Here is a 57,671-nt window from a genome sequence, read left to right on the forward strand (position 1 = left end):
GTTTTGACCAAGACAAAATCCATTTTGGACGATGCAATCACAGATGTCAGAGATCTTTCTCATCAGATCATGCCAAATATGCTGATCAAAAATTCTTTGTCTAATGCATTGCGCGATCTCATCGAAAAAACGAATTCTCCGAAACTGAAAATCATCCTGAATATCGATGGTTTGAAAGATGATATCGACCAGAATATACAGGTTGTCATTTACAGGATCATTCAGGAATGCATTAATAATATCATCAAGCACGCAGATGCACAAAGTGTAAAAATCTCAATTTTTCAGGATGATAAGTCTATTAATATTAAAATAATTGATGACGGAAAAGGCTTTGATCCTTTAGCACAAACAGCCAAATCTGAAGGAATGGGACTGGAAAATATAAAGTCCAGAATCGAATTTCTGAAAGGCAAAATCCAGATAGAGAGTGTTTCGGATCAAGGAACCGGTGTTCAGGTAGAAATCCCACTTGTTTAAGCTCATATCTTAAAAAAAATATCCAATGAATATAGTAATAATTGACGACCACAATATCATTATCGAAGGTTTGGAAATGCTTCTAAGCCTGGAAAAAAGCGTGAAGGTTGAAAAATCTTATAATGATGGTTATGAGTTTTTGGAAGATCTAAAACGTGGAGTAGTGCAGCCAAATATTATTTTAATGGATCTGATGATGCCAACCATCAACGGCCAGGAATTATCAAAAATTATTAAAAAAGAATTCCCTGCGATTAAAATAATTATTCTCTCTATGAATTGTGACAGCAAAGTGGTTTATGAACTGATAGAAAAAATAGGAGTCAATGGTTATTTATCAAAAAAAATCAATCGAAAAGAACTGATCACGGCTATTATGGATGTAGAAAACGGCTATTTTCACCTTTCAGAAGAAGCGGAAAAGACACTTTCGGATTTTAAGAAAAAGCTCATCAGTTATCCGGAAATCAAATTGTCTGCACGCGAAAAAGAAATTGTTGGATTAATGATTAATGGTTTTACGAATCGGGAAATTTCTGAAAAATTATTCATCTCAGAAAGTACTGTAGAAACGCACCGGAAAAACATCTACAGGAAAACAGAGGCCAAATCGCTTCCCAAGCTTATACAAATGGTTTCGCACCTCAATCTTTTAGAAAATATCAATTAATCCCAAATTCAATCGGGGTTTTTCATTTTATGCTACGATTTCAAAATACCCTCTTCAGGGTACGGTGATGGATTTTTAGGTCATTAATTTTACATCAACAAATTAATTATCCAAAAAATTAAAGAAATGAAAAAAGTTATACTGATTTTAATGCTCGGATGCGTAAGCGCACTTCAGGCTCAATTGACGGAAGTTTACAACTTCGGTTACACAGGCCCGGCTTCCAATGATTTTGCAGGTGATACCAAAGAAAGAATATTTGACGGGAAATTCTTCTACTATTATCAGGACAATACCGCAAAAAAAACGTTTTTACATTACAAAGACACGAGCACTTCCGCACCGGTTTCTGTAAAAGATATTTCTGCTTCGTCACAAAACACAGCATTGACGACGATAATGACTTATAAAGTGAATGAAAAATATCTTTATTTCACAACCTATACTTTCATCAATTCAACAAAAGGTATCAATGAACTTTGGCGGACAGACGGAACGGAATCCGGAACGGTGAAAATAAAATCTTTTGAGGGAGCACCTGTCAATTTTTTCAATATCAAAAGTTTGGAATATTCCGTTAAATCTAATGTTGCAGCCAAAAATTCTGTCGGTGGAGATTTTATCTTCAGTTCTTCTCCTACACCGGGAACACGCGCGGTCTGGATCACCAACGGAACGCCGGAAGGTACCGTAAAACTGATGGAAAACGCAGTGACGAATACATCCACCGCAGCTTATTCGCCCATAGATAAGATCGGGAACAGGATGATGTTTACAGTTTTGGGATCTACGAATTATTGGGAAATATGGTCAACAGACGGTACTGCTGCAGGAACTCAGTTTCATTCCAGATTATTTGCCTCTCTTGGAATGCTGAATGGGAAGTTTTATTATTATGAAACTTTTGATGATCAGATTGCCAATGTGGTTAGTTATACTTCAGACGGTATTTCATCGGGCAAAAAGACGCTTTCTCTGCCGGTAGATGGGATTGATGGTTATATTCATGCGAATAAAGAAATGTATTTAGGATCTGCATTGGGCAAAGCTTTGTATCATACCACTGATTTTTCTGATCTGAAAAAGATTGCAGACTTACCTCAAACCAATACCTATTTTCTGGCAGCGACAGATTCAGGATTGCTTTACGCAAAGTTGCTTAATTATAATATAAGCGACGAATATACTTTCTATTTTGCGAGTCGGGATGCAGGAGTGAGAGCGGTGAACACAGGAAGTTTGTTTGTCTCTTCTCAGGACACATTTGCTTTCAAAAACACGTTTTACACGCCTACTTCTTTAAAAACTGATACCCAGATCTACGGTCGTGAACTTTGGCGTATGGATGATCAGCATACAGAATTATTCAAAGATATCTATCCCGGATTTATAACTTTTTCAGGATATACTTTTCCCAATAATGCTTCACCAAAAGGTTTTTTCTCCTATAATGATGAAATGTATTTTTTAGCAGATCAGGCCAATGGCAAAAAATTATTTAAGTTCAATCCTGATTTTACTTTCAACAATGCAGGACAGGATAATAAATGGAGCAATCCAAACAACTGGAAAGCCGGCGCAACACCTATGTTGACAGATGATGCCAAGCTCCCTTCTTCTTTAAATATAGAAATAGACGGAACGGCTTACACGAATGATCTTCAGGTTTCTTCGCCTGTTAACTTAACCAATGGAATTTTAAATGTTTCGGGAAATGTGACTTTGGGATCCAAAATTATTTTAAACAATAGCAATCTGAATTTGAAAGGCAGTCAGTCAAAAATAACCGGTGCTGATACTTCAAATTATATTGTAACCAATGGAAATAGTAAAGTGGTGGTAGAAAATCTGGATGCAGCAAGAGGTTCTGTAGCTCTGCCGATAGGAACTGCAAATAATTACAGTCCCGCAACTATTTCAAATGGTGGTGTGTCAGATTATTTTGCGGTAAGCGTTTCAGAAGGTATCAGTAATACTACAGCCCCATCTGTGAATGCCACCTGGGATATTTCTGAAGGCGTTTCTGGCGGAAGTAATAGTACAGTCAGCTTTGGTTGGAATCAATCTCAGGAAAAAACAGGCTTCCAAAGAAATACGGCAAGCGTGGCACATTTTAAAAACGGACAATGGATAGCGGAGAATTCCGGTTCGGTTTCCGGTAATAATCCTTATGTAATTTCAGCGATCGGCATTACAAGTTTTTCACCTTTTTCTGTAATGAATTTTGGAACATTGGGTCAAATTAATTTCAGTAAAAATAAAATGACCGTTTATCCAAATCCAACCTCGGATACATTGACATTTAGTCAAGAAACAGCCAAGATTCAGATTTACGATATCTCCGGGAAGCTGATGAGAACGTTTAACAATACTGCCAAAATTAGAATAAATGATTTACCAGCCGGAACTTACATTATCAAGATGAAAGATCAAAACGGAAATATAAATCTCGAAAAAGTTATAAAACAATAACCCATCGAATTGAGCATTGAAAGTTTTAGAATTTGCCCTCAAGAAATATTTTTTTGAGGGTATTTTTAAGTAAGAGATTTTAATCCTAGAATTTTAATTTTCAGATTTTCACAAAAGTTCACTAATTTTTTGAATATCAGCATTTTTATAATCCGTGTAAATATGAGAGTGAAACTCATTCATCTTTCTCAGCATTTTCAGGAGTGCATCTTTCTCGGTATCATTCAGTTTTCCGTTTAGAATTTTGGATGTCTGGTTCACTTTTGCCACAGATTCGTGGAAAGTCTTTTCACCGCTTGCCGTGAGGCTCAACCGTTTGCTTCTCTTGTCTTCCTGATCATTTTTTTCTTCCAGAAGTCCGGCTTCCAACAGTCTTTTGATGATCTGGGTTCCGGTTTGTTTTTCGTGACCATTTTTTTCAATCAGCTGAATTTTTGTCAAAAAAGGTTCGTCTTTCAGCCTGTACAGATAGGTGAATTCTTCATTGGCTAAGTCCGGGAAATCGCTGAGACCTTTTCTGATGAGCAGTTTAGAATATCTTCCCAATAAAAGTACCTGTTTGCAAATCTCATTTTCGGTAAACGAAACCTGATGTTTTTCATTTTTAAATAGTTTAGTCGGACTTTCTTCACAATATTTCCTGTCGTTTAGCCACATACGGAAATCATCAACGGTAGAGTTGATTTTATAGGAGTGAGAATTTTCAAATTCTTTTACTTGCAAAAGCAAATCGATGATAAAATCTGTGTGCATCTTTTTAATTTATGGTAAAGATAAATATTTAGTTTTTTTAGATCAATTACAATTTGGTATTACCCATACCGCCGTCGATTCCGATGATTTGCCCTGTAATCCACGAAGAATTCTCAGACAATAAAAATTCAGTCATTTTTGCCATTTCCTCGGCATTTCCTACCCTTTGTAAAGGATGTCTTTTCCCTGATGCTTCACGCTTTTCCGGCGTTGATAGCAGCTGAGATGCCAAATTCGTATCCGTCAAAGATGGCGCAATCGCATTGACTCTTATTTTTTGAGCAGACAATTCTGCAGCCAGACTTTTGGTTAAACCTTCCACAGCACTTTTACTGGCCGAAACTGATGCGTGAAAAGGCATTCCCAGTTTTGCAGCAACCGTGCTGAACAATACAACGGAAGCGGATTCTGATTTCTTCAGATTCGGAAGCAGTTTCTGAATAATTTTTACCGCTCCAAGGACATTAATTTCGAAATCATTTTTAAAATCATCTGTTGAAAGTCTGTTGAATGGCTTTAAATTAATACTTCCAGGTGCATAAACAAGTCCGTCGACTACTTCCGGAAAATTAATTTCATCAAGATTTCCGTTTAGAATATCCATCTGATGAAATTCAATATTTAAATTTTTAATTTCAGGATTCTCAGTTTTTGAGATGCCAATGACGTTGTAATTTTCTGATAATATTTTTGCAGTTGCAAATCCAATTCCCTGTCCGCAACCGATGATGACGATGTTTTTCATTGTAGAATATTTTATATTAATAAATAAATTTTGCTCCCTTTAGGGTTGGGGCAAACAAAACTTTAACGTTTCGAAATTTTATTATGGCTTATTGTTCGTTGTCTTGTACATTTAAATCTTTCGATTTCGGGGTTTCTTTTCATCAAATGTTTTTGGCTGACTCCGGAATTCACCCTTTTTCTCCAAAGCCGAAAACTCGAAGGTTTCAATTCGGTTCTCATCACTTCAATCACCTCAGATTCAGTAATTCCAAACTGAAATTCTATCGCTTCAAAAGGCGTTCTGTCTTCCCAAGCCATTTCGATAATTCGATTTATCTGTTCTAAATTAAATTCCTTTTTCATTATTTTAAATCGTTGATGGTTTTTTTCGCAATTTTAAAATGTTCAGATTTTTTATCGTCTGTCATTTTATCTAAAGTTCTCAGCATCATTCCCAATCGTGGATTGGTTTCAAAAAATTTTCTGTTATCATTCACAAAATTCCAAAAAAGTGCATCCCATTTTTCTGTCCAGTCGCCATCTGTATAATCGCTCATTTTTTTAATATAATTGCTTCCGCTGATGTAAGGTTTTGTACTCATTTTTCCGCCATCCGAAAAACTGCTCATTCCGTAAACATTCGGAACCATCACCCAATCGTAAGAATCAATAAACATTTCCATAAACCATTGATAAACCTCATCAGGATTGATTTTCAGGAGATTCATTAAGTTGGCAAAAATCATCAGTCGTTCGATATGGTGAGCATATCCTGTTTCCAAAATTTTCAGAATGGTACTGTCGATTGGTTTTATTTCTGTTTTACCACTATAAAAAGATTTCGGAAGCGTATTGTTGTGTTTCCAGTAATTTTTATTTCTCTGAAAAGTTCCTTTATACAAATAAATTCCTCTCACAAATTCCCGCCAACCTAAGATTTGACGAACAAATCCTTCCAGAGAATTGATGGGAATATCAAATTCATCTGCATAATCAATAGCTTCTTCCAAAACATTTTCAGCAGTTAAAAGTCCAATATTCAACAATGGCGACAAAACGCTGTGATGAAGGAAATGTTCCCGCTCGACAATGCTGTCTTCATACACTCCAAAGTCAGCAAATCGCAGTTCCAGAAACTGATTCAGCCAATTTTCGGCTTCTTCAAAAGTGACAGGATAGAGTTGATAGGATGTTAGATTCCCATAATTTTTACTAAAATTTTTCTCTGTATATTTTTTAGCTTCTTCGTAATATTGATTATTTTCCGGAAAATGTATCGACGGCGCTTTCTTGTTTTTCGGATATTTTTTTCGGTTTTCTGTGTCGAAAGTCCATTTTCCACCGATTGGTTTTCCGGCTTTCATCAGGATGTTTCTGGAAATTCTCTGCTGTTTATAAAAATCGGTTTGATGGTAAGATTTTTTATCCTTAAAATATTCTTTTAAGTCTTCTTTTGTATTAATAAAGAGCGGGCTGTCAAGAATTTCGAGTTCCAATTTTGTTGCTTTAATTCTTTTTTCAAGCCAATTATCGCAAACATCTGTAATAAGAATTTTACCGAACTTTTCTTTTTCTAAGTGTTTTATTAATTTTCTAACGTCAGAAAGTGGGGAAGTGCTTTCAATGTATTCAACCTTGAATTTTTGTTTGATTAAATATTCTTCGTAAAACTTCATTGTCGCTCTGTGCAAAGCGATTTTCTGTTTGTGAAATTTGTACTGTTTGAAAAACAGAAATTCTTCAACCAAAAAAATCGGTTGACTTTTATCCAGATAATCCGTGTCTTTAAAAAGCTGATGCGGAAATATTAGTTGCGCTACAAGAGGTTTTATTTCAGCCATAGATTTCTGAATTTTTTATCGACATCGTATTGTTCTGCCTGTTTTTCTGCGTTGAAAGTTCTGCTTCTCGGGTCATTTCCCACGCTTGCGAGATACATCCAGTTTCCGTAATTGCTGTGAACATCGTAATCGATAAGCATTTCTTCAAAATATCCAGCGCCAAGTCTCCAATCTTGCTTTAAAATTTTACAAAAATAAGATGCAACGTTCTGTCTGCCTCGATTGCTCATCCAGCCTGTATTTTTTATCTCAAGCATATTGGCATTGATGAAATCTGAATTTGTTTTACCATTCACCCAATCATTGATCGCATTTTGATCAGATTTAAAATCATATTCCTGATCTAAAATTCCAATTTTATGAAAGATTTTATCCCGAAACTGCATTGAATTATATTTGAAAAAATCTCGCCAAAGCAACTCAAAAATCAGCCAGTATGTTGATTCATTGCTTTTAAATTCAGCTTCGTATTTTTTTATTTCGTGATAAACGGATACAGCAGACAAACTTCCCAACGCTAACCACGCGGAAAATTTACTGCTGTAATCCTTACCAACCAAACCATTTCTTGTTTCTTTATAAACACTGAGATTTTTAGTCTCAAAAAAATAAGATTTTAATCTTTGTAAACCTTCAGTTTCTCCACCTGAAAAAGGAAACGCTGAAGATTGATTCACTTCAAAATCATCAAATCCTAATGAACTTAAAGTAACATCGTTGTTTTTTAGTTTTAAATCAAAAAAAGACTTGTTGTAAACCAAATTTTCTGTCTCAAACTCATTTCTGATATCTAGGTTTTTCTCAACTTTTTGTCTGAAAGTTGTAAATAATAAGGGAATGTTGTCTAATTTTTGCTTTACGAAATCAGGTTTCAGCAAGAGTTGAGTGTAAGATTCTGACCATTTTACATTCGGTAAAACATCTTTAATCTGATTTTCCAGATCAACTTCTTCCTTAGTCCATTCTTTCTGACAAAATATTTTTTGAATATCAAATTCTTCTGAAATCTGCTTAAAAACATCCTGAGTCTTCCCAAATTTTTTCAGAAAAGGAATTTTCTTTTTAGCTAAACTTCCTTCTAAATCCAAAACGCTTTCCAGCAAAAATTTTGCTCTGAATTTTCCAATTTTTCTGAAACCATATTGCTTTGAATTAAAAAAATCTTCATCAAAAATATAGATAGCGAGAAATGGCAAATTTTCCTGCATTATTCTATACAGCGATTCGTTATCTCTGATTCTTAAATCTTTGGTGAACCAGAGAATATTGATTTTTTGTTTTTCCGGCATCTTTCGCTACAATATTTTACTTCGTCCCAATTTTTTTTCCATTTCTTCCGCCAGTTAAAAGGCAGTCCGCAGACTTCACAAATTTTTGAAGGTAAGTCGGCAGGCATTTTACTGAATGAAATTTTTGTACTGATTGATCACAATATCTTTCGCTCTCAAATCGTGCATCATATTGTACAAACCAAAAAAAGTTCGGTTGAGATAGATAAAATGCTTCGATCCTCTATTGGAATTCATTCCTTTCATATCACTCATTTTCGCATATCGCTGTCCGAGATCTGCTATTTCCTGGAAGAAACTTTCATCAGAAAAATCAAAAATTTCTGTATTGAATGGTCTTGTGAAAAGTTCCAACAATTCATAGAATAGCTTTGTGAAAAATACCTGTTCTTGAGGCGAATCATCGTAACGCAGAATTTCAAGCTGATAAAGTTTTAACCTGAAAGTTTCCGGATCATTCAAATTCTCTTTTTTAGCTAATTCAAAATAAGGTTGGTAGAAGTCATTCGGAATTTCCTTAATACATCCAAAATCAATAACCAATAACTTTTTATCATCTGAAATAAGGAAATTTCCGGGATGAGGATCAGCGTGAACCTGTTTCAGAATGTGCATTTGATACATATAAAAATCCCAAAGTGTCTGTCCGATTTTGTTGAGATCTTCCTGAGAATTATCCAGTTTTGTGAATTCCGAAAAATGTTTTCCGGTCATCCAATCCATTGTGATGATTCTTTCGCAAGAGAATTCCGGGTAATATTTAGGGAAATCAAGATTTGGGAGATGACTGCATTTTTCGGATATATCCTGACTTCTTTTCAGTTCAAGATCATAATCTGTTTCCTCAAACAACTTGTTTTCAACTTCCTGAAAATAAGATTCTGAACCTTCTTTTTTGATGTTAAACATTTTCATCGCAATCGGCTTTACCATTTTCAGATCGCTGGAAATGCTTTCTCTCACGCCAGGATATTGTATTTTGACAGCAAAATTCTGATCACCTTTTTTTGCTTTATGAACCTGACCAATACTTGCCGCGTTCACAGATTCCGTCGTAAATTCATCAAATATCTCTTCAGGATTTTTATCAAAGTATTTTCTGAAAGTTTTCTTTACCAAAGCTCCGGAAAGCGGTGGAACGGAAAACTGCGACAAGGAAAATTTCTCTACATAAGCCTGTGGAAGAATATTTTTTTCCATACTCAGCATTTGAGCAACCTTCAGCGCAGAACCTTTCAGCTCTTTTAGAGAATCGTAGATGTCTGTGGCGTTATCTTCGTTCAGAATTTTTCTTGCCTCGTCTTCTTCTTTTGTTATTTTGTTTCCGTAATATTTTAAATAATTAACGCCAACTTTTGCCCCTGCTTTCAGCAAACTGCTCGTCCTTTCTAATTTTCCTGTTGGTATTTTATTGAGTGTTTTCATCCTTTAACTTTTTCTGAATTTTTCTTTGAATAAGAATTTCCCCAGATCTACAACTTTTCTCAAAGGCTCGTTGTCCATAAGTTCAAATCCTGTATCGATTGTTTTTTCGATGAAAATATCTGTTTTTTCAAACGAAGGCGAAGTGTCTTTTTTCCAAAATTCTATGGCAGAAACCAGATGAAGCCATAATGCCTCTTCTCTTGCCTTTTCGTGGAAATTTTTGATGTCTTCCTTAGACTTTTTAATCATTTCCCAATCATTAAAATCCAAAGTTCTGATGAAATCTCGATGCGTTTCTTTCAACTGATTTGAAATCTTCGCAGATTGTAATTTATCGTTGCCAAGAATCATCAGAACCAATGATCTGTTCATCGTCATATTTTCAAAAAAGATGAAATAAACGTTCAGAAGTTTTTCCTTCGAAGTAATTTCCTCAGAACTGTTGACCTCCGAAGCCAACTCTACAGACTTATCAAAAAGATTGACCAGCATCAATTTTTCAATCTGCTCAAAGCTTGAGAAATAATCATAAAAATCTTTCTCTTCAAACTCGTTGTCTTTTGCAAATCGGTAGATGTTTTTCGGTCTTTCACCGTGATTCAAAATGTAATCGCCGTACAGTTCAAATATTTTATCTTGTGTAATCAGAATTTCTCTTTCCATTATTAAATTTTATTTACAACAAATTTAGTAATTAATTTTACTAATTAAATAAATAAAGTATAAATTTGTACTATAAATGATTTAAAACATAACTAATGCTAAAAATACAAGCTCAATCAAATATACCGACAGATTTTGGAATGTTCACAGTCTACGCATTTTCTGAAAATGAAAATGACTGGAGTCCTCATCTGGTATGGGTAGCGGAGAAAACCGATTTTACGAAAACTGTCAATGTGCGTTTTCATTCAGAATGTATTACCGGAGAAGTTTTTCATTCCAGAAAATGTGAATGTGGACAACAATTGGATGCTGCGATGAAATTCACGTCAGAAAACGGTGGAATCATTATTTACCTGAGGCAGGAAGGAAGAAATATAGGAATCATCAATAAACTGAAAGCGTATGCACTGCAGGAACAAGGTTTTGATACGGTGGAAGCCAATCTGAAACTGGGTTTGCCGGCAGACGGAAGAGATTTTGGCGTGGCCATAGAAATTCTTAAAATTCTTGATGTCACAACCATTAATTTATTGACTAATAATCCTGAGAAATTAAAATCTCTTGAGAACAGTGGTATTTCATTGAATGAAAGGATTCCCCTTGAAATTGATTCTAATGCTACCAATGAGTCTTACCTTATAAAAAAGAAAGATTATTTTGGACATCTGTTGGAAAGGGTATAGTTTTCTCATTGTGTTCTGAGAAATTTCTGACCATCAATCAAATTCGTCATTATGAAAAAAATACTTCTTACTGGAGCAACAGGATACATCGGAAAAAGAATGATCAGCGTGATTACCGAGCAAGGCTACAAAGCAGTTTGCTGCAGTCGCGATGTCAGCCGTTTTTCGAAGCCTGCAGGAATCAAAGATGATTTGATAGAAGTCATTGAAGTGGATTTTCTAAAAGAAGAAACTCTGAAGAATATTCCTGATGATATTTCCGGAGCCTACTATCTGATGCACTCAATGAGTTCAAGTGATGATTACGAAGAATCTGAAAAAATATGTGCGCAGAATTTTGTTTCTGCTATTGAAAAGACACAATGCGAACATATCATTTACTTGTCCGGCTTGGTAAATCAGAAAGAATTATCAAAGCACCTGAATTCGAGATTTAATGTCGAGAAAATATTGATTGAATGTAAAATTCCGACAACTGTTTTACGGGCAGGAATAATCATTGGATCAGGAAGTGCTTCGTTTGAAATTGTCCGTGACCTTGTGGAGAAGCTTCCAGTGATGGTCACACCAAAATGGCTTGAAACAAAATGTCAGCCCATCGGAATTGCAAATGTTCTGGATTTCCTGATTTTTACCTTATTTAAAAAAGAAACCTATGACAAAAGCTTTGATATTGGTTGCGATGATGTTCTCACTTATAAAGAAATTCTTTTAGGTTACGCTAATGTGCGGGGTTTAAAAAGAAGCATTTTCATTCTGCCTGTAATGACACCGAAACTGTCATCATACTGGCTGTATTTTATCACTTCCACAACCTATAGTTTGGCAAGTTCACTTGTAGGAAGTATGAAGATAGAAGTAGTCTGCAAAAAGGAAAGTTTAGAGGAAATAAAAAAAATAACCGGAGTACAGCCATTTTCCTACCAACAAGCATTGGAACGTACGATGGCGAAGATTCAGGCAAACGAAATACGATCCAGCTGGAAAGACAGTTTCGTGAGCAGCAGAAGCGATTCTTCACTTAAAGAATATATCGAAGTTCCGCATTTTGGATGTTTTAAAGATATCAGAAGTTATCAATATGATGACCGTGAAAAATGCCTTGACCGGGTTTTCGGTTTGGGCGGAAACAACGGCTGGTACGGTCAGACGCTCTGGAAAATAAGAGGCTATATGGACGTAATGGTGGGTGGTCCCGGTTTGCGAAGAGGAAGAACTCACCCAACACAACTTCACGAAGGTGATGCCTTAGATTTTTGGCGAGTCCTTTACGCCAACAGAGAAGAAGGAAAACTCATTCTTTTCGCAGAAATGAAAGTTCCAGGTGAAGCTTGGCTGATGTTCAAATTATACAGGGGAAAACTTTGGCAGAAAGCAGTCTTTCGACCTAAAGGATTGCTCGGCAGATTATATTGGTTTTCCGTTTTGCCATTTCACGGGATTATTTTTAAAGGCATGGTGAAGAAATTGGCGGTTGGATTTTAAATTTTATAATTAATTTGTTTTGATATTGTAAGAATAAAAAACCAGATATCAATAGATGGAAATCTTCTTATGGATTTTATTTAAAATTAATTTAATGGTCACTCTTTCTTTCTCAATAGATAATCTTGAATAGATTTTTGTAAATCCGATGATCTTTAATATTTATCTTTGTCCTTAATTTATTAGAATAGTGAATACAGTTCTTATCATCGATGACGAAGAAAAAATCAGAACGCTTCTTTCCAAAATCATAAGTCTGGAAGGCTTTGAAGTTTTTCAGGCCTCAGACTTGCGAAACGGAAAAAAAAGACTGGAAGTATCTGATATAGATGTTGTGATTAGCGATGTCAAACTTCCGGACGGCAGTGGCGTAGAATTTTCTAAAATCATAAAAGAAAAATATCCGAGCACAGAAGTTATTCTATTGACAGCTTTCGGAAATATTGCGGATGGTGTGCAAGCCATAAAAAATGGTGCATTTGATTACATTACCAAAGGTGATGACAATAACAAAATCATCCCGCTGGTTTACAAAGCCACAGAAAAAGTTTTGCTTAACAGGAGACTTGCTCAGCTGGAAAAACAATTAGACAACAAACACTCTTTTGATAATATCATCGGCAAATCTGTCCTTGTGAAATCTGCGATAGAATCAGCAAAAAAAGTGGCTGTGACAGATGCAACGGTTTTACTCACCGGCGAAACAGGAACCGGGAAAGAAGTTTTTGCGCAAGCCATCCACAATGCAAGTCCGAGATCCAAACAGAATTTCATAGCTGTCAACTGTTCAGCTTTTAGCAAAGAATTGTTGGAGAATGAGCTTTTCGGGCACAAGGCAGGCGCATTTACCGGGGCCATCAAGGATTCCAAAGGAATTTTTGAAGAAGCTAATCATGGAACGGTTTTTCTGGATGAGATTGGCGAAATGCCAATGGATCTGCAGGCAAAATTGCTTCGGGTTTTAGAATCTGGCGAGTTCCTGAAAGTAGGAGACAGCAAAGCAATAAAAACCGATGTCAGAATCATTGCTGCGACAAACCGTGATTTGCTAAAAGAAATCGAAGCCGGGAATTTCCGTGAAGATCTTTATTATCGAATTAATATTTTTAATATTCAGTTGCCGGCACTGCGAAATCGTATTTCGGATATAGATGAATTAGCCCATTATTTTCTGAAAGTTTTTTCTATTAAAATCGGAAAGAAAATAAATTCAATTTCTCCGGAATATCTGGATCTTCTGAAAAAACACCCACTCAAAGGTAACATCCGCGAGCTTAGAAATATCATCGAAAGAAGCGTTATCATAGTAGATGGCGATACACTAACCGTCGACAGTCTCCCTTTAGAATTACAGCAAATAATACCGGTTCCATCTCCGGACAGCAGATTACTATCCGCTTTTTCTATGGCAAGTGCAGAAAAAATGCAGATCCAGAAAGTCCTGAATCACGCGCAAGGCAACAAAGCTGAAGCTGCAAGACTGCTGGAAATAGGAATTGCAACCCTTTACCGAAAAATAGAAGAATACAAAATCTCCTAAAATTATTATCACTTTGATAATAAGCCTATCATTTTGATAGGCTTTTTTTTGGTTCCAATTTAAAATAATCTATTTAAATTATTGAATGTCAATTGTTTAATTAAATTATTTTTCTTGAGGAACAGATCTTGGCATTATGATTCAAAATCAAAGTAATGAATCATACAGAAGCCATCCTGGAAATCATAGAAGTGATTCCGGAATCCAAAGCAGAATTCGAAGAAGTTTACAAGACAAAAAATTCTTTTATGGTCATCAATGTCTTTACCAGACAGATCAGGAATCTTATAAAAAAAGGCGAAACCAAAATATTGCTGAGGTCTTTGGACAAAATGAATGAGCTTTATAAGAAAGGCGATTCGGCTCTTAAAAATGCAGTGGAAAATATTTTTGTCTATTCTTTGGACAGTCTTACATTTTCCTGTAAACCATCTTACAAAAACTTGATTTTCTCCAAAATTCCTTCCTGTTTGCATCAGGTTTACCTTCATCAGATTTATAAATCAGGACTTTAAAATTAAAATATCATGCACAGAAAAATTATGAAATCAGGCAATTGGGAAACCTGGAAATCATCTACCAGCAAACACAATCTGGAGATTCTCGTCATCAATGTTGTGGTAATATTTGGTGTTTTTGTTTTCGCAGCCATTCTTCAACCTTAATAAAAATAAATCATTATGATAGCGATTTTAATAATCTTGGGACTAGCTCTTTTTGCCATCTTTTTCTTTTTGATTAAAACCTTTGAAAAAATCTAGGTGATGAGAAAAATCAATGAAAAATCAACAGTCGAATATCTGAAAGCTTTTTATCCTGCTATCAGACCGCAGATTACTGAGCTTTCCGAGCGAAACAATTTTGCAGGAATTATCCAGACAACGGTAGATCATATGAAGAATCTTCTGGAACAGGCAAGAATCCAATCTGTAATCCGCAATGTCAAGAGAATGGACTGGATCTACAAACGCTGCAATTCCTATGTGAGATACATTATCGAAAATATCTTCATCAGATCATTCGAAAGTTTACGACGGAAAGCAAGCCCTCAACAGTGGAAATTTCTGTATCAGGAGATTCCGGCAGATTTCCGCAACATTTATATTAATCAAAATCAAAAAAACCAACAATTAACAAATCCATTATGATCGCATTATTCATCATCGCCATCGCCGTTTTTGGCTATATGTGCTACGTTTTGATAAAACCGGAAAAATTCTAGAAATGATGAACAGAAAAGTCAAAAATGAAATCAAAGATTGGTTTCAATTGCTTGGCTGGGTGCTGTTTGTGATTTCATTTATTTATCTCCTTATCACAGTTAAAAATTTTTAACCCCAATTTTTTAAATACATAATTAAATAACGATTCTCTAAAATGACGAACGAAATATTAGGCGTTGTATTGATGTTCCTGCTGGCAGTCGGATTTGCACTGCCACTCGGAAGCTACATCGCAAAGATCTTCGGAAACGAAAAAACCTGGCTGGACAAAGTTTTGAATCCAGTCGACAGATTATTCTTCAAACTCTCTGGCATCAATCCGGAACAGGAAATGACTTGGAAACAGCATTTAATAGCCTTATTGACCATCAATCTTGTGTGGTTTCTGACAGCAATGTTTGTCCTGACCAATATGAGCTGGCTTCCGATGAATCCTGACAATAATCCGTCAATGAGCGGCGATTTGGCTTTCAATACGGCTGTGAGTTTTGTGACGAATACCAATCTTCAGCATTACTCCGGAGAAACTGGAATGTCTTATTTGGGACAATTAACCTTGATGCTTTGGCAATTCATCAGCGCAGGTTGCGGAATGGCAGTTGCAGCAGTTGTTTTCTTCGCAATGAAGGAAAGAACAACGGAAAAACTGGGAAATTTCTACTTCTTTTTTGTGAGAAGCTGTACCAGAATTTTACTACCGATTGCTGTTTTGGTTGCTACTTTATTAGCGTTTAACGGCGTTCCGATGACGTTTGAAGGAAAAGATTCAATTACCAATTTAGAAGGCGATAAAGTGGATGTAAGTCGTGGTCCGGTGGCGGCGTTCGTTGCGATCAAACATTTGGGAACAAATGGTGGTGGATTTTTCGGACCCAATTCTGCGCATCCTCTGGAAAATCCGAATTACTTTACCAATATCGTTGAGATCGTTACTCAAATGTTGATTCCACTGGCAATGGTTTTTGCAATGGGATTCATTATTAAAAGAAGAAAACTGTCCTGGACGATTTTTGGAGTAATGACGATTGGATTTATACTTCTTACAATTCCTACCATCATTTCAGAAGTCAATGGCAATCCTGCGATTTCACAAATGAGAATTTCTCAAACGATGGGAAATATGGAAGGAAAAGAAGTCCGTTTCGGTTCTGCTGCATCAGCATATTGGAGTATTGCAACGACGGTGATTTCTACCGGAAGTGTCAACTCGATGCACGATAGCTTTATGCCAATCAGCGGAATGAATCAACTATTGGGAATGATGGTGAACTGTTTCTACGGCGGTGTAGGCGTTGGATTCCTGAATTTTTACATTTTCATTATTTTGGCAGTTTTCATCAGTGGATTAATGGTTGGAAGAACACCGGAATTTCTCGGTAAAAAGATTGAAGCAAGAGAGATGAAAATTGCAATGATCATCGCACTTCTGCATCCACTTTTAATTCTTGCGGGAACGGCGATTGCAAGTTACACTTATGCTCATAATCCGGAAGCTTATGCAAGTTGGCTCAACAATCCGGGATTTCACGGATTCAGCGAGATGCTTTATGAATTCACATCTTCCAGTGCCAACAACGGAAGTGGTTTCGAAGGTTTGGGAGACAACACACCGTTCTGGAATATCGCCTGCGGAATCGTAATGCTGATGGCTAGATATTTACCAATCATCGGTCCTGTAGCGATTGCAGGAAGTCTGGCTGCCAAAAAATACATCCCGGAAAGTGCCGGAACTTTGAAAACCGACACACCAACTTTTGGTTTAATGATTTTCGCTGTCATCGCGCTTGTAGCTGCATTGTCTTTCTTCCCGGCTTTGGCTTTGGGTCCAATTGCAGAATATTTTTCACTTTAATTTTTATCAGTAATGAAAGGAAATAACAACAATTTGTTTCAACCCGAGCTCGTCAATGAAGCTTTGAAACAATCATTTATAAAACTAAATCCCACCACAATGTTCCGAAATCCGGTAATGTTTATGGTTTGGGTAGGCACTATCGTAATGGCTGGCGTTTGCGTCTGGATTGCATTAGGAGAGCAAAATCAGGGGAGTTTGATTTACAACATTATTGTAACTGCGGTTCTGTTCATCACTTTACTGTTTGCCAATTTTGCCGAAGCTATTGCCGAAGCGAGAGGAAAAGCACAGGCAGATTCACTCAGAAAAACAAGAGAAGAAACGCCTGCTAAGAAACTAGAATCGGTTAATGACAATAATTTTTCAACCGTTAATTCTTCATTATTAAAAAAAGGTGATATTTTCCTTTGCGAGCCAGGCGACATTATCCCATCAGACGGAGAAATAATCGAAGGTCTTGCAACGATTGACGAAAGCGCCATTACCGGAGAAAGTGCACCTGTGATCCGGGAATCTGGAGGTGATAAAAGCAGTGTGACAGGTGGGACAAAGGTTCTGTCTGACAGAATCAAAGTAAAAGTGACCACAGAACCGGGCGAAAGTTTTCTTGATAAAATGATTGCTTTGGTTGAAGGCGCAAGTCGTCAAAAAACACCGAACGAAATCGCATTAACGATTCTTCTAGCCGGATTCACTTTGGTTTTCATCTTGGTAACGGTGACTTTGAAACCATTCGGAGATTACGCACACACGCCAATTACGATTGCTGCTTTTATCTCATTATTTGTTTGCTTAATTCCAACGACGATCGGCGGACTTTTATCAGCCATCGGAATTGCCGGAATGGACAGAGCCTTGAGAGCAAACGTCATCACAAAGAGTGGAAAAGCAGTAGAAACTGCCGGCGATATTGACGTACTTCTTTTGGATAAAACAGGTACCATTACCATCGGAAACAGAAAAGCAACCCATTTTCATTTAGCAAACGGTGTTGATGAAAAACATTTCACAAAAGCTGTCGTATTAAGTTCTATGGCAGATGAAACGCCGGAAGGAAAATCAATTATCGAATTAGCTGGCGTCAATCCATCAAGTTATGATGTTAAAAATCCTGAATTCATCAACTTTACTGCAGAAACCAGAAGTTCAGGCGTGGATTATGAAAATATCAAAATCCGAAAAGGCGCATCAGATTCTATTAAAAATATGGTGGAAAAAGCTGGAAATGTTTTTCCAAAAGAGACACAAGAAGCCGTAACAACCATCGCCAGCAACGGCGGAACACCTTTAGTTGTTTCTGAAAATGATAAAGTTCTAGGTGTGGTTGAACTTCAGGATATCATCAAACCAGGAATCCAAGAACGTTTTGAACGTCTTAGAAAAATGGGAATCAAAACCGTGATGGTGACTGGAGATAATTCTTTGACAGCCAAATATATCGCTGAAAAAGCTGGCGTAGATGATTTCATCGCAGAAGCCAAGCCTGAGGACAAAATGAATTACATCAAAAAAGAGCAGTCCGAAGGAAGACTTGTCGCAATGATGGGCGACGGAACCAACGATGCACCGGCGCTTGCGCAGGCAGATGTGGGCGTTGCGATGAACAGTGGAACCCAGGCTGCAAAAGAAGCCGGAAATATGGTGGATCTGGACAATGATCCAACCAAATTAATTGAAATCGTGGAAATAGGGAAACAATTATTGATGACCAGAGGAACGCTCACAACGTTCAGTATTGCGAACGACGTAGCGAAATATTTTGCCATTGTTCCGGCACTTTTCATCGCTTCGATTCCCGCCCTTCAAGGACTTAATATTATGAATCTTCACTCTCCTGAAACAGCCATTCTATCGGCAGTTATTTTCAATGCGATCATTATTCCGATGTTGATTCCGTTGGCTCTGAAAGGTGTGGCTTACAAGCCAATTGGTGCCAGTGCATTACTCAGAAGAAACCTTTTGATCTACGGTTTGGGAGGCGTTCTGATTCCATTTGTCGGGATAAAATTGATAGATCTTCTCGTGTCTTTATTTTTTTAAAACTTTAATACAATGAAACAAAATATATTACCAGCAATCAGACTTACCGCGATTTGTCTTGTATTTTTCGCCGGATTTTACACACTCATCATTTTCGGAATTGCACAGTTTTCTCCAAATCATGGGAAAGGTGAAATTCTGACTGTCAATCAAAAAAAATATTATTCCAACGTCGGGCAGAAATTTACCAATGACAACTATTTCTGGTCACGGCCGTCAGCTGTAGATTACAACGCAGCGGGAGCCGCTGGAAGCAACAAAGGCCCTTCCAATCCCGATTATCTTAAAACTGTACAGGAAAGAATAGACAATTTTATCAAACACAATCCTGAAATATCAAAAGCTGATATTCCGTCAGATCTGGTTACAGCCAGCGGAAGCGGATTGGATCCGAATATTTCCGTACAGGCAGCCAATGTACAGGTGAAAAGAATTGCAAAACTCAGAAATATGAATGAAGATAAAATTCAGGATTTGGTTTCATCAAACATTGAAGAACCATTTCTAGGGTTGTTCGGAACAGAAAAAATAAACGTATTAAAACTCAATATCGCGCTTAGCGGTTTGAAATAATTAAAATGAAATTTAAGAAAATGAAAAATATCAAAATACTAACAATAATGATGTTAGGGATTTCCGGATCATTCTTTGCACAGGAAGAAACCATCAAACCTCTAAAAATAACAGGATACGCAGAGGTATATTATCAGCATGATTTCAACAATCCCGAAAATAATTCACGTCCCGGATTTGTTTACAGTCACAATCGGAATAACGAGGTCAATCTGAATCTTGGTTTTATCAAAGCCAATTATGAAACCGAAATTCTGAGAGCAAACCTGGCATTAGCAACCGGAACTTATATGAATGCCAATTATGCCGCGGAATCAGGCGTCTTAAAAAATATCTACGAAGCGAATGTTGGAGTAAGAATTTCAAAATCAAAAAATCTTTGGATCGATGCCGGAATTTTACCATCTCATATTGGTTTTGAAAGCGCAATCAGCAAAGATTGCGCGACATTGACAAGAAGTATGATGGCAGAAAATTCTCCATACTTTGAAAGTGGAGCAAAGATCTCTTACACCAGTGACAGCGGAAAATGGTTTTTGAGCGGATTGGTTCTTAACGGCTGGCAAAGAATCCAGCGCGTTGACGGAAATTCCACGGTAGCTTTCGGACATCAGTTGACTTACAAACCAACTAAGAAAATTACGCTAAACAGCAGCTCTTTCATTGGGAATGACAAACCCGACAGCATCAGACAGATGCGCTATTTTCACAACCTGTATGGTATATTTCAGCTGACGAATAAGTTTGCTTTGACTACAGGTTTCGACATCGGAGCAGAACAAAAAATGAAAGGAAGTGATCAGTACAATGTCTGGTTTTCTCCAGTTGTGATTGCTAAGTTTGCCGTTTCAGACAAAGTGAGCCTGGCAGCAAGGGGCGAATATTACAGTGATAAAAATAGTGTCATCATCGCAACAGGAACAGACAAAGGATTTAAAACTTTTGGTTATTCTGCAAACGTAGATTATCAGATTCTTCCGAATCTGGTGTGGCGGACTGAACTGAAAAATCTCAGCAGTAAAGATGATATTTTTGTCAACAGAGATCAGAATTTTAAGAGTAATAGTCTATCGGCAGTTACCTCCATCGCTGTCAGCTTTTAATCAATTTGCATATTCCCAAATTCCTTATCGGTTTTTCTGATGAGGGAGATTTATTAACTTTGATAAAGATAATCTGTTATGGATGAAAAAAAATCGCCACAAGATTTTCTTAATTTGATAAAAAGATCAAGACGAGGAAAATTCAAAATCTATATCGGAATGAGCGCCGGTGTGGGAAAAACATACCGAATGCTCCAGGAAGCGCATTCGCTGCTGAAAAGTGGAATTGATGTGAAAATTGGTTACATAGAAACGCACAACCGGAAAGAAACTCACGCTTTGCTGGATGGTTTGCCGATCATTCCGAGAAGAAAATTATTTTACAAAGGAAAAGAACTGGATGAGCTGGATGTGCAGGCTGTCATTAATCTTCGTCCGGAAGTTGTGATAGTGGATGAACTGGCACATACAAACATTGAAGGCAGCAAAAACGAAAAACGCTGGCAGGATGTGATGGAGATCCTGGATGCTGGCATCAATGTCATCAGTGCGGTCAATATTCAGCATATAGAAAGTCTGAATGAAGATGTCAAAAAAATCACCGGTATTGAAGTGAAAGAAAGGATTCCGGACAGTGTGGTGGCTCAGGCAGATGAGGTTGTAAATATTGACTTAACGGCAGAGGAACTAATCGACAGACTGAAAGCCGGAAAAATCTATGACCAGTCAAAAATAAATTCGGCGCTCAGCAATTTTTTCAAAAGCGATCATATTTTGCAGCTGCGTGAACTGGCCTTGAAGGAAGTGGCTTCTCAGGTGCAGAGAAAAGTGGAAGCAGAAGTGGTGCTTATCAACCATGTGAAGAAAGAAAAATTCCTTGCGTGCATCAGTTCCAATGAAAAAACGGCAAAAAATATCATCCGGAAAGCGGCGCGACTGGCCAATTATTACAACAGCAAATGGTATCTTTTGTACGTTCAGATTCCGCGGGAAAGTGCCGATAAAATTGCGCTGGACAAGCAGAGACATCTGATTAATAATTTTAAATTAGCCACAGAATTGGGAGCGGAAATCATCAAAGTGGAAAACACAAATGTTACAAGAGCAATTATGGAGCAATGTGAGGAAAGGAAAATCACCACAGTCTGCATCGGAAAACCACATCTCAACCTTTGGAAAGTGATAGTGGCGACAGATACTTTTAATTCTTTGCTGAATAAATTGTCGCAGGAAAATATAGACTTAGTAATTTTGAGTTGAAAATTAAAAATTAAATGATGAGTAATCAAAATAGTTTTGACGAATGAAAATTAAAACTAAACTTAACATAGGTGTTGGTCTTCTTTTCCTAATGATAATGGCACTTTCCGTTATTAGTGGCTGGTATATCAACCAACTGAAAAGAGATACAAACAATATTTTGGTAGCCAATTACAATACGCTTCAATATTCCAGAAGTATGCTTCTTGCGTTGGAAGAGATTAATTCTGATCCTTTAGCCTTTCAGGTTTTTGAAAAGCATCTGGATAAGCAAAAGAAAAATGTAACTGAACCAGGCGAAAAAGAAGCTACGGAAAATGTTTCTACCCATTTCGAAGCACTTAAAAAAAATCGTGGTAATCTGGCGATTTTGTCTGCTATCCGGAAAGATGTTGCAGAACTGATGCAGCTGAATATGGTGGCGATAGAACACAAAAGCGGCGTTGCAGATGCCACGGCAAAAAGTGCCATCACGGTTATTTCTGTCACAGGAATGCTTTGTTTTGTGATTGCTTTTATTTTGCTGATCAATCTTCCTTCCAATATTGCAAATCCCATCCAGATCCTTACGGAAAGTATCAGACAGATTGCCAACCAGAATTACAAAGAGCGTATTCATTTTGAAAGCAGCAGTGAGTTTGGACAGCTCGCAAATTCCTTCAACACGATGGCGGAGAAACTTCATGAATATTCTGAAAGCAAATTAGACAAAATCATCCAGGGAAAAAAACGAATTGAGATTTTGATTGATAGTATGACGGATCCCGTGATTGGTATTGATGAAAATAAAAAAGTACTGTTTGTGAACGATGAAGCTCTGAAAATCACAGGCATGAAAAAAGAAAATTTTGTTGGAAAACTAATTCAGGATGTGGCTGTTACCAATGATCTGATTAGAGATGTAATTAAAGAAATTATCCAGGGGAAAACCGCAAATCTCTCTTCAGAACCAATGAAAATCTATGCAGATGGGAAAGAAAGTTATTTTGAAAAAGAAATCATAGATATTAATATGATCCCGACTGGTGAGCAGCAAAGCAGATTCATAGGTCAAGTGATAATGTTGCGAAATATCACACCGTTCAAAGAACTGGATCTGGCAAAAACCAATTTTATGGGTACAGTTTCTCACGAGTTCAAAACGCCTATTGCATCGATCCAGATGGGATTGCAACTGCTTGAAAACAAACAAATTGGAGAACTGAATGACGAGCAGGAAAATCTTGTTTCCGGAATAAAAGAAGACTCCAATCGATTGCTGAAAATTACCGGAGAATTGCTCAACATCACTCAGGTAGAAAGCGGATCTATCCAACTGAATATTGAGTCTGCTGAAATTCAGGATATTACAGATTATGCCGTGAATGCCAACAAGTCTGCTGCAGACCAAAAAAATATAAAATTAATCCTTGACAAAGATCCCGAAATCGCAAGTGTCTTAGCAGATCAGGAAAAAACAGCGTGGGTTCTGAACAATCTGCTTTCCAACGCGATCCGGTATTCTTATGAGAATTCTGAAGTTTTGATTAAAATTACCAAGGAAAATAACAGAGTGAAGTTTGCTGTCAAAGATTCCGGAAGGGGAATAGAAACGCAGTATTTGGAAAAAATATTCAACCGCTATTTCCGGATTCCGGGTTCCAAAAAAGAGGGAACAGGTTTGGGACTCAGTATCAGCAAGGAATTTATTGAAGCTCAAGGCGGCAAAATCTCTGTTCAAAGCGAGATTGGCGCAGGAAGCGAATTTTATTTTACACTACAGGAAGGTTGATTTTCTAATTTAATTTTAAAGATTATGTAAGCTCTTTGGTACTTTAATTGATTTTTGTAATTTACAGTCAGTTAAAGATTTTATATGCGTGAATTTTCCGAGTTCTACAATACTTTAGAAGTTGATAACGGACTGTTGATCATGCTAATGGTGATGAGTGTTTTTGTAGCCATTTTCCATACTGTTATTACGATGGGGCTTTATGAGATCAACCTCAAACCGAAATGGCTTTTTTTTGTCCTCAATCCTTTATTGATTTGGCTTGCTTCATTGTATGACAGTAGATTGGGAGCTTTTGTTGCAATTATTCTGTTTCTTTCGGTATTTGTTTTAGGAATTATCGGGATGATTGTTTCTGCAGTCAGAAGCGGTTTTCAAAGTTCAAAAGAAGAAGACGCACGACGAAGAAGAATGGGAAAGACACCATTACCTATTTGGAAAAAAATCTTGCTGACGCTTTCAGGATTATTATTTTTTGGATTGGTTTTGTCTTTAGGCGTTCCATATTTCATAATTATTGTATTCATTATTCTTCCGTTTTTAACTTCATTAAAACCAAATAATAAAAAAAGGTTTTACAAATTCCAGCGAACACTTCCCACTTCTAATATCCGTTCTGTGGCAATGGGATTGGCGGAAATTTCCGGAAAATCAAAGACAATTGAACCAATATTTTCCCGAATTGGTAAGAAAGAATGCATCGGATTTCTTTACACAATAGAAAATGTTTCCACAGACAAAGACGGCAAAGATTCTTATTCTTTGGAATCTTCTGAAACCATTTGCAAACCTTTTTATGTTCAGGATAAATCCGGTCAAATCCAAGTTGTTGCCGAAGGGATTGAGTTTATAGATTTCGAAATTGATGAACGGTATCAATCCTCAATGAAGCGATACACGCAATATCTTCTGAAAGATAATATGGAAGTTCTTCTCATTGGCAAAGCCGGATTAAAGGAAAATAACGAGCCGGTTTTTCAGAAGGAAGAGATCAAAGATGTATTTGGAATTTCGCCTGTTGGAAGTGTGGAAAACTATAACACGATGCGTCCGATTCTACAGTCCGCTGGCTATTTCGTCTATTTTTGGGTGATTCTCATTGCGCTTATTTTCCTCACGCCTATTAGTTTGACTGATAATGGTTTAAAGTTTGGAAAAGTAAATCTTGATCTTCCTTTTAAAAATTCCAAACCTGTGAAATCGTTGGATGATTTTTATGACAACATTTATAAAGTTATGATGAAAACGAAACGGAACATATAGAAAACACATATCAAAAAGAAGCCGACAGTGCAGAAGTGACTCAGGCTACGGAATAAATTTACATTTAAAAATTAAAAACTATGATACAAATTTTTGCTTATGTCATTATCGGATTGGTCGTTTTAGGACTTCTCAATGTTATTGTTTCTACCTACAACAGGCTTGTAATGCTGAGAAATAATGTAGACAAATCTTTCGTCAATATTGATGTTTTGCTAAAACAAAGAGCAGATGAAATCCCCAATCTGATCAAAGTTGTAAAAGAATCGATGAGGTTTGAAGAATCGATGCTGACGAAACTGACGGAACTCAGAACCAATTTTCTTAACGCCAATTCGCCCGAGGAAAAGGTGGAATTGTCCAATCAAATGCAAAATCAGTTAAAATCAATTTTTGCAGTCGCTGAGAATTATCCGGATATCAAAACCAATCAGAATTTTCAGCTGCTTCAAAGCCGTGTTTCGCAAATAGAAGACGCCATTGCAGACCGCAGGGAGTTTTATAACGAGAGCGTCACAATGTACAATATCGGAATCCAGGAATTCCCAAATTTTATCTTGGCAAAAATAATGCTTTACGGAAAAAAGCAGCTTTTACAAATCTCAGAACAAGAAAAAAAATACGATGGAATTGCCTTTTAGTTTTATAGATATTCTACGACATATAGAAGCTGAGCCTGGGGTCTTGGTTGCATTTGCAGCGTTTCACCCATTTGCTTTGATGGTTCTAATGATTCCGCTTTGGATCTTCAAAAAAATTGGAATTTATAAGCCGATCCAGAATCTTGGGATTTTTGGTTTCGCTGTAGTTGTTATTTTTACTGTTGGCTGGCTTTTGGGTTTTGTTTCCCAGATATTATTAATGTTTATGGGTGTTTCCGGACTCAAGATGTTGATGGTTTACTTCTCGATGTATCTTTGTATTACGGCTTTTGTTATCGTAAATGCCGCTGGTTTGAAGAAGATTTTTGAAAAAGATCAGTTGAAGAAGAACGCTATAAAGTCATAAATTGTTTAATTATGAAAATTTATCAATAATGAAAAAAACTGCCGTTCCAGATTTCTGAAACGGCAGTTTTAATAAGTTTTAAAATCTATTCTGTTCACTCGTCTTGCTTCCGGCTTTGGCTTCCTTCACTTTCTGATTTCCGAAATTATATTTTAGATTGATGATGAAATTCTGCGTGTCTCGGTAATCCTTAAAATATTGATTCTGATCTGCATAATTGGTGGAAATTGTATTCTTATTCGTCCTGAAAATATCATTGAAAACCAAACCAGCTTCCAGTCGTTTGCTGAACATTTTTTTATTGATAATCACATAAGTATTCTGTGAAGAACTGATATCAAAAGAACCCTGAATTGTTTTCGAATTATAAACATAACCGATATTTAAATCCCAGGTTTTTGCTTTGTTCAACGTGATTTGCGTAGAAAGATTGGCGTTATAGAAAAAGACATCATTTTTATAAAGAATTTTATCTGTTCCGATGAAGTAATTCTCCTGGTATTCTCCCATTCCAAAGACATTCAGTTTCCAGGCTGGTGTAATTGTGAAATTTCTGGAAAAGTTGACGCCCATATTTTTTCCGTGATCGATATTTGTAAAATTATAGACCGTTTCAAAAGTCTCAGGATTCTGGATTGATATTTCCAGCGACGGATCTTTGATGTAACTGAAATAAGTTTCGAAGTTCCAGTTTTTCAAAGTGTAAGTCAAACTTAAATTATGAATGATTGTCGATTTTAAGTTCGCATCGCCTTGAAAATAAGAGTAGAGATTGTAATAAGATTTTGAAGGATTCAGGAAATCATAGTTCGGTCGGTCGATTCTTTTGCCGTACGAAAATCCTAATTGCTGATCTTCTTTCAAATTGTACATCACATAAAACGTTGGAAAAAGAGAAGTTCGTGTTCTGTTGTTTTCGACAGTTGGATTGTCAGATTTTGTTTTGATAGCAGTCGTTTCAGATCTTAAACCAGCTTTCAGTTCCCATTTTTCCAATTTATATTCTGAGGAAATATAAGCTGCAAAAATATTTTCTTTATAATCAAAAAGATTGCTTTTCAACGAATTGTAAATAATAGATTCCTTTGTTCCATCAAAAAAATCAAGGTCATTTTTATTATTAACAAAACTGTATTTCAAACCGCTTTCTAAAGTGAATTTTTCCTTTGACAATCGATAATCCAGTTGTGTTGAGTAAAGCGAAATATCCTGAACATTATTATTGCCAAATCGATTGTAATCTTCCGGCTGACCTGCAAAATTCAGTTGCGTTTGAATATCCTGATTTTCCTTATATTTTTTCGTGCTAAAGTTATTAGTCCACGTCATATTCTGGTCACCATATTTCTTATCAAAAACCAAATAAGAATTAAAACTATTATTAAACTCATTTTTCTGGTTTGATGTCAGATAATTGGATTGTAGTTGACCGTTTTCTGTATTATAAATATTTGTCGGAACTCTGTAATGGCCGTTGTTATTTGGTGCATTATAACCATCAAAACCAAACTGAACTATTGACAAACTATCCAAACTGTATTGTCCCGAGAAATTGTAAACGTGTTGCTCGTGTGCGTGGGTTTTCCTCGTCATATCACTTTCCCAGCGGGTTTTATCTTGATTAAAAATGACAACATCGAAGTTTTTCCTAACATAATCACCTGTAACAAAGTCATAATTTCCACTCAGTTGCCATTTTCCTGTGTTGTAAGATTGCGAAATTCCAATCTTTCCTTTCGCATAAATCGATTGGTGATATCTTGTCGAAATCCTGCCTTTGTAGCCGGAAAGTACATTTTGTTTCATCTTAATATTAATAATTGCGCTTCCTTCCGCTTCATACTTTGCAGGCGGATTTGTGATGACTTCTACAGAAGAAACATTGTTTCCATCGGTGTTTTCGAGAAGTTGTTTCAGTTGTTCCTGCGTCATCAATGTTTTTTTATCATTAATAGTAACAATAATTTGCGAATTCCCGCGAACACTCAATTCTTCATTTTTCACCAAAACATTTGGCGTGCTTTTCAAAATATCCCAGGCGTTCAGATTTTGAAGCGGTGTATTATCAATATTGAATTCCAAACGGTCGATTTTCCTTTTTAATAAAGGTTTATTTGCCTTGATTGTTACAGCTTCGATGGTGTTCAAAGTGTCTTTTTTAAGGATAATATTTAATGACAAATCACTTTCCTCCAGCGTCAATTCGTAATCCCGAAAACCTGATTTTTTAATCGTCAGTGAAAGCGGAAAAGTTGTAATTCCGTCAATCGAAAAATTCCCTTTTTCATCAGATTTATAAAGATTATTATTTTCATTAATCTGAATAATGCCTTCGGAAATTGGCTCTTGTTTTTCATTTTCAAGATGTCCTTTGATGGTTTGGCTCCAGATTAGAATCGGGAATATGAGTAAAATCGTGATGTAATATTTCATTGTAATAATTTTCTCCAAAATTGAGACAGTTTGCAGCTTAGTTTTGTTAATGAAGGGTTAACGGACGGTTAATGGTAGTTTTGAAAGAAATTTGATTGTATTTTTGAAATATGAATCGGAAGAGAAACATCACGGTAATTTTGTTCACGTTCAGCCTTATTATTTTGGTTGTTCTGCAGGGTTATTACATCTATAATTCTTATCGGCTAGAAGAAAAAGATCTAAATAGACAAGCCAGACTAATTGCCGATAAAGTGATGGATCAAATGGAAAAATATGAAACGGATTCACACGACGAAAGGCTAATTGGCGATTTCGAAAGAATAAAAAAAGGCATCCAAATTCAGAAGGAAAAGATCATCTTTCCGGAGAAAATTTATTCTTCTGAACCTTTTTACAGTCAGAAATTAGAAAAATTCCTAAAAGAGAATGTTGGAGAGTCTGGCTTTGACATTGCAATCAAAAACGAGATTTATTCAGTTTTTGATGAAGTTCAGCATAAAGAATTACTACCGCAAAACAGATCGATTATTCTTTTTCAGACTGTTAAAAAAATGACTAAACCCAACCTAATTGCCGAAAGCAAATGGTCCAGTCATCAATCCAAAGAAAATACGGACCTAAATCTGGATGAAAAATATTTTTACAAAATCCAGTCAAAATCAAATTATCAATTGCTGAATCTTCAGTTTTTGGTTTTTAGGAAAATCATTCCGTTGATTATCATTAGTTTATTAATCGTCATTTTGATTATTTATTTGTTCAGAAACAGTATTAAAAATCTGAATCTTCAGGAAAAGAAAATATCACAACTTCACACCACAATAGATTCCATTGCGCACGAACTGAACACGCCCATTACAACTTTAAAGTTTTCTATTGTCCAAACTCCAGATCTTGAAACGAAAGCTTTATTAGAAAGACAAATCAAACGTCTGGAAAATATCGTGAAATCTATTCATCAAACAGATTCTGATGATGTTTTAATTGATAAATACGGAATCGAAAATTACTTTTCAAATATCATAAAGATTGATGATCAAATTAATTTTAATATAAAATCAGAATTTACAGACAATAAAAGTCTCAGGAAAAACGATTTTACACAAATAATGGATAATCTGATAGATAATTCTGTAAAATATGGTGCGAAAAACTTAAATATTTCGATTAATCATAATTTTGAAATAGAAATCTCAGACGACGGAATTGGAATTCCAAAAGAAGATCAGAAACATATTTTTGATAAATATTACCGTGTCTCAAGGACTGAAAATCTGCATGTTAATGGTTTGGGTGTTGGTTTATTTTTAGTCAAAACCATTGTTGATAAGTACAAAGGAAAAATCTCTGTGAAATCTAATGCTGAGAAAGGTGTAACTTTTAAAATTCAGATTCCGAATGAAAACTAAAATCCTTTTGGTAGAAGACGATTCGGATCTTGGAATGGTTCTGAAACAATACCTTGAGTTCTCAGATTTTGAAGTGAATTGGATTTCAAATCCTGAAGAACTTATTGAAAATAAATCTATTATTAAAGATTTTCAGCTGGCAATTCTGGACGTAATGTTGCCATTTATGGACGGATTTGAACTGTCTAAAGAAATCAGGAAAACATCTGAAATTCCTTTCCTGTTTCTAACAGCAAAAGGCCAAAGCATCGATAAAATTCTTGGTCTCAAACTCGGAGCAGACGATTATATCACAAAACCCTGCGAGCCGGAAGAACTGATTTTAAGAATCAAAAACATTCTCAAAAGACAGCAAAATACAAAAACCGAAATTATCAAAATTGGAAATTATTCCTTTATTCCATCGCAATTTCAGTTGAAATTTGAATCCGAAACGATTCAGCTCACTGAGAAAGAATCAGAACTTTTGCTTTTGCTTTCCGGGAACAATCAAAAGATCATCAACCGCAAAGAAATCCTTGAAAACCTCTGGGGCGAAAACGATTATTTCCTTGGAAGAAGTCTGGATGTTTTTATGACGCGACTCCGGAAATATCTCCAGAAAGATGACAGAATCAAGTTTGAATCCGTGCGTGGAATCGGTTTCAAAGTTGATTTCCCGAAATAAATTTTAATGATGTTTTACTGGAAAAGGCCTTTCCAGACTGCCCAGATTATGAGCAAAGGCAAATTGATAATGCCGAAAATAAAATGTTTGAGTGAGAGTTTTAGCCTCCCGATATTTCCTTTTTCAAAATAAACAGACCTTACATAGAGATCAAAAAAATTCATAACTTTTATTTTCACAACTATATCAAAGATAGTTCCTAAGAGAAAAATTAGTGTTAAGAAATTGTTAAGATTGAATTATCAGATCACGTATTTTTTTAGACCTTCCATAATTCCCTGCCACAGCATATTAAAGAAGCTTTTATCCGGATCACGTTTCTTCTCGATCACAACATGTGTTGGTTCGCCTTTGGATTCATTTTTCACAAACCAGTTTGCAACCGTTGAAAGTACTTTTCGCTCTTTCCCTTTTTTATTAAGAAGATTCACATACATATCATTGTATTTGAAATAGAATTTTCCTGCAATTCCAACATTGTTTCCATGGTAGTCAAATTTCAGGTAATCTATTTTTCCGTCCAGGGTTATATTAAGATAAGGTCTTACAAAAAGGTTAACATTGTCTGCAGAAAGCTTCTGGATATGGCCTTTGATCGTGAATTCGTCCTGAAGATTCATCACATCAAATTTCCATACCACGTTGGTTTTTGCACTTTCATAAAAAGCAAAGTTAGCATCCGCAGTTATTACTGTCGGTCGTCCTTTTATCTTTCCGTTGTTCACATTATTGATCAATATTCCAAATTTGTCAAATGTCAGCTTTCCAGGAATATTGCCGTTTTCCGCATCTTCTTCGTACACAAGTGCTGAGTTTTTAATAGAAACAGTTTTTACAAACAACGGCATTTTTACATTCCGAAGTTTTTTGCTGAACAAAACTCGAGGATCGTGATCATCAGCAGGAGCCAAATCGTGGTAAATATTACAATTTAAACCATCGATTTCAACTTTATTAATGTCAATCACAGGATTTATGAATAAGTCCGAATTCTTATCTGTAATTGCAATATTCCTTGCAGAAATAGTGTATAAATCTGTTTCTTTTTCGATCACTTTGCTGAATCCGGCGCGGGAATATTTTGGAAGATATTTTAATTCTTTGATGTCCGTTTTATTTCCTGTATTTTTTAACTGAGCAATTTTAAGTGTGTAATATTTTCCTGCATCAAGATTAATTTTCTGAGCATTAATCAATCTTTTACCAATTGTTACAGGTTTGTGGTTTTTGAAATCTGCAGTGTTTGAAGACAATTGCTGTAAATTGATATCAAATTTTTCAACTGCTAATTTCTGTTTTCCCTGACTGGTTTGAGACAATTTTCCATTAGAAATATTAATGAATCCAAGTTTTGCCACAAAATCGGGTAGAGTAGAACCCGGCTTTTTTGATTTTTGTTTTTGATGATTTGCTGAAGTTATCTTGATGTCGGGCGATTTAATATCAATGCCGTCTACTTTTATACTTAGTTTTTGACCAATGTATTTTGTTTGGTTATTGATGATTTTGATTTCATCTGTGTTAATATTAAAAAGATCTTTGTTCGCAGACTTTGCCAGAGCAGAGACCTGTAATTTTTCAATTAAGATATTAGAATCTTTTGATTTGATTTTTTTGATATTGACAGCCTGAAGTTTATTGGCTTTGAAGTAAATATTATCCGCTTCGATGTCGTGATTGGTAAAACGGAAAGGAATTTTTTCTTTGACTGTATTTTTGTCAAAAACGATATTGCTGAGTCTAAAATTAAACTGATCTATTGAAGCTGTTTTTGCCAGATCTGACTGCAAAATCACAATTTTTCCTTTTTGAAAACTGACATTTCTAAGACCTATTTTCATGTCAATTTTCTTCTTGTCTTTCTCTTTTTCAACAGTGTTTTTCCCTGTAGAAGTGACTTTCAGATCCGGGTGTCTGAAGATAATATCAGATACGATCAAGGAATCCTGGCTAATGTTAAAATCCGTTGCCAAGAGATTTTCTGAGTAAAAGTCAAAAATATTCTTAGCGTTATAATTTTCGGATTTTTGTAAAGGTTTGAGATGAAATTTCTTCAGTTCAAGCGTTTTATTAGCTGCCAAAATCTGATCTGCATCCACTTCGTAAAATTCGTTCACACCAATTTTTATGCGGTTTGCATCAATTTTAAACTCCTGAAAAGCAATCGGAATCTTCGAATCGTTATCGCTTTGTTTGATGTCCTTCAACTTGATGTTGATATTTTCACCTGCGAAAACCGGTTTTCCGTCAGCATTTTTGATATCTGCAAAAACGTTGCTTACAATGATATTATTAATATGAATGTCCGTCGCTTTCTTCTGTTTTTTATCCGCTTTCTTTTTGGGCGCAAGTCTTACATTGATTTTAGAATCAGTTAAAAGCAATTGATCTGCGTGATAAGATTTATTGAACAAAGCTTTCCAGATAGAAATATCGTGGAGTTCTATTTTTTTTACAGTTCCACTAATTTGAGTAATGGAATGATCTTTCGGGTTTTTAGTAGAAATCTGCAGTTCATCTGCCGTGAAATCACCTTTCAAAAGGCTTAGTGAAAAATCTTTTAATTCAATTCGGTAAGGAGTTTTGTCGTTTACGAGATCTGGTAATTTTTTCTGGAGATAGAAATCTAAAGCAAATGGAAATGCTAAAACCAAAATAAGAATGCTGATTCCTATTCCCAAAAGCCATTTTTTTCGCGTATGTTTTTTCTCCTGTAATTTTTCTTTCATCAACCAGTTTTTTCTAATTCCAAATCTACACAAAAGATGTTCCAATAACTCAATATATTGTTTTTGTAAGTTGATTATTTAATAATTACTATTCAACTTTATAAATTTAAATGCTTATTAATAAAAATAATTCAAAAAAAATGGCCGGAACTTTTCCGACCATTCTTGTTACCGAAGTAACTTATAACAAAAAATAACTTAAACTTTAACTATTTCCATCCGCCTCCAAGAGCACGATACAAGTCAACAATACTGCTGAGTCTTTGTCTCTTGATAGAAGCCAGATTCAATTCTGCCTGTAGTGAGTTGGCTTGAGCCGTGATCACTTCAAGGTAATTCGCCATTCCGCCTTTGTAAAGGAGTTCAGCACTTTTGATTCCATCTTTCAACGTTGCAACTTGTTCAGAAGCTTTCACTTCCTGAAGTTTCAGATTTTCATTCGAAACCAAAGCATCAGAAACTTCGCCAACCGCATTCAGAACAGATTGTCTGAAAGCTAATACATTCTTTTCTCTCTGAATTTTTGCAACCGCCAAATCCGTTTTCAACTGTTTTTTCTGAAAAATAGGTTGTGTAATTCCGCCTAAAACAGAACCAAATAATGATGCCGGAATCTGAAACCAGTTATCAATTTTAAAAGAATTCACACCTCCGTTTGCCGTGATTCTCAAAGCCGGATACATATTGGCCTGCGCAATTCCAACAATCGAATTGGATTCCAACAAAACCAATTCCTGCTGACGAACATCCGGACGGCGGCTTACCATCGCAGCTGGGATTCCGACTGAAATATTCTGTGGTAAAGACGAGTCCGACATCTCAATCGTTCTTGTGATTTTAGCTGGATTTTCGCCTACCAAAATACTCAACGCATTTTCCTGAATGGCGATATTTTGTTGCAATTGGGTGATCAGAAGTTCCGTAGATTCTGTTCTGGCTTTTGCCTGTTGAACGCCCAATGACGTGGTTTCGCCACCTTTCCAGATTTTTTCCGTAACATCCAAAGTGTTTTTGCTGAGTTCCAGATTGGATTTCGCAACACTCATCTGTTTGTCAAGCATTAGCAAATTATAATAACCCTGTGCGATCGCCGCTACAATCTGTGTTTGAATTGCTTTTGAAGCTTCATAAGTTTGCAGATACTGAACTATGGAAACTTCCTGCTGATTTTTGATCTTGCCCCAAATATCAGCTTCCCAGGATAAATTGAATGCCGCATTGTAATCTTCAACGTGGCTTTGACCTAAAAATAAATTAAGGCTTTGTCCGTTCATACTGTTTTTTGAAGGTCTGGAAATCTGACCGGAAACTCCAAAACTGATATCGGGATATTGCAGATATTTTGCCTGATTTGATCGTTCTTGCGAGGAAGCAACTTGCTTCAAAGCAATCTGCAGATCGTAATTATTCTTGATGCCTTTTTCGATCAGATTTTGCAAAATAGGATCTTTGAAGAATTGTCTCCATTCCAAATCTGCGATGCTTGCTGTATCCGCGGTTGCCGTGTACTTGAATGTTTCCGGCAACTCGGGACTTACTTTATCCAAAGCTAATTTTGGCATACAGGAAACCGCACTCGCTACGACTACTGATGAGACCAAAATCTCTTTTATTTTAGTTATAATGTTCATTGATTTTATTTTAAATATAATTTAAAGCCGCTTTTTCTTTTTTAAGTCTGCGTTTCTTTCTACTCGGCATTTTCTCGTGCAAATACTGGAAGATAACATACATTACTGGAATGATGAAGATCCCGAAAACAACGCCTGTGAACATCCCACCAACCGTACTGATTCCGATTGAGTGATTTCCTTTCGCTGCTGCACCTTGTGACCAAACTAATGGTAACATCCCAATGATAAAGGCAAACGATGTCATCAAAATAGGTCTCAAACGTAATCTCGAAGCCTGTAAAGCAGATTCAATTAAAGTCTTGCCTGCTTTTCTTCTTTGAACAGCAAACTCGACAATCAGAATCGCATTTTTAGCCAACAATCCGACAAGCATAATCAATCCAACCTGAACGTAAATATTATTATCAATTCCTGCCAAACCCGTAAAAGCGTACACTCCGAAAATCCCTGTAGGAATCGTCAAAATGATGGCGAAAGGCAGAATGTAACTTTCGTATTGTGCAGCTAACAAAAAGTACACAAACAAAATACTCAACATAAAGATGAAGGCAGTTTGTCCGCCGGTTTGTCTTTCTTCACGTGTGATTCCTGTCCATTCATATCCGTAACCTCTTGGCAATGATAATTTTGCAGTTTCTTCTACCGCTTTGATAGCATCTCCGGTACTGTAACCTGGTTTCGGCGTACCGTTGATCGTTACGGCGTTGAACAGGTTATTTCTTGTCACAGTCTCTGGTCCGAAAGATCTTTTTAATGTTACCAGTGTTTTCACAGGAACCATTTCACTTTGGTTGTTCTTCACATAGATTCCTTCAAGTGAATTGGCGTCGGTTCTGTAGGGAATATCAGCCTGAGCCATTACTCTGTAATATTTCCCAAATCTGTTGAAATCTGAAACAAAACTACTTCCGTAATAGATCTGCATTGTCTGCATCAGATCAGTCACAGAAACACCTAACTGATTGGCTTTATCCGCATCCACCTGAATAGTGTACTGAGGATTTCCCGCTGCATAAGTCGTGAATGCAAAGGCAATTTCCGGACGTTTCATCAGTTCTCCAATGAAAGCCTGAGTCGTCGTTCCCAATTGCTCAAAAGAACCGTTGGTTTTGTCCTGAAGCATAAATTCGAAACCGGAAACGTTACCAAAACCCTGAACAGTAGGGAAGTTGAAGAAGAAGGCGCTGGCGTCTTTTACCTGTGCTACTTTTCCTGTCAGTCCTACTGCAATCTGATCCGGATCTTTCACATCGCCACGGTCATCGTAATCTTTTAATTTAATAAAACCTGCAGAGTAGGGTGATGCATTGGCATTACTGATGAAATTCAGTCCGTCCGCTACCCAAAGGTGGTTGGTTGCTTTTTCACCTTGTATGATTTTATCAATCTGTTTCGTTGCTTTGTTGGTTCTTTCCAATGAACTTCCTGGAGGCGTGTTCACAGCGTACAAAACAAAACCTTGATCTTCCGTCGGGATAAATCCTGATGGTGCTTTATTAACCAGGAAAATTGTAATTGCAGTAATCAGTACAAGTCCGCCAACACTTACCCATTTGTTTTTGATTAAGAATTTAAGACTGTAAATATATTTTTTGGTCAGATTATTAAAGCTTGTATTGAAAGCATTGAAAAATCTGGATCCGAAACCTGTTTTTTGATGATGCTCACCGTGTTCTCCCTGAGGATCATTCAGTAAAAGCGCACATAAAGCTGGACTCAATGTCAATGCATTAATTGCTGAAATCAAAATCGCAATGGCTAAAGTGAAAGCAAACTGTCTATAAAAAACACCCGCCGGACCTTGCATAAATCCAACCGGAATAAATACCGCTGACATTACCAAAGTAATTGAAATAATCGCTCCCGAAATTTCACTCATTGATTCTCTGGTTGCCTGATCGACTGGTAAACCGGTGTGTTCCATCTTGGAATGGACGGCTTCCACAACCACAATTGCATCATCGACGACAATACCGATTGCGAGAACCAAAGCAAACAACGTCAACATATTGATACTGAATCCAAATAAATTCAGGAAGAAAAATGTACCGATAATTGCAACCGGAACCGCAATCGCCGGAATCAAAGTTGATCTGAAATCCTGAAGGAAAATATAAACCACAATGAAAACCAAGATAAATGCAATAACTAATGTTTCCACAACCTGATGAATAGACGCATCCAAAAAGTCTTTGGAGTTGTACATAATGATCGGTTTCACACCTTTTGGAAGTGTTGTTTTGAATTCTTCAACCTGTCTTTCAACTTCGGTCAAGATTTCATTTGCGTTAGATCCAGCCGTTTGAAGGATCGCAAAACCGGCTACCGGCTTGCCATCAACTCTGTTCGCTGCGGTATAACTGTACGATCCGAATTCTACTCTCGCAACATCTTTTAGTCTTAGGAAAGAACCGTCGCTATTGGATTTGATCACGATATTTTCGTAGTCCTCGTTTTTGTTTAGTTTACCTTTGTACTTTAAAATGTATTCGTAAGTTTCTGTACTTCCTTGTCCGAAACGTCCCGGCGCAGCTTCAAGATTACTGTTTTTAACCGCAGCCAAAACTTCCTGAGGAGACAGATTGTTATCCGCCAGACGATCCGGTTTTAACCAGATTCTCATTGAATAATCCTTAGAACCAAAAACTTGAGCCTGAGCAACTCCCGGAATACGCTGAAGCTGCGGAATGATGTTGATCTTCATATAGTTCTGAAGAAAAAGCTCATCGTATTGTTTAGGGTCGTCACTCGTGATTCCCATAAACATAATAAAACTGTTCTGAACTTTCTGAGTCGAAATCCCCGCCTGAACAACCTCTTGAGGAAGCTGACTCATTGCTTTGGAAACTCTGTTCTGAACGTTTACCGCCGCATTATCAGGATCTGAACCCTGTTTGAAAAAGATACTTAAAGTCATCGATCCATCGTTGCTGGAATTGGATGTCATATAAGTCATATTCTCCACACCGTTTACCGCTTCCTCGATTGGATTGGCTACGGAACGGGCGACAACTTCAGCATTCGCACCAGGATAAGATGCCGTTACCTGAACGCTTGGTGGTGCAATATCGGGGAACAATGTGATCGGCAATTGGAATACCGAAAGCAATCCCAATAATAATAATATGATCGAAATAACCGTTGAGAGTACCGGTCTTTCTATGAATTTTTTGAACATAAGAAGTATAGTTTTAGTCTTCTGTTAATATTTGAATTACAAAGGCGTTGCTGTTAATAAGCTGTCAGAAGAGATCATTTTCGGTTTGATTGATGCGCCGTCTTTTAAGCTGCCCAAACCTGTATATACGATCTGATCACCTTTTTTAAGTCCTTCGGAAATGAAATAGTAATTTTCAGTTTTTCCTGAAATTGTAATTGGTTTGCTGGTTACTGTTTTGTCTTTTCCAAGAACGTAAACGTAAGTTTTATCCTGAATTTCGAAAGTAGATTCTTGCGGAATCACAACAGCATTTGACAATAATTGAGGCATTCTTACCTTTCCTGTATTTCCGCTTCTCAAAGTTCCGTTTGGATTCGGGAAAGTCGCACGAACAGTTATTGCGCCTGTACTTTTATCAAATTGACCGTCAATCATTTTCATTTTTCCTTTCTCAGAATAGGTTGTGTTATCAGCAATCACCAAATCTACCAGAGGCATATTTCTCATTTTTTCTTCCAGCGTTGCACCGACATATTTCTTTTGAAATGCAATGAAATCGATTTCACTGATTGAGAAATAAGCGTAGATTTCGCTGATGTCTGATACGAAAGCCAGTGGAGTAGCGTCGGTTCTGGAGATTAAACTTCCTTTTTTGTAAGGAATTCTGCCAAGATAACCGCTGACAGGAGCTGTAATAGTTGTAAAACCATTAGTGATTCTGGAACCGCTCAAAGAAGCTTTTGCCTGAGCTGCTGTTGCAACTGCGACTGCGTAATTTGCTTTTGCAGTTTTCAGCTGGACGTCAGAAACTACTTTTTCAGCAACCAAAGTCGTAAGTCTGTCAACTTCAACTTTCATTTTCTGAATGTTGGCGTTTGCGGCTTGTAAATTAGCACTTGCCATATTCACCTGTTCGCCATAAGATCTGGAATCTATTTTAAATAAAGGCTGTCCCGCTCTTACGAATGCACCTTCTTCCACATAAATTTTGTCCAGATATCCATCAACCTGAGATCTGATTTCCACATTATTTTTCCCTTCCAAAGCGGTTGGGAATTCCTGAAAAGTGGAAGTATTAGAAGTGATTACAGTATAGACAGGCAATTCCGGAGCTGGTGGCGGTGCGCCTGCACCTTCTGCTGCTTTTGTGCAGTTTTGTAAAAGTATGATACTCGATAGAAGTACGATAAATTTTATTTTAGTAATAGTTTTCATTTTGATGTTTGAATTTTAGATTAAGTTAGATATGTTCTTATTAATTTTGTAGATATTTTTCCTAACAGTGTTAATGATTTGTTCAAAAAAATATAACATTCGGCGGTGTTTAGATTTTAGTTTCCATAATATTTGATTTAATAATTGAGTTTAAATTTTATTTAAAAACGTTAGTATAGCTAACGCTGTTAATGTTTTATGAAAAAAATGACTTTTATAATTGTTAAAATTAATTTAGTTCTAAAATTAATTTAATGTTAATTTTCCTAACGGTGTTAATTATAAAGTCAAAAAAAATCACAATGATTTTATAAAAGCCGAAACAGTTTCGTCCAGCGTAGTTTTATTCATTGTAGAAGGGATATCTGCATTTCTCATCATCATTATTGAAATCAAACCGTGAACGGCTGAAAACAAAGCGTGAGAAGAGTGGCAGGCGTTGTCCGGATTCGATCCTTTTTTATTGATAATTTCTAAAGTACATTCATAAAGCATATCCTGAAATGAGGAAAATTCTTCCTTCATCATTCCTTTTCCGCTGCACTGCATTCCCAGACCAAACATAAGCTGGTAATATTCTTTATTCTTAAAAGCAAATTTCCAATAAGCATCTACAATAGCAGTTAATTGATCTTCCGGCGCATCGTGTTTCTTCTGAGCTTTCAGTAATTCGATGTGTAATTGATGGAAACCATTCAATGAAATTTCGTACAAAATAGCTTCTTTGTTTTCGAAATAATCGTAAACTACCGGAGCACTGTATTCAATCGCATCTGCAATTTTACGGATAGAAAGTGAAGCCCAACCCTCTGTTTTAGCCAAATTGAAAGCCTCCTGCAAAATATTTGCACGGATAGATTCCTTTTCTCTTTGACGACGTTCGTGTAAGCCCATTATTTTATTTTTCTAACAGCGTTAGCAAAACTACAACTAAAACTTATTAACTACCAAAAAAATTTCTTTTTTTAACATTAAGTTATAATAACATTTATTCAGAAAGATGGTTTGAAGTCAGCCATTTAGGATAATCTTTATCAAGTAATTTTCCCGCAAAATCAATGTACCAGCTGTATCCGTTGCGCCGTTCTTCAGAGATTTCGTTATAATTTGATTTCACACTGCCATCCCGGTCTCCGAAAATTGGTTTATTTATACTAAGATCATAAAATCTTGCCCAAATGACAGAACCTTTTTCTTCAGCTAAAACGCGAATTGTTTTTTTATTTTCCTTTGTCACTTTATAACTATAACCTTCAATCTTATTTGCTTTGAACCATTTTACAGCACTTCTTATTGATTTTTCAATTTCAGGTGTAATAGGCTGCATCATAAGAAATCTTACAATTCCCACAGACTCTCCAGTTGCTAATGAAACTGGTTCGAAAGCTCTGGCTTTTGCAGGTTGAAGTGTAATCTCATCATATTGATCTGCCCAAATCGTAGGAATTCCGTTTTGTAAAACCTGATTTTTCAAGATACAATCGATTCCATTTTTGAATGCAGTTTTTGATTTTACTTTTAATTCAGAATTGACGGCATCAAAATCATTTTTGCCTTCAGATATATTATAAAGAACCGTCAAAGCATTGATCATTGCATTATCATTATAAGTGATTTGCTTTCTGTAAATCGCTTTGTTTGGATAATATTGTGGAAAACCGCCATTCTCGTATTGCATTGTCAGGAGATATTTTATTCCTTTTTCAGCAGCTGAAAGATAGCCTGGATTCTTCGTGTTTTTGTAAGCTTTTACCAAAATATTTATTTCTTTGGTCGTCGCATTGTTGTCAATTGTAGCGTGATCATCGCCGGTGGATTTTATTTTCTTTAATAAATTTTTATCAATTGGTATTTCATAATTTACAGTAGTGCCGCCTACAAGATGTTTTCCCCAAGCTCCGATTGGTAATTGATACACCAATATTTTTTCTGCCAATGTATCTTTAAATTGCCCAAAATATAATACTGAGCTTAATACAAAACCGAGTGCTAAAATGCTTGTTCTCATGATTTCTTATATTGATCTTCTTTGTAAAAATATGCAAAATCCCTTACAAGTAATATTATTTGTAAATTGTAATCAATTATTATAAGTTAAATTATTTTTAAAGATAATTCTTTATAGTATGGTATTTGCTATAACTTTTTTATAACCCTGATCATTTGAAACTAAAAATCAACAGACGAAAGCTAATTCGACGTGTTCTCATAACCATTATTTCCATACTGGTTTTTTTTATTATACTGATATTCAGTCTGCGACTGCCTTTTGTTCAGAATTTTATTAAAGATAAAGCAATCACTTATCTCGAAGGTAAAATCAAAACGAAAGTAAGTCTGGAAAAGATTTACATAGGTTTTCCTAATAGCGTTATTATCGAAAATCTTTATTTGAAAGGTCAAAAAGTGGATACGCTTTTGGCCGTGAGAAAATTTGATGTCGGATTGGATATGTGGCAATTAATTAAGTCAAAAGCTGATCTGACCTCAATAGATCTGGAAGGTGTTCGTGCGAATGTTGTCCGTGATCCTCAGGGTAAATTCAATTTTGATTACATTATGGAGGCGTTTGCAACTTCGGAAAAAGAAGAAAGACCATCCAAACCTTTTATCATTTCTCTTGACAAAATTAATCTCAAAGATATTGGTATTACGTTCAACGATCAGCAATCAAAGAATGATATAAAAGTTTATTTCAATTCATTTGATACTCGAGTAAAAACTTTCGACCTTCAAAATAACAAATATGCGGTCAATGATATCAATCTTGACGGTTTGAAGTTGAAATTGAAACAGGATCTGATAGAAGAGGTTTCGAAAAATGTAGAAGAAAAAGTTGATTCCCTTAATCAGAAAAAACCAATGCAGCTGGGCTTGAGCGGAATTAAATTGACTAATTTTAACATCGATTATGGCGACGACAACTCGAAGACTTTTGCGAAAGTTTTGTTTAAAGAATTAAGTACGAAAGTTAACAATCTAGATCTTCAAAATAATGCTTACGACGTTGGAAATGTTTATCTGACAGGCGCAAACATCAACGCCAACTTATTTCTTCCAGCTTCCAACGCCAATCCAAAAAACGAAAAAATGCCTGAAGTTTCTAAAAATGCAACTAAAGAAAAAGCAATGAAAGTTCTTCTCGGAAAATTGATTTTCGAAGATGTAAAAGTTGCTTACAACAATACAGCAGTCGCTCCGACAAGAAGTGGAATGGATTTCAACCATCTTAATTTTAGAAAACTAAATGTCGACGTTCGTGATTTCAAAATGGAAAACAATGGTTTTGCAGGAAGTGTAAAATCTGCGGAAATTCAGGAAGCGCGAGGTTTGGATATTCAGAAATTCAATACTGATTTTGTTTACTCGGACAAAGAAGCTTATCTGAAAGACCTTTATCTTCAAACTTCCAAAACGATTTTAAGAGATGAGGTTGTCCTTAATTATAACTCCATCGAGCAATTATCGGCAAATCCTGGCGCAGTCAAGATCTCTGCAAATATTAAAAATTCAAAAATCGGATTTTCTGATATTTTGAACTTGGTTCCAACGCTCAGAAATACTGCGCCGTTCAACAAATATCCAAATGCAATTCTTTCCGTCAATGCCAATGTTAAAGGTTTGGTAAATGACCTTCTGATCAACGAACTGAAAGTTTCAGGTCTTGATCAATTGCGTGTTAATGCCTCGGGAAGAATCCGAAATGCGATGAATCCTGACAATTTGTATTACGATTTGAAGATCGGCGAATTGGCTTCATCAGGAAGCACGATTTTCAATTTGGTTCCAAAAGGCACGATTCCGTCCAATATTTCTTTGCCTTCACACTTTAGCATCAAAGGTTTTGCGAAAGGAACAACAAAAGTTGTCAATACAAATCTAAGTTTGTATTCAACACTTGGAAATGCCGGAATCAAGGCGCAAGTTGATATGCGAAGAAAAAACCGAGAGTTGTATGACGTGAAAGCTAACTTACAGAATCTACAGATTGGAAAAATTATTCAGAATAAAGATTTAGGTGCAATTACCGCTCAGATTTCTGCAAAAGGTGAAAGTTTTGACTTTAAAAATGCAAATGCCAATCTTGTAGGAAACGTGCAATCGGCAACTTACAAAGGTTACCGTTATCAAAATATGAATCTGGTAGGCAAGATCAACCGTGGAGTTTACAATATCGTTCTTAATTCCAAAGATCCGAACGCAAATCTTCAGCTGACAGCTTCCGGAATTTATAACGAAAAGAATCCGACAATAAAAGTCAATGGAACAATCAATAAATTAGATCTCAATAAATTAGGTTTCTATAGTTCGCCAATGATCTTGGCAGGCGCAATTGACGGCGATTTCAAAAGTCTTGATCCTGATAATCTGAACGGCTATTTGAATCTTAAAAACTTCGCCATTTCTGATACAAAAGAAGTTTATCCGATCCAGGAAGTGAATTTGTTGGCAGTTTCTACAACGGATTCTACGCAGATTAAATTTAATTCTCAGATTGCAGATGTGGAACTGAACGGAAAATACAAACTGACCCAGATCTTCGGCGCTTTGTCGCAAACGATGAATCAATATTATCAATTCCAAAAACCTGGGAAAGTGGCTAAGATTGATGCCGGTCAGTTTTTTAATCTGAATGCAACTATCAAAAATGATGATTTAATAAGAAAGTTTGTTCCGGATTTGAAAAGCTTTGAAACTATTAATATCACAGGAAATTATAATGCAGATTCTCAGAAAATAGAATTGGACGCAAAAATTCCGCAGGTTTTGTATGGTACCAATTCGCTTGAAAATACGAATATTAAAATCACGAACGAAAATCAGGCTTTGCAATATAATCTGGATGTTACTTCATTAAAAAGTGAAAGTTTTGCTTTAAATAAAGTCAATATCAACGGTGATGTTGCCAATAATATCATCAATTATAACATCACAACGAAAGATGAAAAAGATGCGACACAATTCCTGATCTCAGGAAATGCGAAATCGATGAATGATATTACCGAAATCTCCTTGAATCCAGATGGTTTAAAATTAAACTATAATGATTGGGCGGTTGCTGGAGGTAACAAAATTCAAATCGGAAGTCAGGGAATTTTCGCTGATAATTTCAGGTTAACAAATGCGGGGAGTGAAATTTTAGTTCAATCGGAAAATAGTTCGCCACACAGTCCGCTCAATGTGACTTTGAAAGATTTTAAAATTGAAACACTGACTGAGATTGTCAAGAAAGATTCGCTTCTTGCAAAAGGAACAATCAACGGAACGGCTCAATTAAGAGATTTAAATAAAAAAATGACCTTCACTTCGGATCTTAATATTACCGATCTGTTTGTGTATGGAAGTCCTGTTGGGAATCTTACAATCAAAGCAAATAATACTTCCGCTGATATTATTAATGCAGATATCGCACTTTCCGGAAACGAAAATGATGTGAAGATTACAGGAAATTACAACACTGCAGCAAGTAGTTTTGACCTGAATCTGGCAATGAATCAGCTTCAGATGAAAACTTTGCAAGGCTTTACAATGAATGCAATTACGAATACGGAAGGTTATCTTTCCGGCGATCTGAAGATTACAGGAACTGCGACCGAACCAAAAATTCTGGGCGATGTGAAAATGAATAATGTCGGGATGATGATCGCACAAACCGGAAGTGATTTCAGAAATATCAATGACAAAATCTCGTTCACGAACAGAGGAATTGAGTTTGATGATTTCAAAATTAATGACAAGGACGGAAATTCACTTAAAATTGATGGTCAGGTTCTGACGCAGACTTACAGGGATTTTGCATTTAATTTAGACGTTAATGCGAAAGATTTCAAAGTTGTGAATTCAGAAAAATCGAATGATGCGATGATGTACGGAATCTTGTCTATTGATGCTGCTTTGAAAGTTCGCGGAAATCTTGACTTACCAAAAGTAGACGGAAGATTGGCGGTTTCTGATGATACAGATTTTACGTTTGTTTTGCCGCAGTCGAGTCCGTCGTTACAGGAAAGAGACGGCATTGTGGAATTCATTGATCAAGACCAGATTGCTCTTAACAAAACCATCGTTGCAGATTCTTTGGCTGCCAAAAATAAAATCAAAGGAATGGATGTAAGCGTGAATATTGAGGTAAGCAAAGAAGCGAAAATGTCTGTCGTGATTGATAAAGCCAATGGAGATTTTGTAAAACTTCAGGGCGAAGCTGAATTGACTGGGGGAATTGATCCTTCCGGAAAAACCACTTTGGTCGGCGTTTACGAAGTGGAGCAGGGAAGTTATGATATGACCGTAAGTCTTTTGAAACGTAAATTCGAAATCCAAAAGGGTAGTACAATTACCTGGACTGGCGAGCCCACTGCCGCAACACTCGATATTACAGCTGTTTACAAAACACAGGCCGCGCCGCTAGATCTCGTGGAGCAGCAAATCAGCGGAGAAACGCCGGCAACACTGAATCAATTCAAACAAAGAATGGAATTCAATACTTTGCTGAAAATGAAAGGTGAATTGTTGAAGCCAAGCATTAGTTTTGATATTACGACAGCGGATAAAAATAATGCAGTTTCGTCTAATGTGACAGATATTGTAGATCAGAAATTATCTCAATTAAGAGAAGATGAAAATGAGATGAACAAGCAGGTTTTCGCTTTGCTTTTACTCAATCGTTTCATTGGTGAAAATCCTTTTGAAAACAGCGCAGGACTTTCTACGGAAACTTTAGCAAGGCAAAGTGTAAGCAAAATTTTATCACAACAATTGAATAATCTGGCTTCCGACTTAATAAAAGGTGTTGACCTTAATTTCGATCTGGAATCCACGGAAGATTATTCCACAGGAACCCAAAATACAAGAACAGATCTTAATGTTGGGTTGAGCAAAAAACTATTGAATGATAGATTGAAAGTCTCTGTTGGAAGCAACTTTGGACTGGAAGGCGAAGCACGTCAAAATGAAAATACAACCAATATTGCAGGCGATGTGACTGTAGATTACAGCCTTTCCAAAGATGGACGATATATGCTGAGAGCTTACCGTAAAAACGAATATCAGGTGGCTTTGCAAGGTCAGATTGTGGAAACAGGTGTTGGATTCATCATCACTTTGGACTATGATAAATTCCGTGAAATCTTCCAAAAATCAAGGAGAGACAAAAGAAAGAAAGTAAAAGATAATAACCAAGTAGTAGATTTTAAATAATGATGAACCGATTTCCAGTACATTTTAGACCAGTCATTGCATTGTCATTTTTGGCAATTATTTCGTCTTGTAGTAATACCAAATTTCTAAAAGAAGGGCAGATGCTCTATACAGGTGCTGAAGTGAAAATCGAAAATGACAGCATTCCGAAAAAGGAAAAGAAAGCTTTGAAGTCTGAACTTGAGGAGAGTCTTACACCAAAACCAAACTCAAGCTTTCTTGGATTAAGACCGAAACTTTACGCTTACAATATTGCAAAAGAACCGAAAAAAGAGAAGGGCTTCAACTACTGGCTGAAATATAAATTTGGTGAAGAGCCTGTTTTGCTTGGCGATGTTGATAAGGAATTTAACAAAGATATTATCGTAAATTATTCAGAAAACAAAGGCTATTTCAACGCAAAAGCAACTTACGATACGATCTCTAAAAATAAAAAGGCGCAGGTAATTTATACTTTAAGACCGGGAAATCAGTATCTAATTAGTCAGGTCAAGTTTCAGGAAGATTCGACTTTGGTAAATAGAGAAATTCAGAATTTGAAAAATAAATCTTTGCTGAAAATTGGAAATCCTTTTGATCTGGACGTCATTAAAGCTGAGAGAGAAAGAATAGATAATGGATTGAAAGAGAAAGGTTTCTATTACTTCCATCCGGATAATATTATTGTTCAAGCCGACAGTACGGTTGCAAAAACTCACAAAGTTGAACTGAATGTCAAACTGAAGGATCAGACTCCAGATCTTGCGACACAGCAATTTTCTATAGATAAAGTGGTGGTTTTCCCCAATTACAACATCCGAGATGTAAAAGAGGGCAAATATAGTGTCCCGATGAATGCAGATTCTTTGGCAAAATATGCCCACCAAGATATTTATGTGATAGATCCTGAACACAAATTCAAACCGAAAATTTTTGATCGTGCTTTGTATTTCAAAACCGGCGATGTTTATAACAGAAAAGATCACAATTTGACTTTAAGCCGATTGATCAGTTTAGGCGTTTTCAAATTTGTAAAGAATGAATTTGTAGTTTCAGATTCTTTAAATCATAAGTTTGATACTTATTATATGTTGACTCCAAGGCAAATTCAATCCTTGCGTTTGGAAGCTTTGGGAAGAACGAACTCCGCCAATTACGCAGGAAGTGAATTAAACTTAAACTGGACGCATCGTAATTTTTTCCGAGGCGCAGAACAGTTCAAAGCTGCAGTTTATGGCGCTTTTGATGTCCAGATCGGCGGGCCTGCAGATGCAGAAAATATCATTAGAGTAGGAGCCAATGCGCAATTATCAATTCCCCGAATTGTAGCGCCATTTCGTTTCAATTCGTCCAGCGCTTTTGTGCCAAGAACCAATATGCAGATTGGATATGAGTTCCAAAACCGGACAACTTTATATACTTTGAATACCTTCAATGCATCATTTGGCTATGCCTGGAAAGAAAATGTGAGAAAAGAGCATGAGCTAAAGGTGATTGATATTTCATTAATTGATCCAGCAAATGTCACACAGAAATTCCTTGATCAAACTGCAAATAATCAATATCTTAAAAGAGCGACAGACCAACAATTGATTTTTGGACCAACCTACACTTATACTTATACAAATACAACTTCGCCAAAAACAAACACCATTTATTATCGTGGAATGTTAGATTTAGCGGGAAATTTAACTGGACTTATTAGCGGAGCAAATGCAAAAGAAGGCGACGTGAAAAATATTTTCGGAATTCCATTTAGCCAATATATTAAGATGGAAAACGATTTCCGATTCTATCATAAATTTGGTGAGAAAACATCATTTGCTTCCCGGGCAATTGCAGGTGTAGCAGTTCCTTATGGTAATTCTCAGTTTATGCCTTTTTCAAGACAGTTTTTTGTGGGTGGAAGCAATAGCGTCAGAGCTTTTCGGGCGAGAACTTTAGGACCCGGAAGTTACGATCCTAGAACACAAAAAGATGGATTTGTATTTGATCAGGCTGGTGATGTCAAATTAGAACTGAATGCAGAATACCGGGCAAACCTTTATAAATTTTTGAATGTTGCAGCATTTGTAGATGCCGGAAATATCTGGCTCATCAACGATGAATTTGATACTGACGGACAACTTGTAAGACCAGGTGGAAAATTTTCGAAGGAGTTTCTTAGCGAATTGGCCGTTGGTGCGGGAGTTGGTTTGAGATTGGATTTTTCGATTCTGGTTTTGAGACTGGATCTTGCGATGCCACTCAGAGTGCCATATTATGAAAAAGGAGATAGATGGGTTTTGGACAGAGTTAAATTTGGAGATTCTGCCTGGCGAAAAGATAATCTGATTTTAAATATTGCGATTGGTTATCCTTTCTAAATTAATTCTTAGAAAGTTACAAAGGAAGTATAAACCAGAATGTACTTCCTTCTCCCATAGTACTTTCGGCTCCAATCTGACCATCGTGTTTTTTGATGATTTCTGCGCAAATATAAAGTCCTAATCCAAGTCCGGAATACGTTTTTCCGGAATGGTCTGCACGGAAATACCGGTCAAAAAGCTGCGGAAGAATCTTTCCATCAATCCCTTCTCCGAAATCTTTAATAGAAACTTTCACTTCATTGTTCAAAGTTTCTATGTTGATGTGGATTTCATTGGAATCTGAGGCGTATTTTACAGCGTTGTTTACGAAATTAATTACCACCTGGTCAATTCTGTTTTCATCCGCGTAGACCTCTACATTTCTGTCTCCGGTAATGATTAATTGATATTTGCCTTCCATTCTTACGTGACTGCAGCTTCTGGAAAGCATTTCAAAAAGATTAAACTTAGTTTTGTCCAGCTTCAGCTGATCCTCGTTCATTCTTCTCATATTAAGGAGTTCATCGATGAGGGAAACCATTGTGTCTACACTTTTCGCAGATTGATCCAGCAGCTTGCTATGTGTTTCAGAAAATGGTTTATGTTTTAACCGATCCAGTAGTTGGATGGAAGCTTTTAAAATTGTTAGTGGTGTTTTAAGTTCGTGGCTTGCAATACTCAGTAAATCATCTTTGCGCTGATCAAATAATTTCTTTTCTGTAATATCGGCAGTCATTCCCACCATCCGGTCGGCATTTCCATTTTCATCATATCTTGGACGTCCGTGAGCCTGAATCCAATGGATGGATCCGTCTCGCCATTTGATAGGATATTCGGTTTTGTAGATGCCGTTGGTTCTCATAGCCTCTCTTACCAAACCTCTTACCCTTTCGTGATGCTCGGGCAGCATTGCATCAAATAAGTCTGAATATTTAAAATCTTCCTCCGGAGAAAAACCAAAATTACGTTTGAACTGATCCGTACTCTGCATAACTCCTGTAGCAATATGCACCTCCGTAGAACCCAGACTGCTCGCATCCAAAGCAATCTCCAGACGAGTATTGATTTCGCTTAAAGATTCGCGGGTATTTACCTGCTCTGTGACATCTGTAGCTACGATCAGAATGGCTGTACTTTTCCCATCAGAATTACTTATCGGCTTATAAACAAAATTGAGATAACGCTCTACAGAATTACCATTGACAGATAATAAAGCTTTATGCTCTTTTCCATAATAAGTCTTTCCGGAATGATAAACTTCTTTTAAAATAGTCAAGAAATCCTGATCCTTTATTTCATGAAGAGCAAGATGTAAAGGCAGACCAAGAATAGATCTGTCTTTCCCCCATATTTCCAAAATAGCATCATTCACCACATCTATCTCGAAGTCAACTCCTTTGAGTGATGCCATTGCTACCGGAGAATGTTCTACGAGCGATCTGAAACGGTTTTCACTTTCTACCAGAATATGATTGAGGCTCTCCATCTGATTCTTGAATCTCAGAAGATCACGGTTAGCTTTTTCCAGTTTGTTGTTGATAGATAAAAGCTCTTCATTGGTTATCTGATATTCTTCATTAAGTTCTCCCAGATCCTTAGTCAGTTTTTCCTCTGCTTTTGCTTTTTCATTTACAAGAATTTTTGCCGCCATCTTTTCAGAAACTTCGGAAGCAGTGTGCAGAATATAGCTGGTTTTTCCGTTTTCATCCAGTATGGCCTTATATTCAAAATCAAAATAATAATTCTGCAGGATGCCATCTACTTCTATAATTGCCGGATAATCTTTTGCGAGATAAGTCTCACCAGAACGCCAGACTTCTTTTAAAATATTAACAAATGGTTGCCCATATAATTCTGGAAGAGCATCATTGAAGTTCTTGCCTACAACTTTTCTGTCTTTTCCCCAGAAGTTCAGCATCGCCTCATTCGCACTTATAATTGTAATATCCTCGCCAGAATATACTGCTGTCGCGTTTGGAGACTTGAAAAGTATACTTAGCAGCTGCTCAGGCCGGATAAGGTCAGGAAAATTCATTAAGGAATATAAAAGTTATACAAATATAATTATTATCTGATAAAGGGTTATTATTAATTATTTAATAATGGCTCGGGATTTGAAATCAATTCGAAAAATTCAATGACAACGATTCATAATGTGGGTTCAATAATTTTTCGTTGTTTTGCAAATTGTTAATTTAAATAGAGATATGTCGAAGTTTGATGATATAAGACCGTTTTATGATGAGGAAGTCTATGATGCGCTTCAAAATGTGGCCAAACACCCAATGATGAAGGCTTTGATGAGTTTTACATTTCCTAATAAGGACGAGGATTTCTGGCTTAATGAATTCAAAAATGTAAATTCTATCAATGATTTTCAAAGTCGATTTATTTCTCAGACTGTTCTTCAGATTTTGGAAAGAAGTTCTGAAGGTTTAACGACTTCGGGATTTGATCAATTAGATAAAAATCAGTCGTATCTTTTCATTTCCAATCATAGAGATATTGTTTTGGATACTTCTCTGTTGAATTTGGCTTTGTTAAACGGTGGTTTCATAATGACATCATCAGCCATCGGAGATAATTTGGTAAAAAAACCTTTCCTTCACATCTTAGCAAAGTTGAACCGTAATTTTTTGGTTCAAAGAGGCGTTTCAATCCGTGAACAACTCAATAGTTCAAAGATCTTATCTGAATATATCTCTACTTTGTTAACCAAAGAAAACCGATCTGTATGGATGGCTCAACGAGAAGGTCGTACCAAAGATGGAAATGATGCTACACAGCAAGGTGTTTTGAAAATGCTTGCAATGACGGCCGGAGATCAATCCTTGACGGAGTTTTTTAAAAGTCTCAGAATAGTTCCGCTATCTATTTCTTACGAATATGATCCTACAGACTCTCTGAAAATGCCACAACTCATGGCAAAGTCAAGAAACGAAATCTATGTAAAAGATGATAATGAGGATTTCAATACAATGCTGAGTGGTGTTCTTGGGCAAAAAAAACGCATCCACCTACACGCTGGGAAAGTTCTTGATAATGAGCTGGATAATATCGAAAATCAATCTGATAATAAAAACAAACAGCTACAGGCTATTGCACAAATCATAGATCATTTTGTTCTGGAAAATTACAAACTTTGGCCTACCAATTTTATAGCTTATGACTTGCTGTATGAAACCAGTCGATATGCAGACCAATACACGGATGCAGAAAAACAGCTTTTTGAAAGACGTTTGGAAATGCGTATTGATGTATCCAATAAAGCTTTAAAAGAAAGTTTCTTGTCTATGTACGCCAATCCTGTCATCAACAAAATCACACATCACCAGACAGTTTCCATTTAATTTTTCTGAAGAATTTTGTTTTTCTCCATTTTGTTGAAATTAATTTCACGGTTGGGTAATGTTATATAAAAATTGGCAAAGAAATTGTGTAGTTCATTATGTGCTTAACAATTAACATTTTAAAACTAACCACTATGAACATTTCCTACTACGATTTTAAAAATCTACCAAATCAATCCCAGTGTGACATTGTTTTAAATCAAGGTCATCTGATGCACGAAACGATCAAGGATGAGTTGAAGTTTGTTCTATACGAGATTTCATCTTTTTCCGTCGAAATTGTTTACAACAAAAATAATAATAGAATTGCAGCAATGAATGTTTATCAAAACAGATCAGCATATTCACACTAAATTTGATTTATGATTAAAAAATCTATATTCTATATTACATAAAAAAGGATGAACAAACAGTTCATCCTTTTTTTATATCTCAATTTTTGAAGTTACGCCTCAATAAACTCCAAAAGATCTTTATTAATAGTCGGAGCTTGCGTAGTCGGCATTCCGTGAGGGAAACCAGGATACGTTTTTATTGTTCCGTTTTTCAATAATTTAATAGATTTCAAAGCCGCATTTTGGTAAGGAACGATTTGATCATCTTCACCGTGAAGCACCAAAACCGGAATATCAACATTTTTCAAATCTTCCGTAAAATCAGTCTCAGAAAACGCTTTAATTCCATCGTAATGAGCTACGATTCCGCCCATCATTCCTTGTCTCCACCAGTTTCTCTGTACGCCTTCTTTCACATCTGCACCTTCTCTGTTGTAGCCGTAGAAAGGGAAAGTCAAATCGATGTAAAATTGTTGTCTGTTGTTTAGAGTCTGATCTCTGATGCCATCAAAAACAGACATCGGAACACCATCAGGATTGCTGTCACTCGCTACCATAATTGGCGGAACTGCGCTGATTAAAACCGCTTTTTTCGCTCTTCCATTCGCATATTTATTCACATAACGGATGACTTCGCCACCACCAGTTGAGTGACCAATGTGAACCACATCCTTCAGGTCAAGAAATTCTACCAATTCAGCTGCATCAGAAGCATATTGTTCAATTGTGTGATTGTAAATGTTTTGGCTAGAACGGCCGTGACCTCTTCTGTCGTGCGTTACCACTCTGTAACCTATTTGCAGGAAGAAAATCACCTGTGCATCCCAGTCGTCTGATGATAATGGCCATCCGTGGTGAAACATCAAAACTGGTCCTTCGCCTTGGTCTTTGTAAAAAATCTCTGTTCCGTCTTTTAATTTTAGTGTGCTCATAATTTAATTTTTTAAAGGTTTGTAATAAATTTATTTAATATTTTGTTGTCTTAATTCTTTAGCAAATGTAGTCCGATAGAATCCATTGCATCTTAACCTAAGTTAAAATCGTCGTTCTTATTATATTTTATTTTGGGCAGCTTTATCCGCCTTCCGTTCCCGCTTTTTTTGTCATTGCGAATGACGTGAAGCAATTAGTTGAACTATTCAGCAATCGCAATGACAAAAAAGAGCTCCACTCAAGTCGGGCTGCAGATTCAGCATAGAACACGACTTGATTTCAGCATCAGCTTAAGTGTTACTATTTGCAATATGCTAGAAACTTATATTTACTTAAGTGTTAAAAGTTTTTGTGGCTTAACTCTCAGTATTCTCCCTCAAAAGTTCAATCAAATCTTCCGCACCGCCATCAAATTTCTTCCCATTCACGAAGAAAGAAGGTGTTCCGTTCACGCCGCTCATAATCCCGCTTTCAAAATCTGAATCAACCTTTTCTGCCAGTCCAGTACTTTCCAAATCCTTTTCAAATTGAGGAATGTTCAGTTTTAATTGTTCTGCCAACTTCATCAGTAAGTTTTCATTCAAATCTCTCTGATTTTCATAAATAGCATCGTGCATTTCCCAGAATTTCCCTTGTAGGTTGGCTGCTTCTGCTGCAATGGCCGCCGGTCTTGCATATTGGTGCATTTCTGATAATGGAAAGTTTCTGAAAACAAATTTGATTTGACTCCCAAATTCTTTCATTAATTCTTTCAGAACCGGATAAGCGGCGCCACAATATGGACATTGATAATCTCCGTATTCTACAATAACGAGGTCGGCTTCTAAGTTGCCTTGTGCGTGGTCAGCGTTGCTGACAGCTGGTTTTAGTGACATAATTTATTTTGTGTTAAGGGTTTCTAAAGCGTCTAAAATTCCGTCTGCTCCTGGATTGATGGCCGTTGGCGACAGATAACTCCATTCGATAATGCCATCTTTGTTGATGACGAAAAGTGCTCTTTTACATTCACCTTCTTCCTCGTCATAAACACCATATTTTTTAGCAATTTCTCCTTTCGCTTCAAAATCTGCGAGTAAAGGAAAATGTAAATTTCTTGATTGAGAAAATGCGAGATGACACCATTTGCTGTCCACAGAAATTCCGAAAATCTCTGCATCGTATTTCTTGAAAAACTTCAAAGTTTCATTGTACAAAGCCATCTGGTCGCTGCAAACCGGACTCCAGTCGGCGGGATAAAAAGCGAGGATGACATTCTTTCCTTTGAATTCTGATAACGTAATTTTCTGGTCTGGCGTTGCGTACAATGTAAAATCTGGGGCAACATCGTTTTTTTGTAACATAATATTAGTTTTTAGCGTTAATTCTTGAAATCAGTATTCCGCAAATCATCAGTAATAATGCAGGAATCATCAAAATCCATTTTCCAAAATAATCGAGTAGGAAAGGAGCGATAAACGCACCGGACAAAAACCCTATCCACAAAAGCAAAAGATGAACAGCGTTGGATTTATACTCTTCTTTTTCTATTTTATCATCGGTCATCGTCAGCATTGCGGTGTTCCTTGCCAGACTGTTCAAAGTTCCTGTCACAAAATCTGTATTTACCTTTTGGTTTCCTACAGAAGTTACAATCGTATTCATCATTCCCATTGAAAATCCGACAATTGCAATGGATAACAAATTATTGATATCATAAAAATAAGCAATAATTGAATAGAAAATGAGAATTCCGGAAACAAGATGAAAAGTTAATATTTGGTTCTTAATTCTCTTCCATAATGAAAGACAGGTTCCGGCGTAAATTCCTAACAGAAAACAACTAATGACTGTAATTGATGTAATGATGATTTCAGATTTACCAGTTGAAATGGCTGCTCCCAATGAAGTGGTATTTCCACTCATAAAAGAGACGTAGGTTTTCCATTGAATCAGTCCTATAGCATCAATATATCCAGCAATCAAAGCTAAAAATATAGCCAATCTCTCTTGCATCTTAATCGAATCAGGTGAGACGAAAGTGTTTGTTTTGATGACAGAATTATCCATTATTTAGAGAGATTTAATTCTAATCTTATTTCTCAGGCTGAATGAAAACTTTCTCAGTCGGGAATTTTTCAATTTCACCTTCTTTCAAACCAAAGTTCGTTACCACAACATCTTTCGGATTTCCGGCAAGCCATTCGCTCAAATCAATCGATTCATATTTTCCGCTGTTGAAGCCAATCAGAATTCTACAAACCGTATCGCCTGTATTTTTGATGTAATGTCCGGCTCCCATTGGCACGTAACCCACATCTCCTGCACTGAACTGCTCTGTAACACAAATGGATTCTGCCAAGAAAACCGACATTTCTGCCTGTCCTGAAATAAAATATTGCCATTCGTCCGCATTGGGATGCCAGTGCATTTCTCTCAAAGCGCCGGGTTGCAATTCCAAAATAGAACCGGACATTGTACTGCTGATTGGAAATTCTTTACTTGTAACCAATCTTTGTAAACCTCCACCGGGAACGATTCTCGGCTGTTGGGAATGCAAAGGATAACGGTGGAAGCTCGTCAATTCGATATCAGATTCATTTGGGCGAGCTTCAGCAATGAAAGACATCTCATCCGGAACAATTCCTGCTGCGAAATACGCTTCTTTTTGAGGTAAAGCGGCTACTTCTTCTAAAGTTAAATTTAAATTCTGAGCGACAATTTCAGGTGGAACTGATGAAACAAAATCAGTCACGCTGAACGTATGGTCTTCTGAAAAATTACCATTATCAAAAATCAAAATGAAATGACATTCTTCCGTTCCTGTCGCTTGAATAGAGTGGCCATAACCTTTTGGAAAATACCAAACATCGCCCGGCTCAAAATTGTCTGTATAGCTATGTCCATCAGGATGAATAATCGTGGTACGAACCGTTCCTGAAATGACGTAAGCCCATTCTGCGGCGTTGGCGTGCCAGTGTAATTCTCTCATACTTCCTGGTTGCAGTCTCATAGATACACCCGCAATGCCGATAGATGCTGGGAAATCTTTTACAGAAGCACCTCTTGTAGTTCCACCGTCGTTGGTTCTAGGTTCTTTTTTCTCTAATTCGTATTTGAAACTTAATGATGCAGTATTCATAATGATAAGTTTTTGTGATGAATGATAGTTTGTCTTTATTTCTACTGTAAAGCTAGCTCGGAATCAAGGGGTTTTGAAGTGCTTTTCGGTGAATGGGCAAAATGAGTCGGTGGGAATTTGAAAGGAGTAGTTGATGTGTTTAGGGTAAAGAAAATAGATGAGAGATAAAAAGACTTGCAATTCGAATTTTATTAATTGAAAAACTCCTAATGATGTTGATTTTTAACAATAAAAATCCTTCACAAGTTGAATTGAGAAGGATTAAAATTCGATTTAGATTATTATTAAACTATCACTTTATCTCACAAGAATAATCTTTCCTGTATGTGAACCGTCCTCAAGCAATCGGTGAGCTTCCGCAGCTTCTGAGAAAGGAAATGTTTTGAATATGACGGGTTTGAACTGCTTAGATTCAATCATAGGCCAGACATTCTTTTGGATTTCTTTGGCCAATTGTTTTTTGAACTCATATTCACGGCTTCTCAAAGTACTTCCTGTAACGGTCAGGCGCTTGGTCATTACTTTCCAGATATCCAAATCAACACGACTGCCACTGACCGCATTGATGTGAACCAATCTGCCTTCAGGTTTCAGAATGTTGATGTTTTTAGCAAGATAATCACCGCCAATCATATCCAGAATGACATCGACACCTTCGTTTTGTAATTCAGTTTCAAAATTCTGGGTCTTATAATTAATATAAGAATCTGCGCCGAGTTCAAGACATTTCTGACCTTTTTCGTCAGAACCGACTGTTACAATGACGGTTGAACCCAATGCCTGGGCAATCTGAATGCCTGTAATTCCAATACCGCTGTTTCCGCCGTGGAGCAAAAGGGTTTCTCCCGGTTGAAGATTTCCTCTCTGAAAAACATTAGACCAAACGGTAAAGATTGTTTCCGGTAAGCTTGCCGCCTCAGCAAAACTTAAATCTGCAGGAATGGGTAAACATTGACCTTCTCTCACAGCGACATATTCTGCGTAACCGCCACCTGCTAAAAGTGCACAAACTTTGTCGCCAACGGTAAAATCTACGACATCAGGGCCGCATTTTACAATGGTTCCGGCGACTTCTAATCCTGGAATTTCTGCAACAAC

General features: G+C 36.5%; 47 protein-coding genes (2 of these 47 only partly in view). 25 read left to right on the forward strand and 22 right to left on the reverse strand.

The features are described 5' to 3' along the window. The 3 genes from OPU68_RS10175 to OPU68_RS10185 form a co-directional block, all read left to right on the forward strand. A protein-coding gene (locus OPU68_RS10175; RefSeq protein WP_498473874.1) for a tetratricopeptide repeat-containing sensor histidine kinase crosses the window boundary here: on the forward strand, positions 1-480 show its end. The gene continues 1,392 nt to the left of window position 1, outside the view; 480 of the gene's 1,872 nt are visible here — the last part of the coding sequence; its start codon lies off the left edge, out of view; its stop codon occupies positions 478-480. A 25-nt stretch (positions 481-505) separates the two neighbouring features. Further along, on the forward strand, positions 506-1,150 hold the full coding sequence (locus OPU68_RS10180) for a response regulator (protein ID WP_498473875.1): 645 nt from the start codon (positions 506-508) through the stop codon (positions 1,148-1,150). Positions 1,151-1,276: 126 nt separating this feature from the next. After that, positions 1,277-3,622 carry a T9SS type A sorting domain-containing protein gene (locus tag OPU68_RS10185; RefSeq protein WP_498473876.1) on the forward strand — a complete coding sequence of 782 codons (2,346 nt, stop codon included), beginning with the start codon at positions 1,277-1,279 and terminating at the stop codon, positions 3,620-3,622. Between the two features lie 108 nt (positions 3,623-3,730). On the opposite strand, the gene OPU68_RS10190 is transcribed toward OPU68_RS10185, so the two are convergent. From OPU68_RS10190 to OPU68_RS10225, 8 genes are all read right to left on the reverse strand, one after another. Next, positions 3,731-4,375, reverse strand: coding sequence for a MarR family winged helix-turn-helix transcriptional regulator (locus tag OPU68_RS10190; protein WP_498473877.1), 645 nt, complete (start codon positions 4,373-4,375; stop codon positions 3,731-3,733). A gap of 46 nt (positions 4,376-4,421) precedes the next feature. Next, positions 4,422-5,120, reverse strand: coding sequence for an SDR family NAD(P)-dependent oxidoreductase (locus tag OPU68_RS10195; protein WP_498473878.1), 699 nt, complete (start codon positions 5,118-5,120; stop codon positions 4,422-4,424). Positions 5,121-5,182: 62 nt separating this feature from the next. Next, entirely contained in the window at positions 5,183-5,464 is a 282-nt protein-coding gene (locus tag OPU68_RS10200; protein ID WP_498473879.1) for a TIGR03643 family protein, read from the reverse strand. Next, positions 5,464-6,942: a cryptochrome/photolyase family protein gene (locus tag OPU68_RS10205; protein WP_498473880.1), complete on the reverse strand. Its 1,479-nt coding sequence runs from the start codon at positions 6,940-6,942 to the stop codon at positions 5,464-5,466. Before OPU68_RS10205 ends, OPU68_RS10200 begins: the two co-directional genes overlap by 1 nt. Beyond that, positions 6,930-8,231 (reverse strand): DASH family cryptochrome, encoded by a 1,302-nt coding sequence (locus OPU68_RS10210; RefSeq protein ID WP_498473881.1) that lies wholly within the window; start codon positions 8,229-8,231, stop codon positions 6,930-6,932. The genes OPU68_RS10205 and OPU68_RS10210 overlap by 13 nt, the downstream gene beginning before the upstream one ends. Beyond that, positions 8,183-8,338 (reverse strand): DUF2256 domain-containing protein, encoded by a 156-nt coding sequence (locus tag OPU68_RS10215; protein WP_498473882.1) that lies wholly within the window; start codon positions 8,336-8,338, stop codon positions 8,183-8,185. Before OPU68_RS10215 ends, OPU68_RS10210 begins: the two co-directional genes overlap by 49 nt. A gap of 1 nt (position 8,339) precedes the next feature. Next, entirely contained in the window at positions 8,340-9,656 is a 1,317-nt protein-coding gene (locus tag OPU68_RS10220) for an ABC1 kinase family protein (RefSeq protein WP_498473883.1), read from the reverse strand. 3 nt (positions 9,657-9,659) lie between these two features. After that, positions 9,660-10,319: a TetR/AcrR family transcriptional regulator gene (locus OPU68_RS10225; protein ID WP_498473884.1), complete on the reverse strand. Its 660-nt coding sequence runs from the start codon at positions 10,317-10,319 to the stop codon at positions 9,660-9,662. A gap of 95 nt (positions 10,320-10,414) precedes the next feature. On the opposite strand from OPU68_RS10225, the gene ribA reads away from it, so the two are divergent. The 16 genes from ribA (at position 10,415) to OPU68_RS10305 (ending at position 26,066) form a co-directional block, all read left to right on the forward strand. After that, positions 10,415-11,005, forward strand: coding sequence for a GTP cyclohydrolase II (gene ribA, locus OPU68_RS10230; RefSeq protein WP_498473885.1), 591 nt, complete (start codon positions 10,415-10,417; stop codon positions 11,003-11,005). Between the two features lie 51 nt (positions 11,006-11,056). Beyond that, the gene (locus OPU68_RS10235) at positions 11,057-12,490 is read left to right on the forward strand and encodes an SDR family oxidoreductase (protein WP_498473886.1); all 1,434 of its coding nucleotides are present in this window, start codon (positions 11,057-11,059) and stop codon (positions 12,488-12,490) included. 187 nt (positions 12,491-12,677) lie between these two features. Then, positions 12,678-14,030, forward strand: coding sequence for a sigma-54-dependent transcriptional regulator (locus tag OPU68_RS10240; protein ID WP_498473922.1), 1,353 nt, complete (start codon positions 12,678-12,680; stop codon positions 14,028-14,030). A 155-nt stretch (positions 14,031-14,185) separates the two neighbouring features. Next, entirely contained in the window at positions 14,186-14,545 is a 360-nt protein-coding gene (locus OPU68_RS10245) for a DUF7674 family protein (protein WP_498473887.1), read from the forward strand. A gap of 12 nt (positions 14,546-14,557) precedes the next feature. Next, positions 14,558-14,695, forward strand: a complete 138-nt coding sequence (locus OPU68_RS10250; RefSeq protein ID WP_498473888.1) for a hypothetical protein — start codon at positions 14,558-14,560, stop codon at positions 14,693-14,695. Between the two features lie 99 nt (positions 14,696-14,794). Beyond that, positions 14,795-15,178 (forward strand): DUF7674 family protein, encoded by a 384-nt coding sequence (locus OPU68_RS10255; RefSeq protein WP_498473889.1) that lies wholly within the window; start codon positions 14,795-14,797, stop codon positions 15,176-15,178. Next, positions 15,175-15,252 carry a K(+)-transporting ATPase subunit F gene (gene kdpF / locus OPU68_RS10260; protein ID WP_143883822.1) on the forward strand — a complete coding sequence of 26 codons (78 nt, stop codon included), beginning with the start codon at positions 15,175-15,177 and terminating at the stop codon, positions 15,250-15,252. The genes OPU68_RS10255 and kdpF overlap by 4 nt, the downstream gene beginning before the upstream one ends. A gap of 155 nt (positions 15,253-15,407) precedes the next feature. After that, positions 15,408-17,105, forward strand: coding sequence for a potassium-transporting ATPase subunit KdpA (kdpA, locus tag OPU68_RS10265; protein WP_498473890.1), 1,698 nt, complete (start codon positions 15,408-15,410; stop codon positions 17,103-17,105). 12 nt (positions 17,106-17,117) lie between these two features. Continuing rightward, positions 17,118-19,148, forward strand: coding sequence for a potassium-transporting ATPase subunit KdpB (gene kdpB, locus OPU68_RS10270; RefSeq protein ID WP_498473891.1), 2,031 nt, complete (start codon positions 17,118-17,120; stop codon positions 19,146-19,148). 12 nt (positions 19,149-19,160) lie between these two features. Continuing rightward, positions 19,161-19,721 carry a K(+)-transporting ATPase subunit C gene (locus OPU68_RS10275; RefSeq protein WP_498473892.1) on the forward strand — a complete coding sequence of 187 codons (561 nt, stop codon included), beginning with the start codon at positions 19,161-19,163 and terminating at the stop codon, positions 19,719-19,721. 20 nt (positions 19,722-19,741) lie between these two features. Then, positions 19,742-20,824: a porin gene (locus OPU68_RS10280; protein WP_498473893.1), complete on the forward strand. Its 1,083-nt coding sequence runs from the start codon at positions 19,742-19,744 to the stop codon at positions 20,822-20,824. Positions 20,825-20,902: 78 nt separating this feature from the next. Next, the gene (locus OPU68_RS10285) at positions 20,903-22,024 is read left to right on the forward strand and encodes a sensor protein KdpD (RefSeq protein WP_498473894.1); all 1,122 of its coding nucleotides are present in this window, start codon (positions 20,903-20,905) and stop codon (positions 22,022-22,024) included. Positions 22,025-22,067: 43 nt separating this feature from the next. Beyond that, positions 22,068-23,795: an ATP-binding protein gene (locus tag OPU68_RS10290; RefSeq protein ID WP_498473895.1), complete on the forward strand. Its 1,728-nt coding sequence runs from the start codon at positions 22,068-22,070 to the stop codon at positions 23,793-23,795. Between the two features lie 84 nt (positions 23,796-23,879). After that, complete coding sequence (locus OPU68_RS10295) at positions 23,880-25,058, forward strand: hypothetical protein (RefSeq protein WP_498473896.1); 1,179 nt, start codon at positions 23,880-23,882, stop codon at positions 25,056-25,058. 80 nt (positions 25,059-25,138) lie between these two features. Next, positions 25,139-25,699 carry a LemA family protein gene (locus tag OPU68_RS10300; protein ID WP_498473897.1) on the forward strand — a complete coding sequence of 187 codons (561 nt, stop codon included), beginning with the start codon at positions 25,139-25,141 and terminating at the stop codon, positions 25,697-25,699. Then, positions 25,683-26,066 carry a hypothetical protein gene (locus tag OPU68_RS10305; protein ID WP_498473898.1) on the forward strand — a complete coding sequence of 128 codons (384 nt, stop codon included), beginning with the start codon at positions 25,683-25,685 and terminating at the stop codon, positions 26,064-26,066. Before OPU68_RS10300 ends, OPU68_RS10305 begins: the two co-directional genes overlap by 17 nt. 78 nt (positions 26,067-26,144) lie before the next feature. On the opposite strand, the gene OPU68_RS10310 is transcribed toward OPU68_RS10305, so the two are convergent. Next, positions 26,145-28,499, reverse strand: coding sequence for an outer membrane beta-barrel family protein (locus tag OPU68_RS10310; protein WP_498473899.1), 2,355 nt, complete (start codon positions 28,497-28,499; stop codon positions 26,145-26,147). A gap of 110 nt (positions 28,500-28,609) precedes the next feature. Here OPU68_RS10310 and OPU68_RS10315 point away from each other — a divergent pair, with 110 nt between their 5' ends. Further along, a complete protein-coding gene (locus OPU68_RS10315; RefSeq protein WP_498473900.1) occupies positions 28,610-29,911 on the forward strand; it encodes a sensor histidine kinase in 1,302 nt (433 codons plus the stop codon). Next, on the forward strand, positions 29,901-30,578 hold the full coding sequence (locus OPU68_RS10320) for a response regulator transcription factor (RefSeq protein WP_498473901.1): 678 nt from the start codon (positions 29,901-29,903) through the stop codon (positions 30,576-30,578). The genes OPU68_RS10315 and OPU68_RS10320 overlap by 11 nt, the downstream gene beginning before the upstream one ends. A 242-nt stretch (positions 30,579-30,820) precedes the next feature. Here OPU68_RS10320 and OPU68_RS10325 read toward each other — a convergent pair whose 3' ends face one another. From OPU68_RS10325 to pelA, 6 genes are all read right to left on the reverse strand, one after another. Further along, positions 30,821-33,307, reverse strand: coding sequence for an AsmA family protein (locus OPU68_RS10325; RefSeq protein ID WP_498473902.1), 2,487 nt, complete (start codon positions 33,305-33,307; stop codon positions 30,821-30,823). A gap of 209 nt (positions 33,308-33,516) precedes the next feature. After that, positions 33,517-34,938 carry an efflux transporter outer membrane subunit gene (locus OPU68_RS10330; protein ID WP_498473903.1) on the reverse strand — a complete coding sequence of 474 codons (1,422 nt, stop codon included), beginning with the start codon at positions 34,936-34,938 and terminating at the stop codon, positions 33,517-33,519. 10 nt (positions 34,939-34,948) lie between these two features. Then, positions 34,949-38,119 carry an efflux RND transporter permease subunit gene (locus OPU68_RS10335; RefSeq protein WP_498473904.1) on the reverse strand — a complete coding sequence of 1,057 codons (3,171 nt, stop codon included), beginning with the start codon at positions 38,117-38,119 and terminating at the stop codon, positions 34,949-34,951. A 36-nt stretch (positions 38,120-38,155) separates the two neighbouring features. Further along, on the reverse strand, positions 38,156-39,316 hold the full coding sequence (locus tag OPU68_RS10340) for an efflux RND transporter periplasmic adaptor subunit (RefSeq protein WP_498473905.1): 1,161 nt from the start codon (positions 39,314-39,316) through the stop codon (positions 38,156-38,158). Between the two features lie 297 nt (positions 39,317-39,613). After that, positions 39,614-40,210 carry a TetR/AcrR family transcriptional regulator gene (locus OPU68_RS10345; protein ID WP_232704937.1) on the reverse strand — a complete coding sequence of 199 codons (597 nt, stop codon included), beginning with the start codon at positions 40,208-40,210 and terminating at the stop codon, positions 39,614-39,616. A 94-nt stretch (positions 40,211-40,304) separates the two neighbouring features. Beyond that, positions 40,305-41,324 (reverse strand): pectate lyase, encoded by a 1,020-nt coding sequence (gene pelA / locus OPU68_RS10350; protein ID WP_498473906.1) that lies wholly within the window; start codon positions 41,322-41,324, stop codon positions 40,305-40,307. 155 nt (positions 41,325-41,479) lie between these two features. On the opposite strand from pelA, the gene OPU68_RS10355 reads away from it, so the two are divergent. Together OPU68_RS10355 and tamL are read left to right on the forward strand one after the other, a co-directional pair. Beyond that, positions 41,480-46,510 (forward strand): translocation/assembly module TamB domain-containing protein, encoded by a 5,031-nt coding sequence (locus tag OPU68_RS10355; RefSeq protein ID WP_498473907.1) that lies wholly within the window; start codon positions 41,480-41,482, stop codon positions 46,508-46,510. Positions 46,511-46,512: 2 nt separating this feature from the next. Beyond that, positions 46,513-48,855, forward strand: a complete 2,343-nt coding sequence (gene tamL, locus OPU68_RS10360; protein ID WP_498473923.1) for a translocation and assembly module lipoprotein TamL — start codon at positions 46,513-46,515, stop codon at positions 48,853-48,855. A gap of 16 nt (positions 48,856-48,871) precedes the next feature. On the opposite strand, the gene OPU68_RS10365 is transcribed toward tamL, so the two are convergent. Next, entirely contained in the window at positions 48,872-50,872 is a 2,001-nt protein-coding gene (locus OPU68_RS10365; protein ID WP_498473908.1) for a PAS domain-containing sensor histidine kinase, read from the reverse strand. 172 nt (positions 50,873-51,044) lie between these two features. On the opposite strand from OPU68_RS10365, the gene OPU68_RS10370 reads away from it, so the two are divergent. Further along, positions 51,045-52,187: a 1-acyl-sn-glycerol-3-phosphate acyltransferase gene (locus tag OPU68_RS10370; RefSeq protein ID WP_498473909.1), complete on the forward strand. Its 1,143-nt coding sequence runs from the start codon at positions 51,045-51,047 to the stop codon at positions 52,185-52,187. Positions 52,188-52,321: 134 nt separating this feature from the next. After that, positions 52,322-52,540: a hypothetical protein gene (locus OPU68_RS10375; RefSeq protein WP_498473910.1), complete on the forward strand. Its 219-nt coding sequence runs from the start codon at positions 52,322-52,324 to the stop codon at positions 52,538-52,540. A gap of 92 nt (positions 52,541-52,632) precedes the next feature. Here OPU68_RS10375 and OPU68_RS10380 read toward each other — a convergent pair whose 3' ends face one another. The 6 genes from OPU68_RS10380 to OPU68_RS10405 all read right to left on the reverse strand — a co-directional run. Next, positions 52,633-53,454, reverse strand: a complete 822-nt coding sequence (locus OPU68_RS10380; protein ID WP_498473911.1) for an alpha/beta fold hydrolase — start codon at positions 53,452-53,454, stop codon at positions 52,633-52,635. 357 nt (positions 53,455-53,811) lie between these two features. Then, positions 53,812-54,330 carry a DsbA family protein gene (locus tag OPU68_RS10385; protein ID WP_498473912.1) on the reverse strand — a complete coding sequence of 173 codons (519 nt, stop codon included), beginning with the start codon at positions 54,328-54,330 and terminating at the stop codon, positions 53,812-53,814. A 3-nt stretch (positions 54,331-54,333) separates the two neighbouring features. Then, positions 54,334-54,795 carry a redoxin domain-containing protein gene (locus tag OPU68_RS10390; RefSeq protein ID WP_498473913.1) on the reverse strand — a complete coding sequence of 154 codons (462 nt, stop codon included), beginning with the start codon at positions 54,793-54,795 and terminating at the stop codon, positions 54,334-54,336. Between the two features lie 4 nt (positions 54,796-54,799). After that, a complete protein-coding gene (locus tag OPU68_RS10395) occupies positions 54,800-55,501 on the reverse strand; it encodes a YoaK family protein (protein ID WP_498473914.1) in 702 nt (233 codons plus the stop codon). A 25-nt stretch (positions 55,502-55,526) separates the two neighbouring features. After that, positions 55,527-56,573: a cupin domain-containing protein gene (locus tag OPU68_RS10400; RefSeq protein ID WP_498473915.1), complete on the reverse strand. Its 1,047-nt coding sequence runs from the start codon at positions 56,571-56,573 to the stop codon at positions 55,527-55,529. Positions 56,574-56,870: 297 nt separating this feature from the next. Then, on the reverse strand, positions 56,871-57,671 hold the 3' portion of the coding sequence (locus OPU68_RS10405) for an NAD(P)H-quinone oxidoreductase (protein WP_498473916.1). 168 nt of this gene lie beyond the right edge of the window; the window shows 801 of its 969 coding nt (coding positions 169-969); the start codon falls outside the window, past its right edge — the gene reads right to left on this strand; its stop codon occupies positions 56,871-56,873.

It is taken from the genome of Chryseobacterium sp. TB1-D10 (assembly GCF_059803555.1).

Excerpts from the sequence above, each read along its gene's own strand:
- OPU68_RS10180 (WP_498473875.1), top strand. The coding sequence starts at position 506 with ATGAATATAGTAATAATTGACGACCACAATATCATTATCGAAGGTTTG.
- OPU68_RS10185 (WP_498473876.1), top strand. The coding sequence starts at position 1,277 with ATGAAAAAAGTTATACTGATTTTAATGCTCGGATGCGTAAGCGCACTT.
- OPU68_RS10190 (WP_498473877.1), bottom strand. The coding sequence starts at position 4,375 with ATGCACACAGATTTTATCATCGATTTGCTTTTGCAAGTAAAAGAATTT.
- OPU68_RS10195 (WP_498473878.1), bottom strand. The coding sequence starts at position 5,120 with ATGAAAAACATCGTCATCATCGGTTGCGGACAGGGAATTGGATTTGCA.
- OPU68_RS10200 (WP_498473879.1), bottom strand. The coding sequence starts at position 5,464 with ATGAAAAAGGAATTTAATTTAGAACAGATAAATCGAATTATCGAAATG.
- OPU68_RS10205 (WP_498473880.1), bottom strand. The coding sequence starts at position 6,942 with ATGGCTGAAATAAAACCTCTTGTAGCGCAACTAATATTTCCGCATCAG.
- OPU68_RS10210 (WP_498473881.1), bottom strand. The coding sequence starts at position 8,231 with ATGCCGGAAAAACAAAAAATCAATATTCTCTGGTTCACCAAAGATTTA.
- OPU68_RS10215 (WP_498473882.1), bottom strand. The coding sequence starts at position 8,338 with ATGCCTGCCGACTTACCTTCAAAAATTTGTGAAGTCTGCGGACTGCCT.
- OPU68_RS10220 (WP_498473883.1), bottom strand. The coding sequence starts at position 9,656 with ATGAAAACACTCAATAAAATACCAACAGGAAAATTAGAAAGGACGAGC.
- OPU68_RS10225 (WP_498473884.1), bottom strand. The coding sequence starts at position 10,319 with ATGGAAAGAGAAATTCTGATTACACAAGATAAAATATTTGAACTGTAC.
- ribA (WP_498473885.1), top strand. The coding sequence starts at position 10,415 with ATGCTAAAAATACAAGCTCAATCAAATATACCGACAGATTTTGGAATG.
- OPU68_RS10235 (WP_498473886.1), top strand. The coding sequence starts at position 11,057 with ATGAAAAAAATACTTCTTACTGGAGCAACAGGATACATCGGAAAAAGA.
- OPU68_RS10245 (WP_498473887.1), top strand. The coding sequence starts at position 14,186 with ATGAATCATACAGAAGCCATCCTGGAAATCATAGAAGTGATTCCGGAA.
- OPU68_RS10250 (WP_498473888.1), top strand. The coding sequence starts at position 14,558 with ATGCACAGAAAAATTATGAAATCAGGCAATTGGGAAACCTGGAAATCA.
- OPU68_RS10255 (WP_498473889.1), top strand. The coding sequence starts at position 14,795 with ATGAGAAAAATCAATGAAAAATCAACAGTCGAATATCTGAAAGCTTTT.
- kdpF (WP_143883822.1), top strand. The coding sequence starts at position 15,175 with ATGATCGCATTATTCATCATCGCCATCGCCGTTTTTGGCTATATGTGC.
- kdpA (WP_498473890.1), top strand. The coding sequence starts at position 15,408 with ATGACGAACGAAATATTAGGCGTTGTATTGATGTTCCTGCTGGCAGTC.
- kdpB (WP_498473891.1), top strand. The coding sequence starts at position 17,118 with ATGAAAGGAAATAACAACAATTTGTTTCAACCCGAGCTCGTCAATGAA.
- OPU68_RS10275 (WP_498473892.1), top strand. The coding sequence starts at position 19,161 with ATGAAACAAAATATATTACCAGCAATCAGACTTACCGCGATTTGTCTT.
- OPU68_RS10280 (WP_498473893.1), top strand. The coding sequence starts at position 19,742 with ATGAAAAATATCAAAATACTAACAATAATGATGTTAGGGATTTCCGGA.
- OPU68_RS10285 (WP_498473894.1), top strand. The coding sequence starts at position 20,903 with ATGGATGAAAAAAAATCGCCACAAGATTTTCTTAATTTGATAAAAAGA.
- OPU68_RS10290 (WP_498473895.1), top strand. The coding sequence starts at position 22,068 with ATGAAAATTAAAACTAAACTTAACATAGGTGTTGGTCTTCTTTTCCTA.
- OPU68_RS10295 (WP_498473896.1), top strand. The coding sequence starts at position 23,880 with ATGCGTGAATTTTCCGAGTTCTACAATACTTTAGAAGTTGATAACGGA.
- OPU68_RS10300 (WP_498473897.1), top strand. The coding sequence starts at position 25,139 with ATGATACAAATTTTTGCTTATGTCATTATCGGATTGGTCGTTTTAGGA.
- OPU68_RS10305 (WP_498473898.1), top strand. The coding sequence starts at position 25,683 with ATGGAATTGCCTTTTAGTTTTATAGATATTCTACGACATATAGAAGCT.
- OPU68_RS10310 (WP_498473899.1), bottom strand. The coding sequence starts at position 28,499 with ATGAAATATTACATCACGATTTTACTCATATTCCCGATTCTAATCTGG.
- OPU68_RS10315 (WP_498473900.1), top strand. The coding sequence starts at position 28,610 with ATGAATCGGAAGAGAAACATCACGGTAATTTTGTTCACGTTCAGCCTT.
- OPU68_RS10320 (WP_498473901.1), top strand. The coding sequence starts at position 29,901 with ATGAAAACTAAAATCCTTTTGGTAGAAGACGATTCGGATCTTGGAATG.
- OPU68_RS10325 (WP_498473902.1), bottom strand. The coding sequence starts at position 33,307 with ATGAAAGAAAAATTACAGGAGAAAAAACATACGCGAAAAAAATGGCTT.
- OPU68_RS10330 (WP_498473903.1), bottom strand. The coding sequence starts at position 34,938 with ATGAACATTATAACTAAAATAAAAGAGATTTTGGTCTCATCAGTAGTC.
- OPU68_RS10335 (WP_498473904.1), bottom strand. The coding sequence starts at position 38,119 with ATGTTCAAAAAATTCATAGAAAGACCGGTACTCTCAACGGTTATTTCG.
- OPU68_RS10340 (WP_498473905.1), bottom strand. The coding sequence starts at position 39,316 with ATGAAAACTATTACTAAAATAAAATTTATCGTACTTCTATCGAGTATC.
- OPU68_RS10345 (WP_232704937.1), bottom strand. The coding sequence starts at position 40,210 with ATGGGCTTACACGAACGTCGTCAAAGAGAAAAGGAATCTATCCGTGCA.
- pelA (WP_498473906.1), bottom strand. The coding sequence starts at position 41,324 with ATGAGAACAAGCATTTTAGCACTCGGTTTTGTATTAAGCTCAGTATTA.
- tamL (WP_498473923.1), top strand. The coding sequence starts at position 46,513 with ATGAACCGATTTCCAGTACATTTTAGACCAGTCATTGCATTGTCATTT.
- OPU68_RS10365 (WP_498473908.1), bottom strand. The coding sequence starts at position 50,872 with ATGAATTTTCCTGACCTTATCCGGCCTGAGCAGCTGCTAAGTATACTT.
- OPU68_RS10370 (WP_498473909.1), top strand. The coding sequence starts at position 51,045 with ATGTCGAAGTTTGATGATATAAGACCGTTTTATGATGAGGAAGTCTAT.
- OPU68_RS10375 (WP_498473910.1), top strand. The coding sequence starts at position 52,322 with ATGAACATTTCCTACTACGATTTTAAAAATCTACCAAATCAATCCCAG.
- OPU68_RS10380 (WP_498473911.1), bottom strand. The coding sequence starts at position 53,454 with ATGAGCACACTAAAATTAAAAGACGGAACAGAGATTTTTTACAAAGAC.
- OPU68_RS10385 (WP_498473912.1), bottom strand. The coding sequence starts at position 54,330 with ATGTCACTAAAACCAGCTGTCAGCAACGCTGACCACGCACAAGGCAAC.
- OPU68_RS10390 (WP_498473913.1), bottom strand. The coding sequence starts at position 54,795 with ATGTTACAAAAAAACGATGTTGCCCCAGATTTTACATTGTACGCAACG.
- OPU68_RS10395 (WP_498473914.1), bottom strand. The coding sequence starts at position 55,501 with ATGGATAATTCTGTCATCAAAACAAACACTTTCGTCTCACCTGATTCG.
- OPU68_RS10400 (WP_498473915.1), bottom strand. The coding sequence starts at position 56,573 with ATGAATACTGCATCATTAAGTTTCAAATACGAATTAGAGAAAAAAGAA.